Below are 57,671 nucleotides of genomic sequence, written 5' to 3'. Positions count from 1 at the left end.
TTATCCATCATGTCTTTGATAAAAATAGCTTCACCCGTCAGATCCACATAATCGGTACCGTTTTCCGCGCAAGATTTAATCAAAGGCTCGCCATATTTTAGATAAGGGCCAACGGTTGAGATAATAACTTGGGTTTGCTTGGTCATTTTATCGAGGCTCGCCGCATCGTCGCTATTAGCAATAATAATATCGACTTTGCTAGCAAGTTTAGATTGCAGCTCATTGAGTTTTTCTTCATCACGACCGGCTATCGCCCAAGTAACGTTTGCGCCATTTTTATCTTTAGCATTCGATAAAAATTCTGTTAGATAGTGCGCTGTAATCTGTCCAACAAAGCTGGTTGCTCCGTAAAGAACCACTGCATAAGGACGTTTGTCGCTAGAGATTGCTTGCTTATCATTTGCTGCATTGCTAGGGTTTGAAGTATCCGTATTCATATTTATCTTCCTTATTAGGTCGTTGTTGTTAGATGTTGTCTGTTAAACGCTTATTATTAAATGCTTGTTCTAAAAAATATCGCTAAGTGGTTTTGCTAATTTATTTTCAATAAGCAACTTTTACTAAGAAGCGGTTTTACTGATTAAGGGTTTTAAGTGAAAACCTGTAAAAATACTAAAGTATGGAGTTGAAAATTACTGTCAATTTTCTCATAAAAATAGCTGAGTGTAAGCAAACGTTCACTATCTCTACACATAAGTCTTCAAAAGCCAAGTAAAAACTGCAAAATGGTAAGATTTGCTACAAAGTTTACATAACCTATCGACATTATTACCAAAATGAACGTTTTCTACAGCCAATCATTGCTAATCTATATTCGTAAGCCGTTCAGTATTAAAACAAAAAGTAAAATATTGGATGATTAAGACTATTAAGGTAAGACGATTTAACTGATAAAGGGATTGTTGGTGTTTACCAAAGCGGTCTTAGTATTTCGTTTTTAAACTATTATTTGAGGAGAATTATTATGTTTCGTTGGGCTATTATTTTTGCCGTAATCGCGTTAATTGCAAGTTTCCTAGGATTCGGCGGTGTTGCTGGCCTATCTGCAAACTTTGCCTACATTCTACTAGCTATTGCTGTGATTCTATTCATTGTCGCATTTGTTAGTCGCCGTATGTAATAGAGAACAGTGACTGCTTAGATTTTAAGTATTCATGCTCATAACAAGAAAAAGTCCTCAATAGAGGACTTTTTTTATGGTCAAAATTTAAGTACTTTCAAAAGTTAGATATTTTCAAATGCTGTATGCGCTCTGGACTATATTGTTAAATGCTAAATGCTAAATGCTAAATGCTAAAAGGTTTTGGGCTGAATGATATGCTCCATTCGTTTTGCCAAACGAACATCATGGCTAGTAATGCCGCCGGTATCACCAGTAGTCAGGCGAACTTCGACCACATTATAGGTATTACTCCATTCAGGATGATGCTCTAATGCTTCAGCATGAAAAGCTGCTTGATTCATAAAGCTCATGGCTTCAACAAAATCGCCAAAGTGGTAGGTTTTTACGATAGCATTACCATCGCGCTGCCAGCCTGGCAGTTCTTCCAACTGCAAATCAACTTGTTGATTAGATAAACTACTCATGGTGATATCCTTTATTATTATAGTAGAGGGTTTGATGACAAGTTTGCTGTCTAGGAACTGTTTTATCCTAATTACTTTATCCTAATTACTTTATGCCAGTTACTTTATGATAGCCGTCTTATGTTAACGACGGATAACTGATATAAGTAGTAAACAAGATTAGCTATCAATAATATAAGCAGTATAGGGCAAAAAACCCACCTATTTCTAATCTCTTATTATATATTTGTAGGCAAAAATATAATAAAGAACATCAGATAAATAGGAGGGTAGTAATAGGTTATTAATGCTTATAATATCGTAAGGTTGTAGCGGTAAATAACAATCGCTTTTAACGCGCGATTTTTATTTTATAGCATCGCTCTAATCATAAAGCCTTAATGATGGACTTCACTTACTGACTCATCTTAGATTAAAGCAAGTCCTGATATTCAGGGTGCTTATCAATATATGAAGCCACAAAAGAGCATTGTGGCACGACTTTTTTATTATTATCACGTGCATAATTCAAGGCGTGTTTGACCAAGGCTGAACCGACACCGCGACCGCCCAATTCTTGCGGAACGATAGTATGGTCGTAGACCAATTTATCATCACGCTCTTGATAGCTGATATATCCGGTATGACCATCAATTGAGGTCTCAAAACGCTTTGTTTGCTCGTCATGGGTGATATCTACTGGTTTGCTATTATCATTACTCATAAAAAATCTCCGTTATTAATATTTATAATTGTTCGTAACTATTGCTTTTACGCTTATTAAACTTGTACTTGCTAATTTGTATGACTAAGCTATTTTTTATCAAGTCAGCTCTTATCATTAGTAGCTTACTCTGTTTATTGTGGGCTTTTTTAAGCAAAGTTTCTAGTCATCAACCGTAAGGCTAGATAGGGTAAATGTTAATAGATTTACTTTATCTTAAACATTGCTACAAGGGTTTGTAATGAATGATTTTTTAAGAAAAGTTTTGGCGTAGATAGTTAATAAAACGGGCTGCTATCAGCGAAAAGACCGCAAAAAAAGTTAAAAGGCGCAAAACGACAGGTAAAACAGCCTGTTAGCTTGCAGGGGTTGCGCCACAATGCGATAATGACAGACAATTTATAACCCTGATTTTTGAGGCGCAGTCCATTTGGCATTATTGCTGAATAGGGTTTGCCAGCCTCGTCTATGCAGTCTATCGGAGTGTTAATGGCTCAATATATTTACACGATGAACAACGTGTCAAAACTTGTTCCACCTAAGCGTGAAATCTTAAAGAACATCAACCTATCGTTTTTCCCTGGTGCCAAAATCGGTGTCCTAGGTATCAACGGTTCAGGTAAATCAACCTTGCTACGCATTATGGCGGGCGTGGATACGGAATTTAGTGGTGAAGCACGCGCGCAAACTGGCACCAAAATTGGTTATTTGCCGCAGGAACCACAGCTTGACGACAGCAAAGACGTCCGTGGTAACGTCGAAGACGGTATGCGTGAAGCGTTAGATGCGCTTGCTCGTTTAGATGCCATTTATGCCGAATACGCGGAGCCTGATGCAGACTTTGATAAGCTTGCTGAAGAACAGGGCAAGATGGAAGACATCATTCAAGCATGGGATGCGCATAACTTAAATACCCAGCTAGAAAAAGCGGCCGATGCCTTGCGTCTGCCACCATGGGATGCCGATGTTAGCAAACTATCAGGTGGTGAAAAACGCCGTGTGGCACTATGCCGTCTGCTATTATCACGCCCAGATATGCTGTTACTAGACGAACCGACTAACCATTTGGACGCTGAGTCCGTAGCATGGTTAGAGCAGTTCCTGCAGAACTACAGCGGTACCATCGTTGCCATTACCCATGACCGTTATTTCTTGGATAACGTTGCTCAGTGGATTTTGGAGCTTGACCGCGGTCATGGCTATCCGTACGAAGGCAACTATACTGAGTGGCTAGAGCAGAAGAACACTCGTTTAGAGCAGCAGAATAAGCAAGAAGAATCGTTTGCTAAAGCACTGAAAAAAGAGCTTGATTGGATTCGTAAAAACCAAAAAGGCCAACAAGCCAAGTCTAAATCTCGTGTCCAGCGTTTTGAAGAATTGAACTCACAAGAGTTCCAAAAGCGTAACGAGACCTCTGAGATTTATATTCCACCAGGTCCTCGTTTGGGTAATAAAGTCATCGAAGTCAACGATATTTCTAAATCGTTTGGCGATCGTTTGCTTTATGAAAACCTCAGCTTTAACGTCCCAGCGGGCGCTATCGTCGGTATTATTGGTCCAAATGGTGCGGGTAAAACCACGCTATTTAACATGATTACCGAACGTGATACGCCAGATACTGGTTCAGTCGAATTGGGTGAAAGTGTCAAAGTCGCTTATGTTGGTCAGGTACGTGACAACTTAGATGACAGTAAAACCGTTTGGGAAGAAGTATCTGACGGCCTAGATATCATCACGGTTGGTGACTATACAACGCCAAGCCGCGCTTATATCGGTCGCTTTAACTTTAAAGGCTCAGACCAGCAAAAGCACGTCGGTCAACTATCAGGTGGTGAGCGTAACCGCTTACAACTTGCTAAGACGCTAAAGCAGGGTGCCAACGTCTTGCTCCTTGATGAACCATCAAACGATTTGGATATCGAAACCTTACGTGCGTTAGAGGATGCGATTCAAGTATTCCCTGGTACCGTGATGGTCGTGTCGCATGATCGCTGGTTCCTTGACCGTATTGCTACTCATATCTTGGCATTTGAAGATGAAGGCCCAGTTTGGTTCGATGGTAACTATTCTGAGTTTGAAACCTATCGCAAAAAGACCATGGGTGATGACGCCAGTCCTAAGCGTATGAAGTATAAGAAAATTTCTACCTAGGACATCTACCTAAGGTAGCTATTTAACAGCTGATAAAAAATTGGCTGTTTAGAAATTTAAAATTGATATAAAAAAGACCTCTAATTGATTAGAGGTCTTTTTTTTGCTAAATGATTGAGTGTTGCGAGATATAACTTAACGCTTACGACCAAATTTACGCTGCTTCTTATTACTAATTTCGGTAATAGCGTGGGCAATCTCTTCTTCATTGAGGCTGGCAACTTGCTGTAAAATTTGCATCATATCAGGACTTAATACGTATTTTGCATGATGGGCAATAAGGTCGATACGTTGATCAAAGGTTAAGATGCCCGTTTCTTCGTCTTTCTGCAAGTAGTCAAGACGAGTCAAGGCACTGATAAAGCTGGTAAATAAAGCACGGTCAAAGAAATCAGGAATATCATCGGCATACAATACCGACAAACGCTGTCCAAGCAGATGACAGAGGTCAACGACTTCATTTTCGGTCAGATTGCCTGAGCCTTGCTGGGCAAGTAAAGCAAGGGTCATAAAGTAACGCTCAAGGCTTTGTTCAACAGGCGTCGCCAGCACTTGTAGCTGCTGATAGCATTTACTATTTGTCTCAGGGACGCTCAGCATGTCATCGCTCAATTCTACAATCAGGCCATTTGCCAGCAGGCTATCGACTTTTTTGTTGAGCGTTTCTGTCAAACCATGGGCTGGATAGTATAAGAACAGCTCACTTTGAAGGAACGGATATAATTGTTCGGCGATGCTATTTAGACGACTGCGTTCGATGCGACCATTACGTGCTACTAAGGCCGATAGGAATGATAATAAAATAAAGACATGCAGGATATTGTTACGGAAATAACTAAGCAGAGCAGCTTGCTTGCCTGCAATCTGAATAATATCACCCAAGATATGCGGTCTACGCTCGATAAGCTTTAGCTTAATACCATAATCGATGATTTGCTGCGGCGACATATCGGTGATGACGGTATCAGCTGAGTAAGGTAGCTGCTGAGCTAAGCCTTGATACAAAGCAATTTGCTCGCGGCAAATATCTTCATCAAGCGCCGATTTCGGTGCGGATAATAGTACCAACGACAATAGTGATACAGGGGTGATAACCGCTGCCTTATTGATATGCTGCATGACTTTGACGCCGATATTATCAACCATGGCGCTGGCTTTATCATCGAGCGCGGTATCGGTGCGATCGGCAGGCAGGCTATTGGCTGGTACGTCAAATTTTTGCATAAAGTCGCTAAGATGCAGCGGTGTGCCAAAACTTAGATGCACATTGCCAAAGATACGCTCAATCTTACGCCCAACTTTGAGTAAGCCTATTAATGATTCAGACTCTTTTGGTTTGCCTTTTAGCTCACCGACATAGGTACCGCCTTCCATGATGCGCTCGTAACCAATATAAGTCGGTATAAATACCACCGGCTTCTCAGAGTGACGTAATTGACTATGGACCGTCATCGCCAGCATACCCATTTTTGGCGGTAATAGGCGTCCTGAACGCGAGCGTCCACCCTCGATAAAGTATTCAATCGGTGTGTTACGGGTAATCAGCGTGTGCATATATTCACGGAGTACCGCGGTATAAAGCGCATTGCCACGGAAGCTACGACGGATATAAAAGGCAACTGCGCCGCGCAATAACGGCCCTAATACTGGCACATCTAAATTGTCACCAGCGGCAACATAAGGAATACTGAGGCCACGCTTATAGATGACATAAGACAGCAGCAGGTAGTCGACATGGCTACGGTGACAAGGTACATAAACCAGCTCGTAATCTGCTGCCAGCTCGCGTACACGCTCAAAGTGATGTACTTCGACGCCATCATAAAGTTGCGTCCATAGCCAAGTAAGGAACTTATAAAAACCGCGCACAATAGAGTGCGAATAGTCGTTGACCATCTCATTGGCATAGCCTTTTGCCAAGGCACGGGCTTCACGGACGCTGATACCAGAAGCTTCAGCCTCGGCTTCTATGGCGTTTTTAATAGCTGGCGAATATACCAATTTGTCAACCAAGTTACGTCTGTCTGACAAATCAGGGCCAAGCATACTGGCACGCTGTTTGTCTAAATAAATATTAAGCTGTTGTTGCAATGAGCGCACCAGTTCACGGTTGCCATCGGCTGCGGCAACCATGGCATAGCTCGGCGCTTCGTCGACTTCATTTGTGATATTGTTGCTATTCTTTGCAGCACTGTCATTTAGAGTATTAGCTGTTAATTCGCTATCTTCTAAAGCACCTTCTTTTAATAAACGGTCTTCTAATAAAGTATCTTGTGCAAGACTGTCTTTTAAATCCCTGGCTACTGAATCAAAGACAGAAAATCCTTCGCCATCGCCTTTAAGGCTATCATTAATAAGGGTACGCAAATCTTGCGGTGGATGGAATTGAACAAAGGTATCGCGTCCCATCACACCGATATTAAATAACTGTTTGGTGATACTAGGGTCTTGCCAGTTATCGGCAGTCAAAAGCTTAAATAACGAGTCTTCTTTTTCTGGCGCGCGTCCCCACAGGATGGAGACTGGCACCAAACGCACTTTTAATTCTGGATGCTGTAAAACGGCAGAGACCAAGCGGGATAGGCGAGGTGACAGTTGGCTGTCTTTGGCATGCGGATGATGTAAAAATATAATCGCCGCGTTTTCTTTAATATCGTGGGCAATATCTTGTACCCCGACCAATGCGGGTGGCAGATTATGCTCTTGTGTTTGCAGGTCAATCAAAATACTGTTGGAGCGCGAATAGTCTTGCAGCACATAAAATCTGAGAATGTTGTCGTCGTCATCAAACTCAGGTAATTCGCCCAATAGCTTTGGCTTGACGGCAACATCAAGCATCTGCCCCGAGAGCTTACGATATAGCTGATTAATCGGGGCATTAGAATAAGGCTTTGGCACGACTGGGCTGATATCGCTGTCTAAGTCTTTAGTAGTTGCCGTGTCGCCAGTCGTTACGGGCGCTTTAAAAATCCGTTTTTTTAAGAACTTCGGTATCATAATGAGTATCAAAATTAGTCAAATGTGTTGCGCTTATGATGCCATAAAAGCCATCAAAGCGATATATGGTGTCTGTATATACTGTTAATATTAACAATATCACCAGAGAATTTATCAGCTAAGATAGCTATTAAGAGGTGCAATTACTTGAAGTCATAGGTAGAAATATCAGCCATTTCGCGCAATACTATATCTGCTAAACTAGAGGTAAGATTAAGCCAGAATTAAAATGAAATCGTATATTGTTGTTCAAATCTTTTTAAAATTTATTCTCTACCCTTTCTTTATCGAAGCTAAAATATTATGACGCCTGCTATCAAACTTGCCAAACAACGTAACCTTGATTATAAATTACACGAATATACTCACGACAGTAATGCTGCGTCTTTTGGTTTGGAAGCCGCTGAAAAACTGGCCATTGCTGCCGAGCGTGTGTTTAAAACCTTGGTGGTCACAACCGATACTGGCGTGCTGGCGGTGGCTATTTTACCCGTGGATAAAACTTTAAATTTCAAAAAAATGGCCAAGGCGCTATCTGCTCATAAAATGCTGCCCTGCAAAAAAGTGCAAATGGCCGACCCTAAACAAGTCGAACGAACTACCGGCTATGTGCTCGGCGGTGTCAGTCCCTTAGGGCAAAAAAAGCGCTTAGCGACTCTCATACATGCCTCGGCGCAAGAGCAAAGCACTATCTATGTCAGTGGCGGCCGCCGAGGTTTGGAGATTGAATTGCCGCCTGAGCAATTGGCAACCACCCTTGCGGCGCGCTTTGCAGATATTGTCGATGATTAGTGTTTAACAAGTTTTGCTACTTTTTTAAGGATTTTACCGATGCCGCATTTAACCATTCAAGTAACGCCCAATGTCACGATTGCTCATGAAGCATCATTTCTTAGAGCATTAAATCAAGCATTATGGGACAGTGGGCATTTTGCTAAGCCCGCTGATATCAAAGCGCGTATCGTACCGATTGAGACGTTTTTGGTTGGTGTCGCAGACGATGAGCAAGTTAATGGTTTTGTTTATGCGTATCTAAAAATAATGAGCGGTCGTGACGAGGTCATACGCCATCAGCTCGCTGAGTTATTAACGGCTGCTATAGAAGAGGCATTAGATACGGAGCAATCAGGGCGCGTAGGCATACAAATCTGTGTTGAGGTGGAAGAAATCAGCGCGATTTATCATAAGAAAATGCTTGATGACTAATGGCTGCTTATGAGTGCTTACGAGTATTTACTACGCGCTTTTCCGTCGCTAGTATGTCGCTATTATTTTGATAAACTTATAAAGACTCACATAAGGATTCACTGGCATATTTAGGTAATATCATTACCTCAACCTTATAACCCGCCGTTTTACCTTGAGTGGCCATTAGATTACGGGCGATACGTAAGCGATATTCTCCGGTTTCGCGTAAGCAACCTTGATAAATGATACCGCCTTTGGTGCCATCTTGCGTACCGTTTGGCATATGCAATACCCCGACATTGGCCGTCTCAGGCGTGCCCGCAAGTGGCGCAATATTAATAATGGCATATTGCCAACTGCTGGCATCAAAGCGATGCCAGCGTTCGTTTTCATTGGGTTTTAATTTACCAGTCACCGTACTACTGATAGCCCCTTTTGCGAAATGAATAGGGCTGTCGCTACTTTTAGCCAACGCACTATTTGCGCTAACGCCTATCAATGTGACACTAAGCAACAGCGTTTTTACCACTCGTGCGCTTAATAAAGTAGTTTTGTTGTTAATGGCAAACATCATCGTCTCCTAATTAAGTCTGTTATCTATTTTCTGTAGTCTATTCGATGTAAAACCGAAGCAAACTGCTGATGGGATAAGTTTTTTGTAGCCTCTGTCACGCTTGCGAACAGCAAGCAAGAAAAATTTATCCCAACAGCACGAGGGTATTAACGTATTGACTGTATTTCTAGCTTTAGTATTTCCAGTTCTAGGATTTTCTAACTTTTAGTTAAGCATAAAAAAGCGCCTAAATAATAGGCGCTTTTCTTATTAATTATTAACTAATTAATGCGTTTACAATCTTAGTCATAATTTTAATCTAAGAAAGCAAAGTTCTCAATCTTCATCGCTGTCATGCTATCGCTTGGTGCGACCATGGCTTCAGCGTGACCTGAAGTACGTGGCAACAATTTATCGAAATAGAATTCAGCGGTTTGGATTTTGGCTTTATAGAATTCTGGAGACTCAGTGCCGCCATTTTTAAGCTTGTCATAAGCGACAGCCGCCATACGCGCCCAGTGATAACCCATCATTACATAGCCTGAGTACATCAAGAAATCGTCTGAAGCCGCTGAGATGATTTCACGGTCTTTACGTGCCATCAGCATCAAGCGTACCGTCAAAGTGTTCCACTCAGCACATAGTTTGGTCAATGCCCAAACGAATTTACGCATGTCTTTATCAAGCGCGTACTCGCCACACCATTTCATGATGCTTGAGGTGTAATCACGGATGATTTTACCTTTAGACTGCAAGATAACCTTACGACCTAATAAATCAAGCGCTTGAACGCCAGTGGTACCTTCGTACATAGTGGCGATACGAGCATCACGAGCGATAAGCTCCATGCCCCATTCTTTGATATAGCCGTGACCACCGTAGATTTGCTGACCGTGTTTCGCCGCTTCAATACCAAGCTCAGTTAAGAAGCCTTTTAGGATAGGCGTGTAGAAGCCTAGTTTATCATCCCATTTTTCAAACTCAGCATCATCACCGTTGGCAACGCCTTGCGACATTTTATCGGCATAGCGCGCTGAGTGATAAATCATCGAGCGACCACCTTCAGCAAAGGCTTTTTGGGTCAATAGCATACGACGTACGTCGGCATGATGAATGATCGCATCAGCAACTTTTTCAGGGTCTTTGGTACCTGATAAGGTACGCATAGAACGACGGTCTTTCGCGTATGGTAGGGCGTTTTGGAAAGACAGCTCAGTGTGCGCTAGACCTTGGATACCAGTACCGATACGGGCGGTATTCATAAAGGTGAACATGGCTTTTAGGCCTTTGTTTGGCTCACCGATTAAGTAACCAACCGCGTCATCAAAGTTTAAGACACAGGTTGATGATGAGTTGATACCCATTTTGTGTTCAATAGAACCACAAGCCACGCCATTACGCTCGCCTGATTCGCCTTCAGCAGTTGGCAAGAATTTTGGTACGATAAATAATGAGATACCTCGCGTGCCTTCTGGCGCATTTGGTAGACGGGCTAAAACGATATGAACGATGTTATCGGTTAAGTCATGCTCACCGCTTGAGATGAAAATCTTTGTACCGCTAATTTTATAAGTACCGTCATCTTGCGGGATGGCTTTTGATTTAACTTGTCCCAAATCGGTACCACACTGTGGCTCAGTCAAACACATGGTACCGGCCCAAGTGCCTTCGACCAATTTAGGTAAGTAAGTCGCTTTTTGCTCGTCCGTACCATACTGTAGTAAAGTATTGATACAACCCGTTGATAGACCAGGGTACATCGCCCATGGCCAGTTAGCCGTACCAATCATCTCAGCTTTAATAAGGTTGATTGACATCGGTAAGTTCATACCGCCGTACTCTTCAGGGTACGAGATACCTTGCCAGCCGCCTTCAACGAACTGATCATAAGCTTCTTTAAAGCCTTTTGGTGTGGTCACTACACCATTTTCAAAATGACAGCCTTCTGCATCTGCTGGCTGATAAAGTGGTGCAAGGACGTTTTCGGCAAAATCAGCCATGCCCTGCAAAATCATATCGACCGTTTCAGGGTCAGCGTTTTCGCCATTGTCCAAATCTTTATAATGCGTTTGGAAGTCGAAAACATCATTTATCAAAAACTTGATATCACGCAAAGGTGCTTTGTAAGTTAACATAGTCGCTCTCTTTGGTTATTCGCTATCATAGACGGTCAGCTCAATATGTGAGCCACGGCTTATGTAAACGGTTGTTCAATTATTTGGGGTAAAGGTTGACAAGATTATAGATTGTCATGCAGTTTTATTAAGAACAGCTTATCCATTTAGAGAACCGTTAAGGCGTCCTTGATAAAAATTAGCTGTTGTGGCATTGATGTCAGTATAAATCTTCTATAGCGACAAATATACAACTAATAACTAATATTCATTATTATATAATAAAAACAAAACATTTGGTTATAGATGTAGAATATTGTTTTGAATGACCCTTTTTATTTTGAACTGTCTATAACTCGCATAATGGGGTTTAAAGATAGATGATAGTAGCAAAAATATTTAAGAATATGATTTACATGAATGAATAAGATGAATGATGAATGAATAAAGGAAAGCCAATTATGAGCGCATCAAAGCGCAAGGTAACGCCATCATTTTGGCTAACAGCACTATTTGCTCGCCTCAAAAGCCTCATCGACGGTGAGCTCAATCACTTACTCACCGTCAACCGCAGCAAGCGGCCTTGGCATATGCCAATTATCGCGGCGATTGCTATTAGCTTCCCGGTGTTTGCGGGTGCTTACTTTGACGCCTTACCGTCCGGTATCAAGGCGTCTTTGGGGGCGATGGTTATTTTAAATACGCCCTTAGTCGGTAAGCTGCCGTATCGCTTGGTGACGGTGATGGCATGGGGCTTTGCAATGTCGTTGTGTTTTGCCCTCGGTTTGATAGCACAGCAGATTCCAATATTAAAATTGCCGATATTTACCTTGATGGCTTTTGGTATCGTGATTTTTGGGCGTTATTATCGCCAGCCGCCGCCGGCAGGATTGTTTGTGCTGATGGCGGGTGCGATTGCGCTATTTATACCGCTACCTTTAGAAGACATTATGCCCGCCACGGGGCTGGTAATGCTTGGTAGTGGTTTTGCCTTAGTGATGTCGCTGCTATATTCGCTGTTTTTATTGGCAACGCGTCCGGCGACCCCAACGCCCACTTATCGTTATGAGCCCGATACCATTACTGAAAGTATCATTGTCGCCGGTTTTGTCAGCTTAGCGTTACTTATCGCCATCACGCTACAATTATCTAATCCGTATTGGGCGGCGGTTAGCTGCTTTTTGATTGTCCAAGGTATCCATTTGCGTACCATGTGGATTAAACAAATCCATCGCTTGCTTGGCACTTTATTAGGCGTGGGGCTGGCAGGTTGGATGCTTTCATGGGGCTTGTCGATATGGGGCGTGGCGCTGGCGATATTGGGCTTGATGCTCTGTATCGAAACCTTGGTCGACCGTCATTATGGCTTAGCCGTGATATTTATTACGCCGCTGACGATATTTATCGCTGAATACGGTAGTGGTTTACCCTTTACGGAGCAAGCCTATCAAGAAGTCATTTTGGCGCGTTTGTTTGATACTATTATTGGTTGCTTGGTCGGCCTAAGCGGCGGGGTAGTGATACATTCTACCAATTTACGGGTGCCAATGCGCCGGATGGAAAATTGGTTACTGGCGCGTTTTGGATAAAGGAACGCTTTTTAAATGACAACATAGACAATTAAGAAGCCGTATGCGCAAGATTCATACGGCTTTTTTAATTGTTACTCTAAATAATTCCAACTAATGCGTTTGTAAAATTTCAGTGACTTTTACCACATTAATCGTATGTCCCGTCCAACGCTCAAAGCTTAACGCCGCTTGCCCGATAAGCATGCCATAACCATCAGATGTTTGTGCGCCGCGCTCGGCAAAATGCTGCAAAAACGGCAACGCGCGGCCATACATCATATCGTAAGCATAATGGCCGCTGAGCTTATCGTTAAGCGGCAGCGTATCGCCAGATAAACCAATCGAGGTGGCATTGATGATGATATTAAAGTCACCGCTTAATTCATCAGTGCTACAGGTTCTAAGCTGCTGCTGAGCAATCGTCTCACTTGCTGCGCTCAGCTCGTTGACCAAGTTCGTCGCCTTGCTCAATGTGCGATTGGCAAGGGTTAGCTCGGTGATACCGGCTTCAATCAATGGCAGTATAACGCCGCGCGCCGCGCCGCCTGCGCCGATAAGCGCCACGCGCGCGCCCTTTAGTGGCCAGCCCAAGCTTGTGATGTGGTTAACCAAACCTTGGCCATCAGTATTATCACCATATATGGCCTCAGCTATCGGCGTGCCACTTTTTAACAGCGCTTTATTTAGCAGCAAGGTATTGACTGCGCCAGCGACCTTGGCGTGCTCAGACAAGCCGCCACGCGCCACGCAGCAATCATAAGCAACTTGTTTAAATGGTACCGTCACATTGGCACCGACACCGCCACCTTGAAAAAAAGCCTCAATCACCGCCGTAAAACTCGCCGCATCATCAGGACAATACTGACGTTGATAGCTAATCTCGATACCTGCCTGCGCTGCAAATTGCGTATGGATTTCAGGGGATTTGCTGTGGGCAATTGGATTGCCGATAACGATAAAATGCTGGGTCATAAAAGGTCCGCTGGCTAGAAGAGGCAAAATAGTGAAAGAGGCAAAACAGTGGCAAAATTAACAGGCGATAATTTATAAAAATAGATAACCCATTTATCATAAGGGATAACGCTATCTTTGACAAACGTGTGCTGCGCCAACAAATCGTTAAATAAAGGCTGTTTTTACCTCGTGAGGTCTTTAACAAATCTGTACTCTGTGGGAGTGCTATCCGTAACGTAAAGGGTGGTCAAGTGTTAAGCAGTTGGGTAAACTAGGGAGCATTAAGATTTCAGGCTGCCCTAGTTATTGTGGACAAGTCATGATAAAAAAACCATTGTGAACAAGCCAATGAATTGTAGAAGTGTAAAAGCAAGATAAGAAAATATAAGAATATGATAAAAAACCAGTTGCTAAAAAAGCGCGCGTCAACAGGTTAATAATAAAACGTATCACGATACAATCTTAACAGACATTGTTCATTATCAGCGGCATCGCTGTCCGCTCGTTAATACCATTTTCAGACCTTTATAAAAGTGTGAGTAAATTGCCCATGTGGAATAATAGCCTACAGACCCTTATGGTCAGTACGATAATGGCAGTTGGCGTGTCTTTGAGCGCCTGTGATAGCAACAAAGAGAGCGTCACAATTGAAGACGCCAGCGCTGAGAAGAGCGAGCAGACCGTCGCTGAGCCGACTAAAGAAGAAAACACCACCGCGCACGCTGACTTAGATGGCGCAACCGCTCAACAAGGTACGCCAGTAAAATATGATGTCGCCTCATGGGGCACGGGCAAAGTAAAAACCCTCAACGTTGACGAGCTGAGCGAGATAAAATCAGCGTTTGGTAAGGTGGTCAGCACCGATGAAAACAGCTTAGACTACGCCAGTAATCCGGCATCCAAATATCGCTTTATGAAGGCCGATGCGCCGTATCTAGACCTGATTGATTCTGAAAAATATCTCGAGCTTGGCTGGTATTTTGCCAATCCGACAGACTCTGATAATGAAAAAAAGCTTAGTAAAAACCATGCCAAAAAGTCTTATCAGCTGGCGCGCCAATTGATGGGTGATGAAGGCGGTAAGCTGGTCGCTGATATGCTCAATGGTCAAATCGTCAAAAATAAAGTCATTGGCGGTCAAAAAGTAGAGTTGGCAAAATGCGAGTTTTATAGCTGTATGCTAGTGATTAATAAATCCGCTGCTCAAACCGCTGATAAATAAGCGGGGCTAGCCTTGATGTCGCCCAATAGCTGGATATGCTTACATCCATCAAACGCTACGACAGATGCTGCAAAGCTCGCTATGTCCTTAGACAATCGCGGATTGGCATACGGCGATGGTTTTTTTACCACTATGGGCGTCATTGATGGACAGATATTGTGGTTGGACTATCATCAGCAGCGCCTTAATTCTCATGCGATAGCCTTACAACTGCAGCTGGACAGCGACGCATTGTTAATAATATTAAAGATGCATGCCAAGCAATTACAGCAAGGTATGCTAAAACTGATCGTGACGCGTGCTGCCCAAGAAGTTCGTGGTTATGGTTATATAACAAATACTGCCGGCAGTGCTTGCGAGGTTTGGCTGAAATCCTCGCCAATGAGTATTGCTACTGTGCAATCGCTGTCTTTGCCTGATGGGAAACTAATTCCGCTACAACCTACCGCTGCCGGCATTTGCTTGTCCTCTCAAATTGCTTGCCTACCGCCACCGCTAGCTGGATTAAAAAGCTTAAATCGTCTGGATAATGTGCTGGCAAGTGGCGAGCTGCACGCTATCAAAGCCAAAGCATTGGAAGACAATATCAAACCAAGCATCGGTGAAGGTCTGTTACGCGATATGAGCGGACACTGGGTTGAGGGAACGATGAGCAATGTGTTCTATCAGCTCTCCGATTCACGCTTGCTAGAATCGCCATCATCAGAGATAAACGATACCGTTAATGCTAATAAAGACAACGTTGAAAAAAATAAGTCTGATAAAGATAAAGCAAACTATTTAACCCAAGGTCAATGGTATACGCCATCAATGGCGCAATCGGGCGTCGCTGGCGTGATGCGGCAAGTCATTATCAATGGGTTATCGACTAGCAAAAACCCTATTATCATCAGGTCGTTACAAGATGAGGATTTACCCCATTTAAGCCAGCTGTTCTTTTGCAATGCGCTACGCGGTATTATGCCAATGACCAGTCTGAGGTTATTTTCGGGTGAAGTGGTAAGTTTTGAAGCGATTTAACCGTATTTAAAAATATTAAATTTGGTGTCAATTAAGTTATCAGGATATAAAACAACCTCTTCATTGCGATACAGTTCTTGCGCTTTTAATAGTGCTTCTTGCTCGTTTTCTGCGCTAATTTCCACGAGGTTACTTAGCGTCTCGACAATCTCTATCTGAAAGGTTTTCTCTGCTTTCTTATCGTTTTTCATCATCATTATTCTCAATACACGCTTATCAAAATTTCTTTAGGATTTATATCCGCTAGCTTAGCAAAGGCGCTTAAAAAGAAGTGATCGTCTTTTGTGACAAAGACTTGTGCGCTCAGGCAAATCGATCAATGATATTTTCTCAATCATAAAGGTTCAATAGCGCCTTTTAAAAGGAGGAATATCGATGCATCCAATTTATGAAGAAAGCAGGATTCCAATACAAATTCGTCGCTTGATGGTTTTTGATGAAATTTGCAAATTAGCAAAAGAACAACCTGACGAAATTATTCATTTATCACGATTTACCCAATTATCGCTCGGCGTTATGTATTTAAAAGACTTTAAGAGATTTATTGCCTTTGGCGGTGTGTTTGAGTATGCAGAAACACAAGAAGAAGTTATCGAGCAACGTATTAAAGTCTTTCCTAACGATGAACCAGTAAGGCGTGCGTTAACAGTCAGTTTAAAGCAGTTTACTAAGCCTGCTCGCACATCATTGCAGCTAGTATGGCATTGGAATAACTATGTTAAAAATAGAATGCACGCTTATGTAGATTATCGAGAAGAGCACTTTTTTAAAATCAATGATGAAATTGATTGGGAGTATCCACCGCATAAGTTTCATGACCGTTTAGTTGCATCGGCACGTTTACCATTATGGGACGATAGGGATGAGTTGATAGCTGATGTCTATCGCGATAAGAAAGGGCAACCGAGAGCTGAGCGTTATAACGAAAAGCGTTTAATATAATTTGCGATAGTGCCCACGACCGGCAAATTCAATAATGCCTTTATCGCGTAATACTTGTAATTGCTGACGGATTTTATCTCTAATATGGTTGTTTTCAGGATGTTTGAGTTTTAATAAGTCAGCAAACGCATAAACCTGATTGAGAGAAAAATTAGCATCGAGTTTATCGATACATTGCCAAACATCCAACGTCCAACCACGTGTCTGCTGTGATTGCTGACGCAGAAATAAGGTTTTTTGAAATTGCTCGGTGACATCATCGCGTGGTATGACTTGCTGGTCTTTGACCAAAAATACTTTTCCCGATTCAGGCACTTTACGCAAATCAATATTGCAGCCGACCCAACCAGCGCGTTTGGCAGTGATGGATAAAGGCTTGCGTTTTATAATCATGTCCGGCTTAAAGAACTGTTTGGGAATGATTAAAAAGTTATTCACGCTCAATGCTTGAGAATACGTTAAAAAGAAAAAGTTTGGATTGTTGTCGCTGTTGATACGTTCAATCATGGTGTCATAAGCGCCATCATTAATAATCTGACTTAATTTTGCCTTTTTACTTTTTAGCTCATATTCCTCACTGCAATGTCCGCAATAAAAATCAGCAACAGGCTTGCCGTTCGTAAATTCAGCCAATGGTTCGGCATTACAATTAGGGCAATAACTTTGCTTAGCGACCCAATCTTCACTGAGCACTCTAATGATTTGGCTTGCTGACTGATAGTTTTTGGCAAGACTTTGATTGAAATTTAGGTTCATAATAAGTTTTCGTGACCAATGGGCAAGCGGGGAAATAACAATAAAAGAGGATGAATATTAAGCCATCACTCTCAAGCCAAATAGTAAGTTAATCGATAAGCTAAGCAAATACCATTGAAAATCACCCAGTTCAGTGCTAAATTCTAGCAAACTTCTGCCTCGCGAGTTGCCATGAGCAAGCCAACCCCTGAAATACCGCCTGAACGTCCTGATGAGCCACCAATAAACGACCATGACGGCACAGCTGATCAGCCTATCGATACCACAGCGTTGGACAAAAAACCCGTCATTGACGACGTTGCCGCAGAGGAAGTACCGGCGACGGATATCTCGCTCATTAGCGGTGATAATAAACCGCGCCACTATAAAGCCGATAATCCGTCGTTTTTTATGCAGCGCGGCTATCAGGTATTACTGGTGCTTGGGCTGATTGCAGCGTTTTTTTTGGTGATGGTTTATCAGACGCTGTTTGGACGTATTGAGCAGCCGCAGCAGATGGTGACGATTGAGGCGGGTCAGACGTATTATGGGCTACTGCCGCAGTGGCAACAGCAGATACCGCTGTTTTCTGCCAGCGTGGCTAAGCTGTATATCAAATCACAAGTCGATGGTCCGCTGCATGCTGGTATTTACCAATTACCAGAAAACCCGACCTTTGCTGAAACGCTGCACGTGCTTGGGCAAGGGGTAAAGGCGGCGATGGTAAAAGTGCAAATCATCGAAGGCAAAACCTCAAAAGATTTATATCAGGCGCTACGTGATAATAAAGGCATCAAAAAAGAAGTGCTGATTGATGAGAGTGGTAATGATAGAGACAATGTCGGTATTGCGCAGGCCTTGGATTTGGTCGGCATCTTGCCAGATTCGGTGGTCAATAGTAATGACCCTATCGTCAATCACAATCTTGAAGGTTGGTTTGCCCCTGATACCTATTATTATGGCGAAGGGAGCACGGATAAGCAGGTACTGACCGACTTGTATAAGCGTCAGCAGCAAGCATTGACCAAGGCGTGGGAGAATCGTGCCCCTAACTTACCTTATAACAGTCCATACGAAGCGCTAGTGATGGCATCGATTATCGAAAAAGAAACCAGTGTGGCAGAAGAGCGTCCTTTGGTATCGGCGGTATTTAATAATCGTTTGAATAAAAGCATGCGCTTGCAGACCGATCCGACCATTATTTATGGTATGGGTAGCCGTTATGAAGGCAATATTCGCCGCAAAGACATCGATGAAAAGACGGCTTATAACACCTATCAAATCGATGGTTTACCGCCTACGCCAATTGCGCTGCCATCTGCTGCCTCTATTGAAGCAACCTTGCATCCTGCCGATAGCGAAGCGTTATATTTTGTGGCAACCGGTAACGGCGGGCACAAATTTACCAATAGCTTAAATGAGCATAACCAAGCGGTCAGAGACTATCTAAGCGTCATGCGTCAAAAGAAAGCACAAACGCCGCCGCCGTAATTTAATCCTCTATATTTCCAAAAACCTATCGTGTACTGAGCGTTATGTCGTTATATAGCTATTTATATAACGGCATAACGCTCATCAATGACATAAGGTCATATCATGTCAGCATTACCAGAAGAATCATCGCAAATAAACGCGTCTAGCTATCCTATTAATACAGCGTCTACTAATACAGCGTCCATTCAAGGGCGCTTTATTAGCTTTGAAGGTACTGAAGGCGTTGGCAAGACTACCGCTATCGAGCAACTTTGTAACCAGCTACAAGCAAAAGGTGTCGACTATCTGCGTACCCGCGAGCCGGGCGGCAGTCCGTTTGCCGAGCAATTACGTGCTATTTTATTAGACCCTGATACCACGATTAATGATGATACTGAGCTGCTACTCATGTTTGCCGCGCGCTGTGACCATTTGCAGCAAGTGATTTTACCAGCGCTGCAACGCGGTACGTGGGTGATATGTGACCGCTTTACCGATTCGACCGTTGCCTATCAAGGTTTTGGGCGTGCTCATGGTGATAGTGCTGTACGCGCTAAAATTGATATGCTTATCCGTCAGTTTGTCGTACAGTTACCCGAGCTAACCTTATGGCTAGATTTGCCAGTATTAGAAGGGATGGCGCGCGCCAATAAACGTAGCGCCGCTGACCGTTTTGAGCAGCAGGCGACGGAGTTTTTTACTAGAGTGCATCAAGGTTTTAGTGTCCTTGCCAGCGAGCAGCCTGAGCGTATCCAGCGTATTGATGCGTCAGGTAGTGCCGAACAAGTCAGTCAACGTATCTGGCAAACCGTTCAGGAAAAATTTGCATTGGTGTAATGTTGTTTTAAAGCGAACAGATTAATACTATTTAGCATTATTATTGTTAGCCTACAGTAATTAAGCAAAAAGCCCTAACTGCTGAGTTGGGGCTTTTATAGTTTATGGGAAATTTTTCAAAACTGCGCTAGTCTTTATTTATATCAATGCTATCAATGCTATCAATGTTGTCGCCACTGGAGTCGGGTAAACGATTGGGGTCAAGCGCACCTTTTTTGGTTTTCGGCGCGCTGCCATTACCATTGGTATTGCTAGAGGTTTTGGTTTTCGAAGTTGCCGTCGCATTATCCGACATTACTCCTTTAGTTTTATGAGCATTGGTAACGTTAGTAGAATTAGCAGCGCCAGTAGAATTAGAATCTGCCGTTTGAGTCTCTACTTCTTTAGCATTAACCTCTGATGCTGGAGTTTTATTAGGCGTATGCGTAACAGTATCGGACGGATTTTCTTGCGCAGTTTTTATATCAGTATCCTTTGCCATATCCTCATGGACTTCTTTCGCCGTTGTTGAGGTAGATTCCGGCAGCGTGGTGTCATTACTAGCGCCCGTGAGCTCTGTTTCTTGACGCTTTTCAGGCGCTTTTGAGCTGGACTCAAAGCTGGCATCTGCCGCCGCCCGTGCTTGCTCTTGTTTCGGTGTTACATCGACCGGTTTTGGCTGTACTTCATCGTCGACGACCAATGAAATTAGCTTACGATCACGTGGTACCGTGCCATCGAAATTATCGGTAATCACGTGTAGCTTACCTTCTTTATCGACGGTATAAAGCGGTACAAATTGCTTATTATCGGCTTTATATTGCTCAAAGCTATAGCTGTCCGTGATATTGGTGATTTTAATACGCGCTTTTTTCGACAGCATACTGGCAAGCTTGGTATAAGTGACATCTTTGCCAAATAACCACTGCGAATGAAAATTGCCTTGCTTGTCATCGCGCTCGCTTTTGACTTTTTCATCACTGAATTTAAGGCGATACAGTTTGCGCTCGCCGAACTCATGACGATAGTGAATCTCGGACAAGGTATTCATCTCTTTATCCATACTCATGGCAAATAGGCGCCCGATACCGATAAGGTCTAAGTGATGGTCGGCATGGTCAGAGATGGGATTGCCAAAGTAGGTACGCAGACCGCTCATGCGCGCGCGGGCAATATTGGTGTAGTTATTGTGCGCGACGACGACATCAAAACCTTGGTCTTTTAAAGACGTTGCCACCAATAAAGCGATAGGGTTGGAGCCAACGACTAAGATACCATTGGTTTCAGGCTCACGTACGCCCAAGAAATTCCCAACCATTTTTGCGCCTAAGCCCTGAATCATTACCGTACCAATAATGACGAGGAAGACCAAGGGTACTAGCAGCTCAACACCTTGAATATCATACTCTTGCAAGCGAATAGCAAACAGTGAGGAGATAGCTGCGGCAACGATACCGCGTGGGCCAATCCAGCTAATCATCAGCTTTTCATTGGTTTTTAGATTGGAGCCAATAGACGAGGCCCATACTGATAAGGGACGTGCGACAAACATCACAATAGCCAGTAGCACCAGTCCAGCAAAGCCAACGCTCAGCAAACTTTCAAGCTCAACGCGGGCAGCAAGAATGATAAATAATACCGATACCAATAAAATGGTTAATGATTCATTAAACTCTAAAATTGTCTCACGTGGGAATTTTGGCCAGTTAGCCAGCGCCACTCCAAGTACGGTGACCGTTAATAAGCCAGACTCGTGTTCTAAATGGTTGGAGATAGAAAATAGTAGCAGCACAAAGGCAAGGGTAAAGACATTGCGTAAAAACTCAGGAATCATATGGCGGCGCATTAAAAATGCCAATGCCCACGCGCCAGCTAAGCCCATCGCTACCGCCAATACCACGATTTTGGCAAACAGCAAGATACTACTGGCTTCACCGCCTGAGATGATATATTCATAGACCAATACCACCGCAATCGCGCCGATAGGGTCGATGATAATTCCTTCCCATTTCAAAATGTTAGAAATGGTTTTATTGGGACGCACGCTGCGCAGCAACGGCATAATAACCGTTGGGCCAGTCACACAGACCAGCGCACCGAATAGCAAAGCAATCAAGGGGTCGACATCAAACAACAGGTAAGTCGATAGCGCCACAATCGCAATGGTAATAAGTACGCCGACCGACACCAGCATCTGTACCACAGAGCCGTGCTGTTTAATTTCATCAAACTCTAAAGTCAGCGAGCCTTCAAATAAAATAATCGCCACGCCCAACGAGATAAAAGGGAACATCAGCTCGCCGAGCACCAAGTCAGGGTCAAAAGCGCCCAATATCGGGCCAACAATAATACCAATCAGTAATAAAAACAAAATGGACGGTTGCTTTAAATACCAAGCCAACCATTGGGCGGCGATGCCAAGCCCAACCACGCCGGATAACAATAGGGCGGTATCCATAAATTAATCCTTTTATAATCTTGTCATATTTTATATCTATTAAGAGGCGTGCCACAGGCTATAGACGCTGCTGTCACTAGCTGTGGCAAAATTCGCCTTCATGAGCTGTCGCATATAAATCAAAGCATCAATCAGTAACATCAATGGCAGCATGAGCCATAGCATTGCTCAAAACAAAGCGAGATATGATATATATACGATATCGCAGTAAAGACAAAAGCTTTCCCAGATTAGTAAGCATAATCTAAAAAAGAAAAAGATGAAAAATAAGGTGATGATAGCCAATCTGATAACCTAATGACCTACAAAAATTAACTTTTGTTTGCCATATAAATTATTTGGCTTGTTATCATAACATGGTTTTATTTTATGTATTTCGAGGCTCTTTTTTCTGAGCGCTCTGAGCGGCTTTACTATCTGCCCATAAAGCTTTATCAAAGCAGCTACTAAGCGCATGTTATACATAAGGCAGGCTTGCGTTATTTTTTAGCATTGCTAGCATATAGTGGATTCACTTTAAAACAGAAGTAGGTAATGACATTGGCCATCCTTATGAGAGAAAAGAGAAAGTTTTATACCATAAGTCTAAAATGGACTGTAAACTAACAAACAGTCTACTTTGCAAGCTTGCATCGCTCGAAGCTATGATAAAAACCTGCGATAAAAGCATTCAGTAAATTTTTAATCTAAAAATATAAAGACCATTTCTTTAGATTTTAGTGAATAAGCAAGCTAAGCCATAGTTATTAGAATAAATAGGTTAGTACGATACCTTGATAAGATACGCCAAAACTATGCTTAATAACGGTCCTATTTAAACCGTTTATAATAATTAGTTTATAACGACTATAAGACCCATTATATGGAGGGTAACATGCCTAAAAATATGCCTATCAATATGTCTAAAGTACCAAATACGCGCAATTTGACGCGTTGGTTACAACAGAGCACCTTGGCACTTGCCGTAGCCACTACCATGGTTGCGGGTATCAATATAGCTACCGTACCGAACGCTGAAGCTGCCGTTACCACCGCAGATTTTTCGGGTTTGGTTCAGCAAGTTACCCCAGCTGTGGCGCGTGTAAATGTGACCAAAACCGTCAGCGAGGCTGAGCTTGCCAAAGCCCAGACCGCTGAGCTATTGCGTAAATTCTTTGGCGATCGTTTGCGTATTCCTGATCAAGCAGCGACGCCAGCGATTGAGCATGCTTATGGCACAGCATTTTTTGTCACCGCTGATGGCTATATGCTGACCAACCATCATGTGGTGGCAGGCGCGGACAAAATCAGCGTCACGCTTAATGACCGAACCGAGCTTGATGCGACTTTAGTAGGCAGCGATGAGCGCTCTGATGTGGCAGTATTAAAGGTCACGGGTCGTCAGTTCCCTTCGTTGCCAATCGGTGATTCCAATGCTTTAAAAGTAGGCGAGCCGGTATTGGCAATTGGGTCACCCTTTGGTTTTGATTATTCGGCATCGGCGGGTATTGTTAGTGCCAAGTCCCGTAATTTTTCGCGTGAGACCAGCGTACCCTTTATCCAAACTGACGTTGCCTTGAACCCTGGTAACTCAGGTGGCCCATTATTTAATCAGCGCGGCGAAGTGATTGGCATTAACTCGCGTATTTTTAGCGGTACAGGCGGTTATATGGGGCTGTCATTTTCCATCCCGATTGATGCGGCGATGGATATTTATGAGCAGCTAAAAAATAATGGTGAGGTCGCACGCGCTTATTTGGGCATTTATCCCCAAGATATTGACCGCAATTTAGCCGAGGCTTATAACTTAGCGCGTCCACAAGGGGCGTTATTGACGCGTGTGTCACCAGATTCGCCAGCGCAAAAGGCTGGGCTAAAATCAGGCGACATTATTTTAAAGTATAATGATATTCAAATTGTGGAAGCATCAGACTTATTAAACTTGATTAATCGAGCCCGACCTAATGATACATTTCGCGTCCAGATTCAGCGCGATGGTAAGCAATCTATCGTAACAGGCAAGCTCAGTAACGCCTCAAACGATATCCAGTCACAAAGTTCTGCTCAGCAAACTAACGGCATAAGCTTAGGATTGGCGCTGCGCAACTTAACGCCGGAGGAGCAAAGAGAGCTGGCGTCTGATAATAAGACGGGTGTATTGGTCACCGCCATTGAGCCGACAGGATTGGCAGCACGCTCTGGCATATTGGCCGGCGACGTTATCACTAACTTGCATCAAAAACCTATTAAAACGGTCAACGATTTTTCTAGCGCCGTTTCATTGTTACCCAAAAAAGGGGTGGTGACGCTTGAGATGATGCGTCAAGGTATTCCGGGTATTATCGGTTTGCGGATTGAGTAGAAAATATAGAGTAGAGAATAGAGAGTAGAGAATCTGAGCTATTAGAATCATAGATGATGATTAAGATAAATAATAAGGCGATAATTGGCTTGCTTGTATCGCCCGACCATCGATGTGTTGACGATTCGTTAAAATACCGGAAAAGGTTTTAGCGGTAATCCGTAATTACGCTACACTAACTGTTTAGTTTTCAGGCTAGGCTTGAAGGTCAAATAATGCCAAGCTTACATTGAAATCCTCTCGATGTTTGCTGCAAAATTGGCATAATAAAGTAGCGCTTAGCCTCTCAATGGACAGACGATTTTTTGCTTTATAAAGAGCTTAGGGGTTAATTGATTGATAGCGATAGAGCCAAAATATGCTACACTAACAGGCGTTTTTATGGCTAAGCATCAATCAGATTGGCCGCAGATAAAAATAGCGTTCATGACGTTATTATAAATCATGAATATCACCATCAAGCAAGGTATGACCTTTAACGTTATTTTCAATAACATAAATCATTATGCATTTGTGTTTATGACGATTATCTTTATCAGGGCACTTGCACACGACTTATCATGTGATAGCTTTAATAAAAGCTAGGATAATACAGTAAGGCACGGTTATGAGCACAGCATACGACGATATCAAAACCCGACTACAAGGCTCAATGGTAGCCTTGGTAACGCCCATGCATCCTGACGGCACGGTCGATTATAAACGTCTGGCAGACCTCATAGATTGGCAGATTGAGCAGGGCACGCATTGCCTTGTTGCTGTCGGTACCACTGGTGAATCAGCGACTTTGTCGATGCAAGAGCACAGCGATGTGATTCGCTATTTTGTGCAGCATGTCAAAGGTCGCGTGCCCGTAATTGCAGGTACTGGTGCCAATAACACCACTGAAGCCATTAAGCTGACTCAAGATGCAGCGGATGCGGGCGCAGACTGTGCGCTATTGGTTGCTCCTTATTATAATAAGCCGCCACAAGAAGGCTTGTTTCAGCATTATAAAGCCATCGCAGAAGCGGTAAAAATACCGCAGATGCTTTATAACGTACCGGGTCGTACCGTTGTTGATATTGCTCAAGAAACGGTTGAACGCCTTGCTGATATTGATAACATCGTCGCTATTAAAGACGCCACAGGTTCTACGATTCGCGGCGAGCAATTAATCAAAGCGGTCGGTGACAGAATGGTGGTGCTATCTGGTGATGATGGTACTGCCCTTGAATTGATGAAACTGGGTGGTAAAGGCAATATTTCAGTGACCGCCAACGTTGCCCCAAAAGCCATGAGCGAAACCTTTAGTGCGGGTTTACGCGGTGATTTTGATGCCGCTCATAAAGTCCATGACGTGGTAAAACACTTACACCGTGACCTATTTATCGAGTCAAGTCCTATCCCTGCCAAATACGCCCTACATAAAATGGGCATGATAGACACAGGTATTCGTCTGCCATTGGTATGGCTGGCTGAACAGCACCATGCAACGATTGATGAAGCCTTGATTCGTGCCAACTTACTCTAGATTTTTATCAATTCAATAAAATGTCGCTTATAGCTTAGCAAGAGTCTATTAAGTATTTTAACTATAAGCGCATTATCCAAATACGCACCAAATAAGCAATAACGGCTAACTCAGAGAGATAATATGATGACAGTATCATCAACCCCTGCAAAGATATTCCCGGCGCTGCTAACGGTAGTTTTGGGTAGTACGTTGGTATTGAGCGGTTGCCAAGCGACAAAAGAAGTGTTTGGCAAGCGTGATAACGGTAGTCTTGAGTATCAGCAAAGCAAAAAACTGGCGCCGCTACAGCTACCTGCTGAGCAAGAAACCGCGCCATTTGTGCCGTTATACCCAACCCCTAGTGCGGGCACAAATACGCTAAAGTTGCAAAACGAGTCAGGTAAGCAGTATCAATTGCCGAAACCTCAGCGTGCGGTTGCCGTTACCCAAGTTTCAGAATAAACCCTTTTTTATCCCTATCTGTACCGCTGGTTTTTTATTATGGTTAAGTATTTTTTCTTAACACCTTAATATAAAGCGCTTAGCGGTCGCTGCGCGTTTTTACCACATAAGCTTGAACGAACAGGAACTCCCCTCATGCAAAAGCAAGAACTGCTGTATAAAGGCAAAGCCAAATCTGTTTATGAAACAGAAGACAACGATCTGCTGATTTTACATTTCCGTGACGATACCTCAGCGCTTGATGGTAAGCGTATCGAGCAGCTCGCCCGTAAAGGCGTGGTGAACAACCGCTTTAACGCTTTTATTATGCAAAAATTGGCTGACGCTGGTATTGAAACCCATTTCGAAAAGCAATTATCAGATGATGAAGTGCTGGTTAAGCGCTTAGAGATGATTCCAGTTGAATGTGTGGTACGTAATTTTGCCGCTGGCAGTCTAGTGCGTCGTCTAGGTCTAGAAGAAGGGCAAGCTTTGACGCCGCCTACTTATGAGCTGTTCTATAAAGATGATGCGCTTGGTGATCCGATGGTTAATGAGTCAATCTCTATCTCTCTTGATTGGGCTAATGAGGCACAATTGGCGAAGATGAAAGAGCTGAGCCATCAAGTAAATGAAGTATTAAAAACTTTGTTTGATGCTGGTGATTTAATACTGGTAGATTTTAAACTTGAATTTGGCGTATTCCATGACCGTATCGTTTTAGGCGATGAGTTCTCGCCTGATGGTTGCCGTATCTGGGACAAAGCTACCAAGAAAAAACTCGATAAAGACCGTTTCCGCCAGTCATTGGGTGACGTGATTGAAGGCTATGAAGAAGTGGCAAAACGTATTGGCGTGCCATTAAGCTAAATATATCCAACTCTTCAATATTTAAGTAATAAAAAACTGAGCCATGTGCTCAGTTTTTTTATGGGGATAATCATTTTAAAAACGGTTATATTAAAGACAGCTATATTATTTGTCTTTACGCACTTCTTTGATTTTTTTCGCTGCCAGCTCCATCGCATCTGCGGCTTTATCAGCTAATGAGCCGACTACCTCTTTAGCTTTAGTTGTCGCAGTGTCTTTTAAAGAGGATTCTTTATCGTCTTTAGATTTAGAGTCATTGTTTTTACTGTCTTTATCTTCCTTATCAGAAGCGTCTTTATCTTTACTATTGTCTTTGTCTGATGATTTATCGTCTTTATTACCATTCTTATCTGACGTTTTATCATCTTTGCTGTCTTTGCTGTCTTTGCTGTCTTTGCTGTCTTTGCTGTCTTTGCTGTCTTTGCTGTCTTTGCTGTCTTTGCTGTCTGATTGATTGTTCTGTTTATCGTTTTTGCTATTAGCATCTTTATTAGCGTTGTTGTCTTTAGAGTCATTAGCAGCGTCGTTATTTTTCACCGCTGTGTTCTGATCCGTGTCCTTTTCATTGTTATTCTGCTGCTTATTGTTATTGTGCTTATTATCACTCGCATTAGAGTTACTCATTGTTATATCCTTTTGATTATGTATTTTAGTATTGGATGTTTTAATCTTAAATAGCGAGAGTCAAGATTACTATTAGAATGAGTTAACTGTCTGTATAGCATCAGTTGCAATAGGTAATAGCGTCTATCACCTAACGTCTTTCGGTGAGTTTTTATGCTAAATTTATACCGTCAATATAAAAATACCGTTATAAATCAAAAGGTCATCATAGATGCTAGCACCTAAGCAATCCGATATTCAATCCATAATTTTAGAACCTGCATGGTTTAATCGTCCAACTTGCGTGGTCGCGGCTGACTTGATTGGTAAGGTTTTATGTCGACAGCTAACCGATAGTGACGGCAAGCAAAAAATCCTGCGTATGCGTATCTCAGAAACCGAAGCCTACATTGGAGAAGGTGATGCCGCCTGTCATGCTCACGCCGGTACGCGTACTGCACGTACTGAGATCATGTATAACCAAGGCGGCGTGTTTTACGTTTATCTGACTTACGGTATCCATCATATGCTTAATTTAGTAAGTGGGCCCGCAGAGTCACCAGAAGCGGTGTTGATACGGGCAGGCTTTTTTACAGAGGATAGTGAGCGCTTGCTTGACGAGCAATTACTGAGCGCAGATAAGCCATTAAGTCCTCTAAAAGAAATAAAACAATTGGCCGGGCCCGGCAAGTTGACCAAACATTTGCAAATCGACCGTAATTTATATGGCAAACCCATTACGCTTGTATCAGGAGTTTGGATTGAAGATGATGGCTGTCAGCCGCCAATATCACTGCGTCCACGGATTGGGATTGATTATGCAGGCGAGGCGAAAGATTGGTTATTGCGCTATATCTGGACCGACCATCCTTCATTATCTAAAAAATAGTAAGTTTATAGCTGATAGTAATTTTTCTAAATAGGCTCAAAGGAGATAATCTATGTATAAATTAACCGTTTTTATTCCAGATTCGGCGTTAGAACCAGTAAAGTCTGCCTTGTTTGCAGCGGGTGCTGGCAAGATTGGCAATTATGAACAATGCTGCTGGCAAGTGCAGGGGAGCGGGCAGTTTATGCCGTTGGCAGGCAGTCAGCCAAATATTGGGGCGCAAGATAAACTTGAAACCGTTGATGAATGGCGGGTAGAGATGGTCGTTGCTACTGCTCGTATTGAGGCAGTTATCGAGGCATTAAAGCAGGCGCATCCTTATGAGACGCCTGCTTATGATGTGATTGAGGTGTTAGATTTTTAACACCTGTTATCAATCTTCTTTGATTTTAATCACGTTATAGCTCGGATAGCCAAGCTCGATTTTATAGTCTTCACTGCCGCGTCGGGCTTTTACTTTTATTTTACTGTCGCCTTTTTTATATTTGACGTCTTTGACTCGGTAACCCATGCTACTGACTTTATTAGCCGCACGTTGCTCGATAGCAGGCTGATAAAGCTCTTTATCAATGGATTTGATGTTTTTTTTGTGTTTCTTGTAGACCTTGGTGTCTTTATAAATGTCCTCGTAAAGGTCGCCATAAGCGTTGTAATCGGGTGCGGTAACACAGCCTGTCGTGATGGCTAATAACGCGGCAATCGTACTACTCGCAGCGGTGGTTTTTAATAAAGTAAATTTTTTCATAATATCCTCTTATGATGTTAAAGGCGTTAGCAGTGATGCTATATAAAATCTTGCCATACAAATCATGTTATCAAAAGCTATGTCATCAAAAGTCGTGCTATCGAAAGCCATGTTATCAAAAATCAAGCTATAAAAAATGGTCACATAAACCAAGGGCTGGCTTATGTGACCAAAGGCACCAAGTAGTCAACGATGCCAAAATCTCTAGTTAATGCATTTACTGCTTAAAACATTTCTTGCAAAAGTTTATACAGCTTGAATACTAATCTTTCTCAACCTTGATGACATTTAAGTTTGGATAGCCAAGTAAAATCTCATATTCTTGCGAACCACGCTTGGCTTCAATCTCAAACACGCCGCGACCGTTCTTTTCTTCCAGCTCAATATCTTCGACGCGGTAGCCCATCGATCTTACCTTGTTAATAGCACGTTGTTTAATGGCTGGATAGCGCGAATCTCTTTTGATGCTGTTTTCAATATCATCGTTTTTATAATGCTTGTTATTTTTATATTTGCCATTATTTTTATATTTGTCTTTCTTATAGTCGTTTTTATCATATCTATCATCTTGCCAGATGCTAGTAGAGGCTCTTTTATTTGAGCTAATGAGTCTTAAATCAGGATAGGTATATTTCAGCTCATAAGTTTGATTGTTCTTTCTAGCAATGGCAGTGATGGCTCGATTGCCACGATAGTTATCAGCACGGATATCCATAACCTGATAGCCTTTGCGGCGTAGGTCATTGCGCAGGGTTTGGTTAACACGCTTATAGTCAACATTGCCATAATCGCTGTTACCGCCATATATTGGGTAATCTTCGTAACCTGGACCGACAACGGCACAACCGGCAACTGTCCCTAACATTGTCAGCGCCAGACCGGCAGATATTGCTGTCTTAAATGAGAAAGCGGGTAGAATTTTCACGATAAAATCTCCTTTGGTATAGCATATCTGAGTAAGGCAATGTTATTAATAAGCCTTATCTTAATCCAACTTATACTTGTCATACTGGTATTTATCAGGCTTAAATTTTTAATAGTGACTGGTTATATATCTGTTATATATAAAGAGCTAAAGACTCTATAAAGGTTATGAAGCAAAAGATTACGGAGCAACATTCTTATAGAATCGATATTTGTCTCTTAGTCTTGAAATATTTTCTTACATACACATAGTAAGACTTAAAACTCATTAATACATGTCATTGGTGTTAATAAGTTGTAAATTTTGCAAATATTTGCGTAAGCATTCGACACTTTAGGTGACCAAGGTGTTGCTAACGTTAGCAAACATCGATAATAATTTTAGTATTTAAATAATTTATAGAAAATCATTAAATATGTCATTTAACGATAATAATATTATTATCAATAACTTGAATCATATTACCGGTCATTTTTATAATTGACGTAAGCATATGCTTACACGCAATGACGCTTACGCGACTTAACAGCAGCCTTATAATTTGACACTATACACACACGGCATAAGGGAATGTGACTCAAGGATTGAGTTGACCGTATTAAGGATAATAGTTCGATTTGCTGGCATCAGGATGATAATAGCAAGTGGAATAAGGACACATGACCCGTGTTGCAGGCAGATAATGCCAATAGTAGTGTGAAGAAATGGGCAGGATGCCCGGCTATCACAATATACTTAATATCCTGCAAGGATGCAGTGATTAGAGTGGTGATGGGTAACAAGGATCGTTAACAATAAAACCGCATAACAATTAATTGCTATGCGGTTTTATCGTGTCTGGGTGTTAACTATTTTACATTGTTTGTTTTTCATTCAAACCTGCGATCCAGCATTCTATATATTGACACAGCTATCAATGAGCAATGAGCAATAAAAAACCGCATTATAATCAATGCGGTTTTTTTAATTACTTACTTACTTATAAAGATCTGTATTTACGACAAGGTTTTATAAGAGCAATTATTAATTAATATTTGTTTTCATTGCGCCATGTATCAACTTCACGCTCAGCGTCATCTTTGCTATGACCATAACGCTCTTGGACTTTACCCACAAGCTTATCACGGCTACCTTCGATATGTAGTAAGTCATCATCAGTCAGGTCAGCCCACTTCTGCTTCACTGTACCTTTCATCTGATTCCAATCACCTTTTAGGGTATGTTCATTCATTGTGATATTCCTTATTCTCGTTATTGCGTCTTGATAAAGCTGTTATAAAAGTTAAATCAACAGTTTATATGACGCTTTAGTATGTAGATTATTATTTATGATTCTTATGACACTTTCAGTACTGCGTTTCAGTACTCTACAACTAGCCAGTGGCTAACTTGTGCTACCAATATATGAATTTCAGCGCGCCTTGTCTGTATGGCCAATGTTTGCAGTGTTACTCAATTATGATAAAAGCCACCACTATGTTATGGGCCGCATAGTTGTGTAAGAGATAGGGCGTTTTCTCAGCATGATAGGTAAAGATTGACTGTTAATAATCCTTTGCTTCAGTATTTAAACCTATCTGAGTATTTAAATATAGACTTATCGTTTAAATGGCTATAGCCTTATAGTTGAAATAATAAATACGTTATACGATTGATTCATCTACGGTAGATTGACAGTGAATGCACTTAAGGTAGTAAGTTCTATAAAAGCAGAATCGAAGCGTGATTTGGCCAAAGCAAAGACGCGCCATGCGCTGTTAAAAAGTGCCTTGCAGCTGTATAGCTTGGAAGGCGCTTGTGGCATGAGCATGAACAAAATCGCCAAAGGTGCCGGTATTGCCCAGCCAAGTTTTTATAATCACTTTGATAGCTTAGAGGCGTTGCAGCAGGAGTTAGGCGCACAGCTGAAAGACAACTATTTATCACCGATGCGTATGGCGTGGGTCGATATGCTTAAAGACCATGCAATGCTGTCTAAAGAGGCGTTTAATCAGCGTTGCCAACACTGCTTGACGATGATTTTTGCTGCCGCCTTTCAGAATATTGCTTTATTTCAACGTTTAATGGAAGACAGTCTGCGCTTTGATTCAAAAGTAGAGGATAAAGGCTTGGGAAGTCTAATCACAGAGATACGCGAGGAGTGGACCAAGATATTTATGCAGGGCTTGCAGTCAGCTGAGTGTTCTTTTGAGGCGTTTGACGTTCATCTCTGCGTTGATATCGCTGCCGCCCAAGTACATGAGTTGATATTAGGTTGTCATCAACAGCGCTATTCACAGCAGCAAGCCATTGCCATGTTGTGCAAAAACTTTGATGGACTTTTTAGCAGTTTTTTCACCAAAGATAGGCACAGAGTGGAAGGTTAGTTATTGAGCTTATCAATGCTTAACTTTGGCTAACGCTCAATATTTTTAAGATGAGTAAATTTACTACCTTTATTAAACCTATAAAACGGAATTTATATAGTGAAAGCGATAGTAAAAAATAACAGGGAGCGCGACCATGGCTAGTGAACAAAGCAAGACGAATGAGCAAACCCATTTTAGAACCTGCAATTTATGCGAAGCGATGTGCGGTATTGTCATCCAGCACGATGGTGAAAAAGTGCTATCGATTAAAGGTGATAAAAACGACCCATTCTCCAAAGGTTATATTTGTCCAAAAGCGACCGCCTTGCAAGATTTGCATGAAGACAGTGATCGCCTGCGTCATCCCGTTGAGAGAACGGCTAACGGTTGGAAAGAGATTAGCTGGCCTGAAGCTCTCGATAAAGTGGCCGCGGGTATTCAGTCGGTACAAAAGAAACATGGTCAAAATGCTTTCGGTATTTATCTAGGTAATCCCAACGTCCATAATTTGGGCGGCATGTTAACGATTAAGCATTTATTAAGCAGTATAAAGACGCGCAGTCGTTTTTCTGCGACTTCCATCGACCAATTGCCGCACCATATTGTCAGTATGCATCTGTTTGGGCATATGCTGCGTATCCCTGTGCCTGACGTCAATCGTACCCAATATATGCTTATCATTGGCGGTAATCCGCTGGCGTCTAACGGCAGTATTATGACCGCGCCAAATATGCGCCAAAAGCTAAAAGATATCAAAGCCCGCGATGGCAAGGTAGTAGTGATTGATCCAAGGCGCACCGAAACGGCAGATATTGCTAGCGAGCATCATTTTATCCGCCCAGCGACAGATGTCTTACTCTTGCTTGCCATGCTCAATGAAATCTATCTCCAAGGTTATGCGGACAAGGCACGCGCTAAAAATAATAGAGCGGCGGCGCTCGCGCCAGAGATTGAGCGCGTTGCAGACTTTGCCAAAGACTATAGCGCCGAATCCGTTGCTGATATTACTGGCATTGCGGCAAGCGAGATTAAACGACTGGTCAAAGAGTTTTGTGAAGCTGAAAGCTCGGTCTGTTACGGGCGCATGGGCGTATCGGTGCAAGAGTTTGGCTTATTAAGCCAGTATCTCATCATGGTCATCAATATTGTCACGGGTCGCTTGGATGAAGTGGGTGGTCTAATGTTCCCCAATCCTGCGGTCGATGTGGTCAATAACTCAGGCCCAGGTTATTTAGGTAAACGCCATAGTCGCGTGAGTAACTTGCCTGATTTTAATGGTGATTATCCTGTCGTGGCAATGGCAGATGAGATGCTAGTAGAAGGCGCGGGGCAATTAAAGGGCTTTATGACTGTCGCTGGCAACCCTGTCTTGAGTACGCCAAATGGTGAAAAGTTAGATACGGCGTTTGCCAACTTAGATTTTATGGTTGCGATTGATTACTTTGTGACAGAAACCAGCCGCCATGCCCATATCATTTTGCCACCCGTATCGCCACTAGAGCGTGACCATTATGACGTCACCTTTAATAATTTCGCTGTGCATAACGTCGCTAAGTATTCAAAAGCATTGTTTTCTAAGAAAAAAAGTGCCAAACATGACTGGCAAATCTATTTAGAATTAGCAAAACGTCTAGATAAAAAAGCAGCGCTTGCAACCAAAATTGAGCGCCGATTGGTCAATATTTTAGGACCAAAATTTATGCTTGATCAAGGGTTAAGACGTGGACCTTATGCTGGCATGAGCCTAAATAAGCTTAAGAAAAAGCCGCATGGGTTTGATTTAGGGCCCCTCAAAAGGATGCTACCGCAAGCATTAAAGCATAAAGACAAGCAGATTCATCTTAACGTTAATTTTTATCAAGCAGATTTAGAGCGCGTACAGGAGATGATGCAGAACTATGACGATAAGCAGGTGTTATTAATCGGTCGTCGCCATGTCCGTAGTAATAATTCGTGGCTGCACAATAGCTATCGCTTGGTAAAAGGTAAGCCGCGCTGTACGCTTATGTTGCATCCTGAAACGGCCAAAGAATACGGTATTGAAGATGGTCAAAACGTAAAAGTTAGCTCGCGCGTTGGTAGCGTGATTATTACCGCAGAAGTAACCAATGAGCTGATGCCAAAAGTGGTAAGTATCCCTCATGGTTGGGGTCACGGGCGTAAAGGCGTGAAGCAAAAAATTGCGCAAGCGCATGCCGGCGTCAGTGTCAATGATTTGACGGACGACACCTTAATCGATCAGTTAAGTGGTAATGCAGCGGTCAATGGCGTACCTGTGCAATTAGAAGCAATTCCGCTAGAAGTGGCTAATTTGGAGATTACCGATTCAAGCGTTTATTCTGACGTTAATGCCGATATTAAATCAGGAAGCGCTGCATAAAATAGCTCTAGAAAATTTTTAATGTAAATAAAAAGGCACTTATAAAAGTGCCTTTTTTTACGTTCCTAATTTTTACGTTTTTTATTTTTACGTTCTTAAGCCAACAAAATCAAAGTCGACTGGCGGCGTCTCACCCTGTATCAATAAGCTGAGAGCCTTTGCCGAACCACAAGCATGGGTCCAGCCAAGCGTGCCATGACCGGTATTGAGCCATAAATTATCGAAGCTAGCGTCTATATTATGACTACCATGACGGACTTGACCCTTATGCGCGCGCCCTATTAACGGCACATTAGAGGGTGTCATTGGGCGCAGCCCTGTCCAGTATTGCACAGAATCGGCAATGATGCCTTTGGGAAATAGCTGCTGTACACGGCGCGTGATAGCTTCACAGCGGGTGGCATTCAAATCCAAATTGTAGCCGTTAAACTCTGCCGTGCCGGCAACCCGCAATTTGTCACCAAGGCGTGAGGTGACCAGCTTAAACTCATCATCAATGAGACTAACAAAGGGAGCTAAATGCGGCGCACGCGGATTGATTTCATAAGTAGCCGAGTAACCTTTAGCAGGGAAAATTGGCAGGTGAATATTGAGCGGTTTCATGAGTGATACGCTATAGCTGCCAAGTGCCAGTACATAATTATCGGCGCTAAAGGTCTGCGCGTTCTCTCTCTTGGGACGAATGGTCATACTATGCACATGCGGGCGAGCAGAATGGGCGTCGGTGTTTAACGCCAAAATTTCGGTATCGTATAAGAACTGCACGCCAGCATCGACGCAGCGCTGAGCCAAACGTTGGGTAAATAAATGGGCATTACCCGATTCATCACGGCTGGTATAAGTCGCGCCTTTGAGCTTATGAGCAATAGGATAAAGCGCAGGCTCGAGGCTAACCGCGTTATTAATATCAATGATATGACGCTCACAGCCGAGCTCTTGCATGCGCTCGGTTGGCGCGATGGCGGCATCAAATTCAGCTTGGTTGGTATAAAAATGCATGATACCGCGCGTTTGCTGCTCGTAATCAATACCGATATCAGTACGCAGCTGTTGTAGTGTGTCACGCGAATACAAGCCTAGATGTACCATTTGTACCAAATTGGCATCGGCTTTATCTGCACGGCATTCTTGTAAAAACTGCATCGCCCATTTCAATTGCGCTTTATCAGCACGCAAGCGGTAGAGCAGCGGCGCATCTTCCTTAAACAGCCATTTAAGCGCTTTCATAGGAGCCGCAGGATTGGCCCAAGGCGTCGCGTGCGAGACGGATATCTGCCCACCATTGGCAAATGAGGTCTGCATACCGGCGGCTGGCTCACGCTCAATCACGGTCACATCGTAGCCTGCTTGGCGAAGATACCATGCGGTGGTCACGCCCACCACGCCTGCTCCGAGTACCGCAATATGGGTCATAGATTGCTCTGCTGCGTTTTTACTAAAGGATTTTAAAAAGTACTTACTGTTTTGTGTTATCGATTATTCCGCGTTATTTTTGACGGGCGACATCCGCTTGCAGTGCTGGTGGTAAGTCTAATATCGTAAGCTCGCTGTCTGCTAGATGCTCAGGGCGGGCAACAACCAATGCCTTAAAACCATTGCCGTTAATATTGTCATCTGCAAGCGCATTAACTACCTGAATTTTTTCTAACTTATCACCTGCTGCTGGTACATCACCTGTGCCGCTGACATAATGTAAAAAAGTTTTTGGTGCCGCTTTAAAGTAAATACGGGCGATGACTTCTTGACCCAAGTAACAGCCTTTATCGTAGTCCATACCGCCGCGCTGATGCAGACGTAGCTCTTGCGGTTGAAACAGTCCTTGTGTTGCAGCAACTATCCAATAGTTACCAATGGCTAGACTTGCTTGCATCCACGCTTGGGTGTCTGCTGGCGTATTATGTTCCTCTTTATGGCTAAAGGTCGGCTCATCGGCAACCACGCAAGGATAAATGGGCGTTGGCGCGCTGGTATCAAACTTTGAAAAGGCACCGAATTTCTTTAAATGCGCTTGAAAAGCCTCCGCACAATCGGCGCTGATAACCACGTCAAAATGCTTTTCTTCTTGTTTTTTAATCCATAGCCCAAAGTCGATACGACCTTTTAAATTGCTAAGCGCCGTTGCTTGATAGCTAAGTCCGAGCTTGGTGACATCAGAGGTCAGCTGCCCTTGTAAGAATTTTTCCGCATCCTCACCTTGAATGGTTAGCTGGGCAAATTGTGGCAATGTTGATTGAGTCATTATTGTTGTCCTATTTATCAGTCGCTATAGCCTCAGATATTAGGGTTAATACTGAGTTATTAAAGTGGTTGTTCACGTAGTTGGTAAAATAATACTTAAAGTAGTGTTTGAGGTTTTCACCATCTAAAAACAAATGGCTATCAAACCAAATTTGGTTAAAGCAGAGTACCATAAAAAACCACGTGATAAAAAATGTCCGCTTTACCGCATAAGCAAATATGACAATTGAGCACAGCACAGTATTCACAGCCGAAGCGATTGGTTAAAGCTGGCGAGTTACGGTACAATGTTAGCTCTAGAATACACCCAATTTATCACGGCTGACGAGGAAATTATGAGCTTACCCAATTGCCCAAAATGCGATGCTGAATATACGTACGAAGATGGTGCGTTACTGGTATGTCCTATGTGTGCGCATGAGTGGACCGCGGCTGAAACCGATGCGGCGCAAGCTGAAGCGCAAGATGCGGTCATTCGTGATGCGGTCGGTAATGAGCTGCAAGATGGCGATACCGTCACCGTGATTAAAGACTTAAAGGTCAAAGGTTCATCAACCATTATCAAAGTCGGTACGAGAGCAAAAGGTATCCGCCTATTGCCAGATGCGTCTGATGGTCATGATATCGACTGTAAACTGGATGGTTATGGACCAATGAAGCTGAAATCATCAGTGGTTAAAAAAGCCTAAGTTGTTGTTAATTAAGTGATTGTTAATAAAATAAGACCGAATGAATAAGTAGAGAATAATTATGAGCACTAAAAATGAACAACTCTTTGCGCAAGCACGTAAGCATATTCCTGGCGGCGTAAACTCACCGGTTCGCGCCTTTGCCGGTGTCGGTGGTACGCCTATCTTTATGCACCGTGCTAACGGCAGCAAAATCTATGACACCGAAGACAATGCTTATATCGATTATGTCGGCTCTTGGGGCCCGATGATTTTGGGTCATGCGCATCCAAAAGTCATTGATGCGGTTAAAAAAGCCGCTGATGACGGTTTGAGCTTTGGTACACCAACGCCGTTTGAAACCACGGTTGCTGATAAGATTTGCGAAATCGTCCCAAGCGTTGAGATGATTCGAATGACCAGCTCAGGTACAGAAGCGACCATGAGCGCGATTCGTTTGGCGCGCGGCTTTACTGAGCGTGACAAAATCGTTAAATTCGAAGGCTGCTACCATGGGCATTCAGACAGCTTATTGGTAAAAGCGGGCTCAGGGATGCTAGATATTGGCGAACCAACATCAAAAGGCGTGCCAGCCGATTTTGCTAAGCATACGATTACCATTCCTTATAATGACCCACAAGCGATTAAAGACTGCTTTGCGAAATGGGGTAGTGAGATTGCTTGCGTGATTGTGGAACCAATCGCCGGCAACATGAATATGGTCATTCCAACCCAAGAATTCCATGATACTTTGCGTGCAGAATGTACCGCCAACGGCGCGGTATTGATTTTTGATGAAGTGATGACTGGTTTTCGTGTCGGACTTGGCGGCGCGCAAGCGCATTTTGGTATTGACCCTGATTTGACTTGCTTTGGTAAAATCATCGGTGCCGGCTTACCGGTTGGTGCTTTCGGTGGTAAAAAAGAAGTGATGTCTTGTATCGCGCCACTTGGCGGCGTCTATCAAGCGGGTACGTTATCAGGTAACCCACTGGCAATGCGCGCGGGTATTGCGATGTTTGAAGACCTAACCGTCGATGGCTTTTATGCTGAATTATCAGCGAAAGTAGATAAGCTTGTTGATGGCTTCCAAGCTGCGGCAGATAAGCATGGTATCAATCTGCGCACCAATAAATTGGGCGGCATGTTTGGTATGTTCTTTGTTAAAGACAAGGCGACAAACGTACCGCAAAACTTCGATGAAGTCACCGAATGCAATATGAACGTATTTAATACTTTCTTCCATGGCATGTTAGATCGCGGTATCTACCTTGCGCCATCGGCTTATGAAGCGGGTTTTATGTCAATCAAGCATAGTGATGCCGACATTGAAGCGTCTATTAAAGCGGCTGACGAGATTTTTGCAGAAATGGCAAACGCTTAGTTTGAAAACTATTAGACTACATTAAGAGTATTTGGCTCTTAATGGTAGAGATTAAAATAAAAAGCCAGCATGATTTATTATGCTGGCTTTTTCGTGTTTGTTAAATTAAACCAATTAAATTGAGCCTATTGAATTATGCCTATTAAATTTTATCAAACTTACGGTCTTTTAAGCTGAGTCTGCCACGTAATACATCGCTATACATGCGAAAGTCACTGACAAAGCTCTGTAGAGGGAATTTAAAAGAGGCCGGTTTGTTCTTTTCAAAGAAAAAATGTCCGACCCACGCGCAGGCATATCCTGCCGCAATACCTTTCAGTAGTGGCTTTGCCGAGCGATTCTTAACAGATTTTGCCAATCCCAACAGTCCAAAGCTACTACCGGCGAAATGCAAACGGCGGCAAGCGATATTTTGATGTTCGTTTAAATAAAAATCGTAAAATTTCAGCTTGGCTGGACGTTTTATATGGATAAGGCTGCTATGACTGGTTTTTTCCGTGCCAGCAGGAGCGTTGGTTTTTGCGGCTTGGGCGGTTGTCTGATTCATGATTTCTGCTTCCTTGCAGGTTGTTATTGATTGCGCGTCATCATTCCATGATGGGCTTTAATGGTAAAAATGGGTGCTTATTATATATATCGAATTATATCTATCGAACACTTATCGCCATAAGTAAGTGCTTGTTCTCTATTATAATATAGAGAATTACGGCGGTAGCAAGCCCATATTGTTAAATAGGCTATGTTAAAAAAGTATGAGAAGTGGTCGCTGTTTTTTAAGGTTAAAGAGTGTTTATTTTAGGTTTAATCCGTAGGTAGTAGTGCTAGCGTCTTACTTGCCAGCGTTTTGCATAAATGTTTTAATGGCAAAACTTGCTATAATCCGCATAATAATAGTTTCAATATACAAAAGCCTTATTATAAAAGCTCTGGTTTATATAAGAAAACCCTTATATAAAAAGCCTTATATAAAAAACTTAAGTTCCATTCCATGTATTCTCTATTTTAAAAGCCTTGGTGCTCTTAAATATCTTTTTATCTGACACGGTAACGATCTCGCTTATGCCCAAAGACTACCTGAAAAACCCACCACTTGCTGATGATGAAATGATGGCAGCCATTGATATTGGCTCTAACAGTTTTCATCTAGCCATTGCACGCCTCGACCATGGTGAGGTGCGAAAAGTGGTGTCTATGTCTGAAAAGGTGCAGCTTGCTGCCGGACTCGATGAGAATAATATATTGGGCGCTGCCGCTGAAAAGCGCGGTCTTGAATGTTTAAGCCGCTTTGTCGCCCGTTTAGATTCGGTGCCACCTGAGCGTATCCGCGTCGTCGCGACCAACGCCTTACGCCAAGCCAAAAACGCCAATGACTTTATCACTCGTGCCAATAAAATTTTGCCCAAACCGATTGAGATTATCGCTGGACGTGAAGAGGCGCGTTTGATTTATTTGGGCGTCTCGCATACCAATGCCAGTAGTGACAAACGCTTGGTTATTGATATTGGTGGTGGTTCGACAGAATTTATCATTGGGCAAGAGTTCGATCCGTTATTGACCGAAAGCTTACAGATGGGCTGTGTCGCCTTTACCCAGAAGTATTTTGCGGACGGCTTGATTACCAAAGACGCTTTTAATAATGCCATCTCAGCGGCGCGTAAAGAGGTGCTAGCGATTAATGGGCGCTATCAAAAAGTTGGCTGGAGTAGTGTCGTTGGCTCGAGTGGCACGATTAAAGCGGTGCGCAACGTCCTTGTTTCAAAAGGTTGGGCAGACGAGCAAGAACGCATCACTTATAAAGGTGTTAAAAAGTTAGAGAAATTATTGCTTAAAATTGGCAACGTCGATGACATTGATTTAGAAGGCGTGAAAGAACACCGTAAAGCGGTATTCCCAGCGGGCGTTGCGGTATTGCGAGCCATCATGAAGGTGCTCGGCATCGAGACCATGGTGTACTCAGATGGCGCGCTACGTGAAGGTGTCATGTACGATATGCTTGGTCGCTTTGCAAGTGAAGACGTGCGTGACCGCAGTGTTTTGGCACTGATAAAGCGTTATTCAGGCGATAAAAAACAAGCCAAACAAGTGGTTAAAACCAGCCTTAATTTATTTGAACAAGTCAAAGCCAAGCTTGCACTCAATAGCGAAGATGGCGATTTGCTCAGACGGGCGGCGTCCTTACACGAAATAGGTTTGGCGATTGCTCATAGCAGCTACCATAAGCACAGTGCTTATTTGATTGAATACTCTGATATTCCAGGATTTTCGCAAGTGGATCAAAAGCGGATGGCACAATTGATGCTTAATCATCGCCGTAAGCTTAAAGCGGATATGCTAGAGCAGGCGTGTACCATCGGCGGCGATTCGCTCGTTTATCTGTGTTTGCTGTTACGCTTAGCGGTACTGGCGCACCATAGTCGCAGCGATCATGAGTTACCAGAACTAGAGCTGAAAGTGATTGATGATAATCGTTGGCAAATCACGGTTGGTGAGAGTAGTGAGCACTATGCTTTCTTACTATCAGATTTGCATACTGAGGTTGAGCAGTTTGCTAAATGGGGCGTGAAACTGAGCGTGGTTGAGGCCAAGTGTGATTGAGGCATCAGTGCTAATTCTTGATACTGGCTTTTAACACTGATTTTTAACACTGATTTTTAACATTGATGTTTAACGCTAAGCCGTTACTATTGTAATAATTGCGCTACAGATTAACGTAACAAAAGCGGCGTTGTTGGTAATGTCATGCTATTTAAGATGTGCTACTATAGCTTCTATTGAGTTTACAACTGTACTTTGATAATCGATTGTCCAAAAACCGATAGCGCCGACAATCCTGTTATTTAGCTTTGTCATCTAACATTGTCGTTTAACAGCGTCATTATTAAACATCACCATATTATATAGAATTACGAAAGGGAAGCGTCTATGAGTACCGTCTGGGATAGCGTTCAGCTTGCACGGCATGCCAAACGTCCATTGTTTATGGACTATGTGAATCAGCTGTTTACCGAATTTGATGAGTTGCATGGCGACCGTGCTTATGCAGATGATAAAGCTATCCTTGGCGGTCTTGCGCGCCTAGACGGCCAGCCTGTGATGGTGATTGGTCAGCATCGTGGTCGTAGTACGCGCGAGCGTATTGCCCATAATTTTGGTATGGCCAATCCTGAAGGCTATCGTAAAGTTATTCGTTTGGTAAAAATGGCTGAGCGTTTTAACATTCCGGTGATGACCTTTGTCGATACCCAAGGCGCTTACCCCGGTATCGGTGCTGAAGAGCGCGGGCAAGCGCAAGCCATCGCCGAAAGTATCGCCGTGTTTTCTAGCCTGAAAGTGCCTATCATCGTCACCATTATCGGTGAAGGTGGCTCAGGCGGTGCATTGGCAATAGGCGTTGGCGATAAGGTAAATATGCTGCAAAACAGTATTTACTCTGTCATTTCTCCAGAAGGCTGTGCGTCTATCCTGTGGAAAACGGCCGAAAAAGCACAGGATGCCAGTGAAGCATTAAAATTAAATGCGATTAATCTCTATCAAATGGGTTTAATTGACGCGGTTATCGATGAAGGCGAGGGCGCCCATATTCAGCCGCAGCCAGTCATGACGGCGCTAAAAGCATTAATCGTTGAGCAATTGGATGAGATTAAAGATATGGATGCGCATGAGCGTTGCGAGCTACGTTATGAGAAGTTAAAATCCTTTAACTCAGAAGTGATGTTGCCTTGCTAATAATTTATATTGCTAGGTTACTTAAACTTAGCTTTTAACGATATCGATTTACGCTTAATGTTAAAATAAAAACGTGTCATTTTATGGCGCGTTTTTTTGTGCCGATTCATTTATATGTCAATTGATTTGTACGTAATAAATATAGCCACCTAATAAATAAGAACAATTATGACAAGTAGTGCAATCCTTTCCCATCCTATTGAGCCGATAGCCACTCTGCCTATTGATAATGCTTTAGCAGAAGCGTTATTAAGCAGTCTGGCTGAATATGGTGAGCAACTACATGGTCGCCGACTTTGGCTGGCCTGTAGTGGTGGGCGTGATTCGTTGGCGCTGGCAGCACTTTGCGTACAGCTCTATCAGCAAAGTAAATTGCCATTTTTACCACAATTACTGCATGTGAATCATGGTCTACAAGCAGATAGTGGCGCGTGGGCGCAGCATGTGGCTCAGTGGGCAAAGGTGCAAAATATACCTTGTCGGATTTTACGTGCACAAGTGGACGGTCATGATGAACAAGCCGCACGCCAAGCACGCTATGATGTGATGCGCGCGCAACTTAATCAAGATGATGTTTTATTATTAGCCCATCATGCCGATGACCAAGCGGAAACGGTTTTAATGCGCCTGATTCAAGGCGCTGGGGTAAATGGTTTATCGGCTATGCAGCCGTGGCGCATTCAAACGCAGGGCACGCATCGTATAGCATTATGGCGACCTTGGCTGACTATCAAACGCACCAATATCAGCGCCTATGCTCAGCGTTTAAAGCTGCCTTATATCGATGACCCAACCAACGATGCTGGTGATAATGTGCGTAGCGGCCTACGTCGAGATATTATGCCGATATTGGCGAGCTATAACTCCAATGTTATTGATAATATTGCTCGTAGCGCGCAGTTACTAAGTGATGCACAATTAATAATCAATGCCCAAGCAGGCGAGGATTTGCAACAGATAGAGATTGCATCATTACAATTACCACCTGCCCAGCGCGCGCTAAATATAGATAAATTGCAAAAACTACCGATTTATCGTCAGCGCCAATTATTGCATTATTGGCTCGCTCAAGATGAGCCATTACCACCCGCCAAACAGCTCGTCGATGACGTCTTAAGCCTAAGCCAACGTGATGATAATGACCATCAAACGGCGCTGTTTTGGCAAGGTCGCAAAGCGTCTTATACCATTCGCCGTTATCGCCAGCAGCTTTATCGTCTCAGCAGTGACTGGCTCAAATGGTTAGAGTTACCGCTTACCGAGCAGACGCAGAGCTTGTTGATTCATACTGAGCCTAATCCTATTGGGGCTGATGTTCATGCAGATGAAAGACAATCCGTTCCAATTAATTTACGTAATGATGATAAATTTGCTTGGCAATTACAGATTCTGCCAAATGAAGTAGCGCCGCTATTAGAAAGCTATAACGTAGAAAGCGATAAAGATAAGCTTAAGATTACCTTTGCGCCATTAGGTCGCAATCAGCGTGTGCAAACTGCATTAGCATCACGTCCACAAGCGGGCAAAAAGCTCTATCAAACTTTGGGTATTCCATCATGGCTGCGTGAGAGCTTGATGGTAGTTAGCGTGGCTTTTATGAATAAGGAAAGTAGTGAAAACGCGCTTTTAGAGAACGATTGCCCGATAGAACTGCCTATTTTATTATTATCACCTTTTGGAAGCTGGGTGTTGAATGCTGAGCGGTTAACTAATACTATAAATAATTCTTATAGTATAGACAGAGCTATTAAAAGCCATTTAATCCTACATAGCTCGTTTTGATGCTTTCTACTCAAACTACTTAAGAAGGTAGGTCGCTAATTTTTCTGATCATTTTGATATCTACTATTTGCATATCTTTATAATATTCTTCACTTTTTTCACCATTACAGACAAAGCCGAATTTTTTATAAAAAGGAATGGCAGGCGCGTTATCTTCTAATACCCATAAACAAAAATTTGCATTGATATTAAAACCCAATATGGCTTGTAGTGACGTTTTCATCAATTTAGTGCCTATACCTCGCCCATGATATTCTGATAAGACATATAGAGTTGTGATTTCATAGCTATTATTTTTAGCAAAATACCCAATAAATCCTACACTCTCATGATTAGCATCATAGGCTATCTAAATAATGACATCAGGATGATTAATCAATTCCTGCCACATTTTTATTTTTTCACTGAGGTTGTTTTTATTATTGATATAAAGCTCAGGTAGTAGACTCAAGTAAGCATCATGCCAACTTTTAAAATGAATATTGGCAATATCTGCAAAATCTTCTGACTGGGCTTTACGAATGAAAAACATATCTTCCCCTCTAAATTACTTTATATAAATTTCTTTTTAATCTAACAGTTAAGCTATGTGATATTCGATGTTAATTTAGTATCTCAATTAAACTTAGTAGTGTTCTTAGCCTTTGAATTTATCAAACGACGCCAGTAGCAGTATGGTAAACTGAGTGTCATTTTACCTATCATTATGTTAGTTTGAATGCCTTTGCATTTTTTGAATAGGAGACACGTATGTCAGTATTAGATAATAAGAAAATCAGCTTTATCGGTGGCGGAAATATGGCGCAGGCTTTGATTAGCGGGCTAGTCAGCTGCGGCGTCAAACCGAGTCTGATTACCGTTGCTGATCCGAGTAGTGAAGCGCGCGAGCAATTGGCTGCGAAAGGATTGAATACGGTTGATCCGACTACCGATGCAAAAGCGGCGGTTATCGGTGCTGACATCGTGGTATTGGCGGTAAAGCCGCAAGTCATGAAAGCAGTGGTCAGTGGTTTTGCTGATGTTTTAGACACGCAGCTGGTGATTTCAGTGGCAGCAGGATTATCGACTGAGCTGTTATCAAATATGCTAGGTGGCTATGGCGATATCGTTCGTGCGATGCCAAATACGCCGGCGATGATTCAAATGGGCGCGACTGGTCTGTACGGTACGGATGATATTTCTGCCGAACAAAAGCAATTGGCAACCGCAGTAATGGAAGCCTCAGGTTTGGTCATGTGGGTCGATAATGAAGAACACATGCATGCGGTCACCGCCGTATCAGGCTCAGCGCCAGCTTATATGTTTTACTTTATCGAAGCGATGGTCGATGGCGCAGTGGCGTTAGGATTGGATAAAGAGCAAGCGTCAGCACTGGCGATGCAAACCATGCTGGGCGCGGCAAAAATGGCGCTGGGTAGTGAAGATGCACCAAGCGAGCTACGTCGTAAAGTCACATCACCAAACGGTACGACCCAAGCAGCCATTGAGTCCATGCAGGCCAATGACATCAGTCGTCAAATCGTTGAAGCTATGCAAGCCTGTTATGACCGTAGCCAAGCGCTGAGTGAAGAGATGAGTAAATAGCCAGTCGCTACTTGTCATTAACCCTTTATAAATAGGGTATATCATGATTTATGAGATACCTTATTTAAAATTATAAAAATTTAAAGTTATAAAAAACTTAAAGTCATAAAAATGCCTGATAATGACATTCGTCATCCTAAATCCCGTTAATAATGTCACATTGAGTAGCACTTCATGAACAACCTGTTATTGCAAATTTTTGATTTGGTCACTACCTTCGCCATGATGTTGGTGTTTATCCGTTTTATGCTGCAGTTTGCTGGAATGGATGCTAGCAATCCTATGGTTGCCCCTGCTTATAAAGCCACCCATATCGTCGATGTGTTCGGGCGTATTTTCCCAACCGTCGCCCAAGGTCGTATTAGTATTGCTGCCATTGTATTGATGTTTTTAATTCGTCTGATTGATATCTCTGGTAAGGCGGCTTTGACACATAAAGGCATTGCGCCTGTGCCGCTATTTTTTACTGGTACTATCAGCTTGGTATTAGACTTTTTGCGTATGTGCCGCTATCTTGTTATTGGTTCTATCATTGTCAGCTGGATTGTGGTGTTTACCCAATCTCAGCATCCGATTATTGGCATTATTGTTAATTTAGCGGAGCCAATTTTAGCGCCGTTTCGCCGCATTACGCCAAACCTAGGTATGATTGATTTATCACCGATGGTTGCCTTTTTCGCCTTTTATTTACTTGAGATATTTATCGGTGGATTGGCATCAAGCTTTATGCCAATGTTGGGCTAAATGCCAATGGTGGGCTAAATGCCAATGGTGGGCTAAGTTAAATTCATTAAGTTAAAGTTAGTATAAAATCGAACACTGAATAAAAAGGCGCTCTATAAAATATAGAGCGCCTTTTTTTATTTACCATCTATAGATTATTCTAAAATTCTACAAAACGATTGGGTATCAATTGGGCGTTAGCATTATCAGGATGCGGCGCATCAGCGGTACGCAGCGTTTGGGTAATCCAACTATCCGCTGCTTTTACCGCCTCGACAAGCGCATCACCCATCGCTAAGCGTCCGGCGATAAAGCTTGCTAATGAGCAGCCAGAGCCATGAAATTCGCCTTTTAGGCGTGGTAAGACACTTTTATGTACCATCTCGCCTTTGATATACAGATACTGCTCGATATCACCACTATCAAAGTCGTGTGAGGTCTTAACCAATACGGCATGACACCCTTTGGCGCATAGTTTTTGCGCACCGATATGTAAATCTTGCTCACCGCTTAAAGCCCGCAGCTCATGGGTATTTGGGGTGATTAATGTCGCATAGGGAAGCAGCTCTCGAAACGCCGTTACCAAGGTTTGCTCATCACCTAAGCTACCGCCGCTATTGGCAACCAATACCGGGTCAAGTACAAATGGCGTCTCAGCTGCGATAACCTGTTCAGCAAATAAACGCGTCAGCATCGCGATATTGTCAGTGGTGCCAAGCATACCTGACTTAATCACGCGCACAGGTAAATCATCGAGCACTGTGGTTGCCTGCGCTTCTAGCAAGGCGGCAGCACAAGCCTCAAAACCAAATACTTGCTGCGAGTTTTGTATGGTGATTGCTGTACAAGCGATGGCAGCATGAGCGCCTGCTTGGCCAATCGCCTCGATATCCGCTTGTAATCCAGCACCGCCTGACGGATCCAACCCTGAAAAACACAGTACCACTGGTCGCATAACCCTTCCTTTTATTTATTCTACAATGAATCATAAATACTATAGCCATCCATTGCCCAAAAAGCCATAGCCATTAGATTCTCGTCAATCAATAGTAAAACCTAAAATAAAATTGACTTTTTATGGCTAAATCAGGCGATTTTCACCCTTAAAAAATAATAAAGGCATTTAAATCGATAATTATGGCAAATGTAGGGTTAAATCTGTAGACAACGCTTGCAATTCGTTTCGGCTTTGCTATAATACTCGCCCACGGCATAAGACGTATCATTAGCATCGATACTGTGTTTAAAAGGATATTTGGCTTAAAAAGCATTTTTTAATAAGAATATTCCGATAAGTGTCTTAAATCGTTCGGTGAAGTGGGTGAGTGGCTGAAACCAGTTCCCTGCTAAGGAACCATACGTGTAAGCGTATCGAGGGTTCGAATCCCTCCTTCACCGCCATTTATTCAGTTGTTATAAAGAGTAATAACGCAGAAATTGGCGTTAATGATTTTTTTAGTATCAATTATTAAAAATAATTTGAATTTAACTAAAAAAGATGTTGACACAAGCGAGATTATCTATATAATGACCAACCTAATTTACTGCAATTGTTCTTGAATAATTCAGTAGATAATGTGCAAAGTACGCGCTTGTAGCTCAGTTGGATAGAGCACTTGGCTACGAACTAAGGGGTCGGGAGTTCGAATCTCTCCAAGCGCACCATTTGCATACTAGCTTATTTGTTCATGTAACTATTAAGCTAAAACTAAATCAATCGCCTGTCTTATGACAATTTGGCGATTTTTTTATGTCTGTCGTTTTTGTAGAGTTGCTATTTTAATGAGCTTCTATCTCAATTTGTTGCCTTCCTTCTAAGTTTCAGTCAACAGCCTTTTGCATCAGAAGTCTTGTCTTATCATAATGTACGCTAAGTGCCTGAATTACGGTACAATGAGCGCTCTATTCTCCGCTTGTTATGGGCTTGTATCATGTCAAAATCGTCACCAAAAGCTGCTCCTAAAGCAAAATCGCCACGCAAACAATCAGCGCATCAAACCCCTGCTGTTGAAGAAGCGATGGTTGCCAAACCTGGCACGCGCTTGGCAGCTATTCTTTATGATGGTATGTTGATTTTGGCTTTATTGTTTTTGGTCGGGACCATACTGACCGTGATTGGTACGCTATTGACGATGGAGACGGGCACGCAATCGCAACAAGCCAGATCGCTACCGACGTGGTATCAGAATGCCATAATGACACCGTCATTTATACTGACACTCGTGGGCTTCTATGGACTGTTTTGGCGCCGCGGCGGGCAAACATTAGGTATGCAAACGTGGCGCTTAAAGACGGTCAATAATAGTGGTCATCTGCTAACATGGGGACAGTCGTTTAAGCGTATCTTGGCCGCAAGTCTGATGCCGCTCATATTTGGCCTTATTGGTAGTGTCATCGGTGGCTCACGGGCTATCTTATTGACCAGTGCCTTTTTAGGTTTTGTCTTTAACTATGCCTTTTGTCTGTTTAACCGTCGCGGTCTCGCGGTACAAGATATGCTCTCGAATACCATCACCTTAAAGATGCCAAAAACAGAAAATGAAGGGTTATGGCGGGTGATTAGAAATCGCAAAGCCAATAAATAATATGTTTAGTATTTAAAATCTTTAATGTTAAGAGTCTTTAGTGTTAAGAGGTTCTAATGTTAAACGGCTAAACGGCTTTACATATTGGCGGTTTGCATCAGCCATAGCGTATAGCCGACAAAGAACAGCATCAGCGTCGCGCCAGACGTGCGACCAAATGGGCGTTTGATGATAAAGGCAAAGAGAGATAAAACGACAAGCAATAAGGTGATGACGCCCATCGTCATCACATCACGCGATAAGATGATTGGATTGGCTGTAATTGGTGCGATAAGCGTTGCAAGCCCAACAACGCCCAAGGTATTAAAGATATTAGAGCCAATAATATTGCCCAATGCCATATCATGCTCGCCTTTACGAGCGGCGGATAAGCTTGCGACCAGTTCAGGCAAAGACGTCCCAATAGCGACGATGGTCAAACCAATAATCAGCTCGCTCAACCCCCAAAAAGTCGCCAATTCAACCGCACCCCAAACAATCGCGCGTGAGCTGGCAACCAACATCAATAATCCAAGAAATAGCCCACCCAAACCCCGTATTAAACTGGGTTCAGTATTATCTAATTTTTCTGCTTGGCTTTCTAATAACTCACTATCTACGATATTGCCGTTACTGATTTCATCTACGTGTTTTGAGCTGCCTTCACGTAAACTCATCACGATTTGAATAGTCAAAACCACCACAAGCAACGCCAACAGCACCAATCCATCAGTAAAGCTTAGTAGCCCGTCACGCAGCTGCCACGCCGCCAAAGCGGTAATTACTAACAGTATCGGCAGATCACGCTTAACGATGCCTTTATGGATGATAATGGGGCTTATCAGTACCGTTGCACCCAATACCAAAGCGATATTGATGATATTTGAGCCGTAAGCGTTACCCAATGCCAATTCAGGGCTGCCTTCTAATGCGGCTAATACTGATACCACCATTTCAGGCGCTGACGTGCCAAGCCCTAAAATAATCACCCCAATCAAAAAACTTGGCACATTTAGCTTTTTTGCCAGTGCGGTCGCGCCATCAATAAAAACATCCGCGCTCCAAACCAAAATTGCCAAACCAAGCAATACTGCAACAACCGCCAACCACATCAGTAATTTCCTTTCTTATAGATGGATAAATGGATAAATAAATGTAAAAAAAGCCGAATCCTATTTAGATTCGGCTTTCTTATTAAAATACCGTATTTACGTAGCTAACCATCCACTATTTATTAGCATTAAGCGTGTTTTTGTGAAAATAAACACCTTAACGTTAATAGTTATTAAGCCACTTGTACCGGAATGATATTGGCAGTGTCTTTGACGGTATTGTCTTCGTTGCAATAAACCAGTTTTGGCTGATAGGTTGCTGCTTCTACTTCATCAAAATGGGCATAAGCACAGATGATGACGATATCGCCTAAATCTGCCATATGTGCGGCGGCACCATTTAACGAGATAATACCAGAGCCCGCTTCAGCGCGAATCGCATAGGTGCGAAAGCGTTTGCCGTTGGTGACATTGTAGATGTCGATAGATTCGTTTTCGCGTAGACCAGCAAGGTCGAGTAAGTCACCGTCGATACCGCATGAGCCTTCGTAGTGCAGCTCAGCATGAGTAACACGGGCGCGATGTAATTTGCACTTGAGCATGTTAAGTAGCATAGGTTGCTTCCTTAGGGTAACTGATATAAATGAGTCAAATCAAAAGCTTAATGGGGACAAGGTTGCTAGAATAAAAGTTATTTGCCTAAAAGTCACTGCTAAATTTACGCATTAGTAATTTAAATGACTTAAAGTAATGCAAATAACGGCAGCTTATTCCGGTACTTTAAAGCCATTAATCTGTGAGCGTGCTTTTTCAATATCGCCGTCTAATAGCAATGGCAAGGCATCAAAAGCAGCACTTAAGGCACTATCAATGGCGATTTGCTCATCGGGAGATGCTTTCGATAACACGTGACCGCTGACTTTAGACTTATGACCAGGATGACCAATGCCGACACGCAGACGATGAAAGTCATTGCCTATATGCGGCGTGATATCACGTAGACCATTATGACCGCCATGACCGCCATCAGTTTTGAGCTTGATGCTGCCGGCTGGAATATCGAGCTCATCATGGGCAATCAGCAATTCATCATTTTTAATGCCATAAAAATTAACCATCGGCACCACCGACTGACCGGATTTATTCATAAAGGTCAGTGGCATCAGCAGACGCACGTCATGCCCATGAATTTGCCCGCGTCCTGTCACCCCGTGGAATTTTTTGTCAGGGGCGAGGGCGATATTAAACTGCTGAGCCAAATGATGCACGAACCAAAATCCTGCATTATGACGCGTAAACATATACTGCTGACCAGGATTACCAAGACCGACAATAAGCTTTATGGCCATAAAAACACCCTGCTTAAATTTAATAAATGAGTGGTAAGGTTTGCGATGATGCTATTTATTGATAGCACAACTGTTATTTTTCAAACCTTACTTACAAAAACAGCAGGAGATATTCATCACCTGCTATTTTTTTGACTAAACGAACTTTGTATTACATAGTAAACGCTAGATTGCAGTCTCTATGTAACGGTGGTTTATTATTCGCCGTCTTTGTTTTCAGTAGCTTGCTCAGTCGCAGGTACGTCAGCGGCATCAACTTCTGCAGCGTCTTCGTCAACTTCTTCAACAGTTGGTGGCTGCATGTTAACGATAGTACGGTCGTGTGCATCTTCCATGTCAAGATCAAAGATGATAACGCCTTCAGGTAGTTTGATGTCTGATAGACGGAATAGATCACCGATTTCCATGCCTGATACGTCAACTTCTAAGTATTCAGGTAGTTGTGATGGTAGGCAAACGATTTCGATATCAGTCACTAGCGTAGATAGAACACCGCCAGCTTTAGTACCAGGTGCTTCTTCACGACCAGCAAAATGTAATGGAACGTTCATGTTGATTTTCTGACCTTTCACAACGCGCTGGAAATCAGCATGCATTGGGAAGCCTTTAGCTGGATGGCGTTGTAGGTCTTTGATAACCACTTGATGTGCTTCGCCATCTACATTTAGAGTCAAAATGTGTGAGAAGAACGCTTCAAATTCAAGAGATTTTACTAGCTCGTTGATTTTGATAGAGATAGCGGCTGGCTCTTCGTTACCACCATAGATGATAGCAGGAACTAGGTTCTGCTTACGTAGGCGGCGGCTCGCACCTTTACCTTGTAGCTCAGCAGAACGGTCAACTGCGTTTAATTCAAAATGATTAATGCTCATGGATATAATCCTATAAAAAGAATGAGGAAGTGTCTGGTCATAAAAAAGTGGATTTGCGACCAATCCACTAATGGGTGATGATAGCTAAAAGAAATAAGCGTTAATAAAAATAAACCACTATTCTCTTAAGCCATTCGCTAATAACCAATTTTCAGCCTCATCGTAATGAGGAAAGTTATGGGTTTTTAGCGTGATCAGCACTTTTAAGTATACTGACTGTCTTAAATCATAAAAAACGGTCAGTACAGGCGCGCATTATACGTGCTTTTGTAGTAATAATAAAGACCTACGTGAAATGGCTATATAAAACGCCTCGGCAGAAAACTATAGTCAATCCTAAATAAAAGAAAGATAAAAGTTATAAAGCGCTACGGAAATAGGTTTTTCTTACTTGCGGTGTTGATATATACAAAGCCTACATATCAAAGCCGCTCAAAATTAGGATATAAAAAAAAGCGCCAAGTAATAAAACTTAGCGCTTGTTCTAGCAGCAGAAAATCTTAGGTATCAAACATGGCGCTGATTGATTCTTCGTTATTGATACGGCGTAAGCTTTCAGCCAGCATCGGTGCGATGCTCACTTGACGAATTTTGCTACAGGCTTTAGCAGCGTCAGACAATGGGATGGTATCGGTAACGACAATCTCATCCAATGCCGATTCGCTGATATTTTTCAGCGCATTACCCGATAGGACAGGGTGAGTAATATAAGCCAATACGCGGCGCGCGCCGTTTGCTTTTAGTGCTTCAGCGGCTTTGCATAACGTACCTGCGGTATCGACCATATCATCAACGATGACGCAATCACGGTCACGAACATCACCGATGATATGCATCACTTGTGACTCATTGGCACGGGCACGGCGTTTATCAATAATCGCCATATCTGTATCGCCCAATTGCTTAGCCATGGCACGCGCACGCACCACACCGCCAACGTCAGGTGAAACCACCATGATGTTGTCATAATCTTGTTTTTTAAGATCGTTCAATAATACAGGGGTACCGTAGATGTTATCGACTGGGATATCAAAGAAGCCCTGAATCTGATCTGAGTGCAAATCAACGGTCATGACGCGATCGATGCTAACGATGTTTAGCATGTCAGCGACGACTTTAGCAGAGATAGGTACACGAGCTGAACGCGGACGACGGTCTTGACGGGCATAACCGAAGTAAGGCATGACAGCGGTGATACGGCCAGCACTAGAACGACGCAAGGCGTCGGCCATCATCATGATTTCCATCAAATTGTCGTTGGTCGGTGCACAAGTAGGCTGCATGATAAACACGTCTTTACCGCGTACGTGTTCTTTGATTTCCACGGCAATTTCGCCATCAGAAAAACGCGTGATGTCAGCTTTACCAAGAGGTATATGAAGATGATCGGCTACGGTTTTTGCTAATTCAGGGTGAGCATTACCCGTAAAAATCGCCAAATAAGGCATGACAGAAGTCCTATTGATTGACTCAAGCAGCGACCGCTAAGCAGTGTCAAACTGCTCAAATTAAGAAAAGAGTATTGAAAAGTATTGATGACTACTATTACAGTAAAAAATGGCAGGGGTAGCTGGACTCGAACCAACGGATGTCAGGATCAAAACCTGATGCCTTACCAACTTGGCTATACCCCTGTAATGTCTAGGCTGTGTACGTCGATATCTAATAGCAACTTTTAATAAAATTACGCTTAGAATAGCGTCACGACCTGTTCGTTATTTTATAAACGGATAAACCGTCTACAACATAACTTTTCCCTAGCGGTGTCCATTGCGAACTATACCGAAACTGGGATAACGTTGTCAATGTCAATAAGATAAGCGGCTATTTATAAACCACCTATGATCACTGCATATCAAACGCTTCGTACTAAAAAATGGCAGGGGTAGCTGGACTCGAACCAACGGATGTCAGGATCAAAACCTGATGCCTTACCAACTTGGCTATACCCCTATTGAGGCGACCTATTATAATTAAATTTTCAGAATTTGCAAGTGATTTGTGCCTTTTTCTAGTATTTATTCTTAATTCATCAAGGACGGTATGATTTCGATAGGTATATGGTGAAAGTCGGTAATAAGGATTTATGCCTTACTTATATTCTCTCGTGGGGCTATATTAGTGAGCTTGAGACTAGTGTGTCTGGTATAGGATTTCCAAAATAGTTTTATATGTTCCGAGGAGTAGCGTAAGACTCAACTGTATGCAACAGCTTTAGCAATGTAGCTAAGAACTCACTTTTCTTTATTCTTGAAGTGATAGTATTATTACTATCAAAAAATTTCCCAAAAAATATCAGACATTCATCTTCTTGGTAAACGTAAAATAGAGATTTGTTAGTAGATAAGTCATAGAACAAAAAGTTAGTTCTTTCACTATTGCTATCGTACACTCCAGTTTCAGTTTCATAAAAAATATGGTGTAGCTTGCTTAGTGGTTTATTGATCAAGCTTTTGTTTAGGTGAAATTCGCCATCAGTAATAAGTTCTATTTCTTTCTTAATATTGTTAACAAGTGGAAACGCATAATAATTATTATCTTGATAACTGATGTTTACTGAGTTCACAATGATATCCATCACTATGAATGGCTTTTCCATTTCGTGTATTTTAAAAGCAATAGTTTCTGTATTTCCGAGAGTGATCATATTTTGCTCTTAAATGCTTTAGGCTTGATAGTATTTGCGGCTTTTACCTTTTCACCTATCTATAAAAAATTGCGCAGTTATAAACTCCCCACTACATATCCTGAACAAGGCGCACCTTCAACCCACTTTGCCAACAGCGTCTTATCATCAATAACACTCGTATCCAATGGCAAAAACACCGCGCTACCAGAGCCGGTCATGCGTGCTGTGCCCAATGCTTGTGACTCTAACCCTTGCAAATAACATATTGCTTCATCGACAGCAGGAGCAAGGCTTGTGACTACTGGCGTAAAGACATTTTGATAAGGCGAGTTTAAATGTTGCACATATTCATTGGACTGGCTCTGAATGGTTTCAATCGATAGATGGGCGATATCTCGTTGTAGTTGTGGATGCGAAAAAAGCTTAGCAGTGTTCACATGCGCATTAGGCGTTAACACTAAATACTGTTGCTCGGGCAAATTAATGGCTGTCAGCTCTTCGCCAATCCCCATGGCAATGGCGTCTTTCCCAAAGATAAATATCGGCACATCGGCGCCAATGCTTGCGCCAATTTTTATTAGCTCATTTTGATTAACATCAAGCTGCCAAATCTCATTTAAGACTAATAATGTCGTCGCAGCGTTGGATGAACCACCGCCCAAACCTGCACCCATCGGTAGGTGTTTATCTAAGGTGATTTGTACTGGCGCCAGCTGCTGAGTTAGTCTGTTTGCTTGAATGGCAAATGCTAATAATGCACGGGCGGCTTTAAAGATAAGATTGTCGTTGATACTGCTGGTTATGGTGTCGGCACCAGACAGCGTGAGAAGTTGGTCACATAGCTTATCAGCGTCTAAGGTCTTATCTATAATAGAAAATGCTGCGTCGTCTACAAGCGTGAAATGCAGATAATCGCCCCAGTCAAGCCGGCGAAAGACGGTTTGCAGATTATGATAGCCATCAACGCGCTTACCGGTGATATGCAAAAATAAATTAATCTTTGCCGGTGATAAGCGCGTGATAACCGATGTTGTTGTGGTGCGTTCAGTCATAAATAAATGTCTTTATGAATTGTTCGTAAAGATAACAATATATTCTGCTTTCTGCGTATTGCTATTATTTTTGATGATCGATGGTCATCACCACTTTATTGCCTTGTGACTGCATCGCACTGATTTTATTTGGCAGTTTATCATTGCCCTTATAAGTGAAACTGGCTTGCCATTCACCATTCACTGAGCTAATCAAACGGTTCTGGGCATCAAGCTGTGGCGCGCTGTCTGAAGGCGCTGGGCGACCCGATATCCAGTACAGCATTTGTGAAATCGGCGCTTGCCAGCCAGTCGCTTTTTTTAGCAAAGTTTCAGGGTCATCGGCGGTTAAAGTACCGGTTTTTTCACTGACTAAAGTCGCCGACTGACCATTGTATTCGATATTGGTTTTGCCAATGCCGAGCGCGCCAATCAATTCGATGGCAAAGCGGTCATTTTGTTGACCCCATGCATAAAACGCACTACCGCCTTGGTTTCCTGAATTGTCCTTACTAGGGGTTGTGACCCCGATTTTGCCCGTGATATTA

Annotated in this window: 54 protein-coding genes and 4 tRNA genes (2 of these 58 cut by a window edge); 28 read left to right on the top strand and 30 right to left on the bottom strand. The window is 42.8% G+C overall.

Annotation, left to right across the window (positions count from 1 at the left end):
- Positions 1-437: the 5' end (the start) of a saccharopine dehydrogenase family protein gene (locus JMX50_RS08750; protein ID WP_201629249.1), read on the bottom strand. The gene continues 862 nt to the left of window position 1, outside the view; 437 of the gene's 1,299 nt are visible here — the first part of the coding sequence; it begins with the start codon at positions 435-437; its stop codon lies off the left edge, out of view.
- 527 nt (positions 438-964) lie between these two features.
- Here JMX50_RS08750 and JMX50_RS08745 point away from each other — a divergent pair.
- Positions 965-1,120: a DUF1328 domain-containing protein gene (locus tag JMX50_RS08745; RefSeq protein WP_068407724.1), complete on the top strand. Its 156-nt coding sequence runs from the start codon at positions 965-967 to the stop codon at positions 1,118-1,120.
- 173 nt (positions 1,121-1,293) lie between these two features.
- On the opposite strand, the gene JMX50_RS08740 is transcribed toward JMX50_RS08745, so the two are convergent.
- Together JMX50_RS08740 and JMX50_RS08735 are read right to left on the bottom strand one after the other, a co-directional pair.
- Positions 1,294-1,587 (bottom strand): 4a-hydroxytetrahydrobiopterin dehydratase, encoded by a 294-nt coding sequence (locus JMX50_RS08740; RefSeq protein WP_183619515.1) that lies wholly within the window; start codon positions 1,585-1,587, stop codon positions 1,294-1,296.
- A gap of 412 nt (positions 1,588-1,999) precedes the next feature.
- Positions 2,000-2,290 carry a GNAT family N-acetyltransferase gene (locus JMX50_RS08735; protein ID WP_201629248.1) on the bottom strand — a complete coding sequence of 97 codons (291 nt, stop codon included), beginning with the start codon at positions 2,288-2,290 and terminating at the stop codon, positions 2,000-2,002.
- 489 nt (positions 2,291-2,779) lie between these two features.
- Here JMX50_RS08735 and ettA point away from each other — a divergent pair, with 489 nt between their 5' ends.
- Positions 2,780-4,441 (top strand): energy-dependent translational throttle protein EttA, encoded by a 1,662-nt coding sequence (gene ettA / locus JMX50_RS08730; protein ID WP_201565938.1) that lies wholly within the window; start codon positions 2,780-2,782, stop codon positions 4,439-4,441.
- A 135-nt stretch (positions 4,442-4,576) separates the two neighbouring features.
- On the opposite strand, the gene plsB is transcribed toward ettA, so the two are convergent.
- Positions 4,577-7,438: a glycerol-3-phosphate 1-O-acyltransferase PlsB gene (gene plsB, locus JMX50_RS08725; protein ID WP_201629247.1), complete on the bottom strand. Its 2,862-nt coding sequence runs from the start codon at positions 7,436-7,438 to the stop codon at positions 4,577-4,579.
- A 303-nt stretch (positions 7,439-7,741) separates the two neighbouring features.
- On the opposite strand from plsB, the gene ybaK reads away from it, so the two are divergent.
- On the top strand, positions 7,742-8,230 hold the full coding sequence (ybaK, locus tag JMX50_RS08720; protein WP_201629246.1) for a Cys-tRNA(Pro) deacylase: 489 nt from the start codon (positions 7,742-7,744) through the stop codon (positions 8,228-8,230).
- A gap of 39 nt (positions 8,231-8,269) precedes the next feature.
- Positions 8,270-8,644 (top strand): 5-carboxymethyl-2-hydroxymuconate Delta-isomerase, encoded by a 375-nt coding sequence (locus tag JMX50_RS08715; protein WP_201629245.1) that lies wholly within the window; start codon positions 8,270-8,272, stop codon positions 8,642-8,644.
- Positions 8,645-8,720: 76 nt separating this feature from the next.
- On the opposite strand, the gene JMX50_RS08710 is transcribed toward JMX50_RS08715, so the two are convergent.
- Entirely contained in the window at positions 8,721-9,197 is a 477-nt protein-coding gene (locus JMX50_RS08710; RefSeq protein WP_201629244.1) for a hypothetical protein, read from the bottom strand.
- A 296-nt stretch (positions 9,198-9,493) separates the two neighbouring features.
- Positions 9,494-11,314 (bottom strand): acyl-CoA dehydrogenase C-terminal domain-containing protein, encoded by a 1,821-nt coding sequence (locus JMX50_RS08705; protein ID WP_201629243.1) that lies wholly within the window; start codon positions 11,312-11,314, stop codon positions 9,494-9,496.
- 440 nt (positions 11,315-11,754) lie between these two features.
- Between JMX50_RS08705 and JMX50_RS08700 the strand changes: the two genes are divergently transcribed.
- Complete coding sequence (locus tag JMX50_RS08700) at positions 11,755-12,882, top strand: FUSC family protein (RefSeq protein ID WP_201629242.1); 1,128 nt, start codon at positions 11,755-11,757, stop codon at positions 12,880-12,882.
- A 93-nt stretch (positions 12,883-12,975) separates the two neighbouring features.
- Here JMX50_RS08700 and aroE read toward each other — a convergent pair whose 3' ends face one another.
- Positions 12,976-13,836 (bottom strand): shikimate dehydrogenase, encoded by an 861-nt coding sequence (gene aroE / locus JMX50_RS08695; RefSeq protein WP_201629241.1) that lies wholly within the window; start codon positions 13,834-13,836, stop codon positions 12,976-12,978.
- A gap of 532 nt (positions 13,837-14,368) precedes the next feature.
- On the opposite strand from aroE, the gene JMX50_RS08690 reads away from it, so the two are divergent.
- Positions 14,369-15,040 (top strand): hypothetical protein, encoded by a 672-nt coding sequence (locus JMX50_RS08690; RefSeq protein ID WP_201629240.1) that lies wholly within the window; start codon positions 14,369-14,371, stop codon positions 15,038-15,040.
- Positions 15,041-15,055: 15 nt separating this feature from the next.
- Positions 15,056-16,060 carry an aminotransferase class IV gene (locus JMX50_RS08685; RefSeq protein WP_201629239.1) on the top strand — a complete coding sequence of 335 codons (1,005 nt, stop codon included), beginning with the start codon at positions 15,056-15,058 and terminating at the stop codon, positions 16,058-16,060.
- Here the strand turns inward: JMX50_RS08685 and JMX50_RS08680 are convergent.
- On the bottom strand, positions 16,057-16,251 hold the full coding sequence (locus JMX50_RS08680) for a DpnD/PcfM family protein (protein WP_201629238.1): 195 nt from the start codon (positions 16,249-16,251) through the stop codon (positions 16,057-16,059). The genes JMX50_RS08685 and JMX50_RS08680 overlap by 4 nt on opposite strands.
- A gap of 184 nt (positions 16,252-16,435) precedes the next feature.
- On the opposite strand from JMX50_RS08680, the gene JMX50_RS08675 reads away from it, so the two are divergent.
- On the top strand, positions 16,436-17,002 hold the full coding sequence (locus tag JMX50_RS08675; RefSeq protein ID WP_201629237.1) for a hypothetical protein: 567 nt from the start codon (positions 16,436-16,438) through the stop codon (positions 17,000-17,002).
- On the opposite strand, the gene JMX50_RS08670 is transcribed toward JMX50_RS08675, so the two are convergent.
- Complete coding sequence (locus JMX50_RS08670) at positions 16,994-17,758, bottom strand: DpnI domain-containing protein (RefSeq protein WP_201564403.1); 765 nt, start codon at positions 17,756-17,758, stop codon at positions 16,994-16,996. The two genes, JMX50_RS08675 and JMX50_RS08670, sit on opposite strands and share 9 nt — an antisense overlap.
- A gap of 171 nt (positions 17,759-17,929) precedes the next feature.
- On the opposite strand from JMX50_RS08670, the gene mltG reads away from it, so the two are divergent.
- Entirely contained in the window at positions 17,930-19,228 is a 1,299-nt protein-coding gene (gene mltG / locus JMX50_RS08665; protein ID WP_201629236.1) for an endolytic transglycosylase MltG, read from the top strand.
- Positions 19,229-19,414: 186 nt separating this feature from the next.
- Entirely contained in the window at positions 19,415-20,047 is a 633-nt protein-coding gene (gene tmk, locus JMX50_RS08660) for a dTMP kinase (RefSeq protein ID WP_227670999.1), read from the top strand.
- Positions 20,048-20,174: 127 nt separating this feature from the next.
- On the opposite strand, the gene JMX50_RS08655 is transcribed toward tmk, so the two are convergent.
- Entirely contained in the window at positions 20,175-22,484 is a 2,310-nt protein-coding gene (locus JMX50_RS08655; protein WP_201629234.1) for a cation:proton antiporter, read from the bottom strand.
- A gap of 886 nt (positions 22,485-23,370) precedes the next feature.
- On the opposite strand from JMX50_RS08655, the gene JMX50_RS08650 reads away from it, so the two are divergent.
- From JMX50_RS08650 to purC, 4 genes are all read left to right on the top strand, one after another.
- Positions 23,371-24,825: a Do family serine endopeptidase gene (locus JMX50_RS08650; RefSeq protein ID WP_201564659.1), complete on the top strand. Its 1,455-nt coding sequence runs from the start codon at positions 23,371-23,373 to the stop codon at positions 24,823-24,825.
- A gap of 607 nt (positions 24,826-25,432) precedes the next feature.
- On the top strand, positions 25,433-26,338 hold the full coding sequence (gene dapA / locus JMX50_RS08645) for a 4-hydroxy-tetrahydrodipicolinate synthase (protein WP_201629233.1): 906 nt from the start codon (positions 25,433-25,435) through the stop codon (positions 26,336-26,338).
- A gap of 123 nt (positions 26,339-26,461) precedes the next feature.
- A complete protein-coding gene (locus JMX50_RS08640) occupies positions 26,462-26,782 on the top strand; it encodes a hypothetical protein (protein WP_201618962.1) in 321 nt (106 codons plus the stop codon).
- Between the two features lie 135 nt (positions 26,783-26,917).
- A complete protein-coding gene (gene purC, locus JMX50_RS08635; RefSeq protein WP_201618963.1) occupies positions 26,918-27,631 on the top strand; it encodes a phosphoribosylaminoimidazolesuccinocarboxamide synthase in 714 nt (237 codons plus the stop codon).
- A 105-nt stretch (positions 27,632-27,736) separates the two neighbouring features.
- Here the strand turns inward: purC and JMX50_RS08630 are convergent, their stop codons facing one another.
- Entirely contained in the window at positions 27,737-28,255 is a 519-nt protein-coding gene (locus JMX50_RS08630) for a hypothetical protein (RefSeq protein WP_201629232.1), read from the bottom strand.
- 211 nt (positions 28,256-28,466) lie between these two features.
- Between JMX50_RS08630 and JMX50_RS08625 the strand changes: the two genes are divergently transcribed.
- Entirely contained in the window at positions 28,467-29,123 is a 657-nt protein-coding gene (locus tag JMX50_RS08625) for a DNA-3-methyladenine glycosylase (RefSeq protein WP_201629231.1), read from the top strand.
- 52 nt (positions 29,124-29,175) lie between these two features.
- The gene (gene cutA, locus JMX50_RS08620; RefSeq protein ID WP_201629230.1) at positions 29,176-29,487 is read left to right on the top strand and encodes a YqfO family protein; all 312 of its coding nucleotides are present in this window, start codon (positions 29,176-29,178) and stop codon (positions 29,485-29,487) included.
- 9 nt (positions 29,488-29,496) lie between these two features.
- Here the strand turns inward: cutA and JMX50_RS08615 are convergent, their stop codons facing one another.
- The 3 genes from JMX50_RS08615 to JMX50_RS08605 form a co-directional block, all read right to left on the bottom strand.
- Positions 29,497-29,868, bottom strand: a complete 372-nt coding sequence (locus tag JMX50_RS08615) for a hypothetical protein (protein ID WP_201629229.1) — start codon at positions 29,866-29,868, stop codon at positions 29,497-29,499.
- A 262-nt stretch (positions 29,869-30,130) separates the two neighbouring features.
- On the bottom strand, positions 30,131-30,793 hold the full coding sequence (locus JMX50_RS08610; RefSeq protein WP_201629228.1) for a hypothetical protein: 663 nt from the start codon (positions 30,791-30,793) through the stop codon (positions 30,131-30,133).
- Positions 30,794-31,820: 1,027 nt separating this feature from the next.
- Entirely contained in the window at positions 31,821-32,024 is a 204-nt protein-coding gene (locus JMX50_RS08605; RefSeq protein WP_201564442.1) for a CsbD family protein, read from the bottom strand.
- A 445-nt stretch (positions 32,025-32,469) separates the two neighbouring features.
- On the opposite strand from JMX50_RS08605, the gene JMX50_RS08600 reads away from it, so the two are divergent.
- Positions 32,470-33,159 carry a TetR/AcrR family transcriptional regulator gene (locus JMX50_RS08600; protein WP_201629227.1) on the top strand — a complete coding sequence of 230 codons (690 nt, stop codon included), beginning with the start codon at positions 32,470-32,472 and terminating at the stop codon, positions 33,157-33,159.
- Positions 33,160-33,295: 136 nt separating this feature from the next.
- The gene (locus JMX50_RS08595; protein WP_201629226.1) at positions 33,296-35,521 is read left to right on the top strand and encodes a molybdopterin oxidoreductase family protein; all 2,226 of its coding nucleotides are present in this window, start codon (positions 33,296-33,298) and stop codon (positions 35,519-35,521) included.
- A gap of 87 nt (positions 35,522-35,608) precedes the next feature.
- Here the strand turns inward: JMX50_RS08595 and JMX50_RS08590 are convergent, their stop codons facing one another.
- Together JMX50_RS08590 and JMX50_RS08585 are read right to left on the bottom strand one after the other, a co-directional pair.
- On the bottom strand, positions 35,609-36,934 hold the full coding sequence (locus JMX50_RS08590) for a D-amino acid dehydrogenase (RefSeq protein WP_201629225.1): 1,326 nt from the start codon (positions 36,932-36,934) through the stop codon (positions 35,609-35,611).
- 73 nt (positions 36,935-37,007) lie between these two features.
- The gene (locus JMX50_RS08585; protein WP_201629224.1) at positions 37,008-37,760 is read right to left on the bottom strand and encodes a YgfZ/GcvT domain-containing protein; all 753 of its coding nucleotides are present in this window, start codon (positions 37,758-37,760) and stop codon (positions 37,008-37,010) included.
- A gap of 334 nt (positions 37,761-38,094) precedes the next feature.
- Between JMX50_RS08585 and JMX50_RS08580 the strand changes: the two genes are divergently transcribed.
- Both JMX50_RS08580 and hemL read left to right on the top strand, forming a co-directional pair.
- Positions 38,095-38,448 (top strand): zinc ribbon domain-containing protein YjdM, encoded by a 354-nt coding sequence (locus tag JMX50_RS08580; protein WP_270896626.1) that lies wholly within the window; start codon positions 38,095-38,097, stop codon positions 38,446-38,448.
- A gap of 61 nt (positions 38,449-38,509) precedes the next feature.
- Positions 38,510-39,811, top strand: coding sequence for a glutamate-1-semialdehyde 2,1-aminomutase (hemL, locus tag JMX50_RS08575; RefSeq protein WP_201629223.1), 1,302 nt, complete (start codon positions 38,510-38,512; stop codon positions 39,809-39,811).
- A 142-nt stretch (positions 39,812-39,953) separates the two neighbouring features.
- On the opposite strand, the gene JMX50_RS08570 is transcribed toward hemL, so the two are convergent.
- Entirely contained in the window at positions 39,954-40,358 is a 405-nt protein-coding gene (locus JMX50_RS08570; RefSeq protein WP_201629222.1) for a DUF962 domain-containing protein, read from the bottom strand.
- Between the two features lie 512 nt (positions 40,359-40,870).
- Here JMX50_RS08570 and ppx point away from each other — a divergent pair.
- The 3 genes from ppx (at position 40,871) to tilS (ending at position 45,319) form a co-directional block, all read left to right on the top strand.
- Positions 40,871-42,406 (top strand): exopolyphosphatase, encoded by a 1,536-nt coding sequence (ppx, locus tag JMX50_RS08565; RefSeq protein ID WP_201629221.1) that lies wholly within the window; start codon positions 40,871-40,873, stop codon positions 42,404-42,406.
- Between the two features lie 327 nt (positions 42,407-42,733).
- Complete coding sequence (locus JMX50_RS08560) at positions 42,734-43,537, top strand: acetyl-CoA carboxylase carboxyltransferase subunit alpha (protein WP_201629220.1); 804 nt, start codon at positions 42,734-42,736, stop codon at positions 43,535-43,537.
- A gap of 168 nt (positions 43,538-43,705) precedes the next feature.
- Positions 43,706-45,319, top strand: a complete 1,614-nt coding sequence (tilS, locus tag JMX50_RS08555) for a tRNA lysidine(34) synthetase TilS (RefSeq protein WP_201629219.1) — start codon at positions 43,706-43,708, stop codon at positions 45,317-45,319.
- Between the two features lie 19 nt (positions 45,320-45,338).
- On the opposite strand, the gene JMX50_RS13200 is transcribed toward tilS, so the two are convergent.
- Together JMX50_RS13200 and JMX50_RS13195 are read right to left on the bottom strand one after the other, a co-directional pair.
- The gene (locus JMX50_RS13200; protein WP_227670997.1) at positions 45,339-45,668 is read right to left on the bottom strand and encodes a GNAT family N-acetyltransferase; all 330 of its coding nucleotides are present in this window, start codon (positions 45,666-45,668) and stop codon (positions 45,339-45,341) included.
- Positions 45,669-45,851, bottom strand: coding sequence for a hypothetical protein (locus JMX50_RS13195; protein ID WP_227670992.1), 183 nt, complete (start codon positions 45,849-45,851; stop codon positions 45,669-45,671).
- Positions 45,852-46,069: 218 nt separating this feature from the next.
- Between JMX50_RS13195 and proC the strand changes: the two genes are divergently transcribed.
- Together proC and JMX50_RS08540 are read left to right on the top strand one after the other, a co-directional pair.
- Positions 46,070-46,903 (top strand): pyrroline-5-carboxylate reductase, encoded by an 834-nt coding sequence (gene proC / locus JMX50_RS08545; RefSeq protein WP_201629218.1) that lies wholly within the window; start codon positions 46,070-46,072, stop codon positions 46,901-46,903.
- 174 nt (positions 46,904-47,077) lie between these two features.
- Positions 47,078-47,647, top strand: a complete 570-nt coding sequence (locus tag JMX50_RS08540) for a YggT family protein (protein ID WP_201564470.1) — start codon at positions 47,078-47,080, stop codon at positions 47,645-47,647.
- A gap of 139 nt (positions 47,648-47,786) precedes the next feature.
- Here JMX50_RS08540 and JMX50_RS08535 read toward each other — a convergent pair whose 3' ends face one another.
- Positions 47,787-48,581, bottom strand: coding sequence for a hydroxymethylpyrimidine/phosphomethylpyrimidine kinase (locus JMX50_RS08535; protein WP_201629217.1), 795 nt, complete (start codon positions 48,579-48,581; stop codon positions 47,787-47,789).
- A gap of 356 nt (positions 48,582-48,937) precedes the next feature.
- Here JMX50_RS08535 and JMX50_RS08530 point away from each other — a divergent pair.
- The 3 genes from JMX50_RS08530 to JMX50_RS08520 all read left to right on the top strand — a co-directional run bounded on the left by JMX50_RS08530 (position 48,938) and on the right by JMX50_RS08520 (position 50,211).
- A tRNA-Ser gene (locus tag JMX50_RS08530) sits at positions 48,938-49,027 on the top strand.
- Between the two features lie 187 nt (positions 49,028-49,214).
- Positions 49,215-49,291: transfer RNA gene (locus JMX50_RS08525), tRNA-Arg, on the top strand.
- Positions 49,292-49,557: 266 nt separating this feature from the next.
- A complete protein-coding gene (locus JMX50_RS08520; protein ID WP_201564474.1) occupies positions 49,558-50,211 on the top strand; it encodes an RDD family protein in 654 nt (217 codons plus the stop codon).
- A 77-nt stretch (positions 50,212-50,288) separates the two neighbouring features.
- On the opposite strand, the gene JMX50_RS08515 is transcribed toward JMX50_RS08520, so the two are convergent.
- The 10 genes from JMX50_RS08515 to lolB all read right to left on the bottom strand — a co-directional run.
- On the bottom strand, positions 50,289-51,302 hold the full coding sequence (locus JMX50_RS08515) for a calcium/sodium antiporter (protein ID WP_201629216.1): 1,014 nt from the start codon (positions 51,300-51,302) through the stop codon (positions 50,289-50,291).
- A 173-nt stretch (positions 51,303-51,475) separates the two neighbouring features.
- The gene (panD, locus tag JMX50_RS08510; RefSeq protein WP_045443274.1) at positions 51,476-51,856 is read right to left on the bottom strand and encodes an aspartate 1-decarboxylase; all 381 of its coding nucleotides are present in this window, start codon (positions 51,854-51,856) and stop codon (positions 51,476-51,478) included.
- Between the two features lie 153 nt (positions 51,857-52,009).
- Positions 52,010-52,591, bottom strand: coding sequence for an aminoacyl-tRNA hydrolase (gene pth / locus JMX50_RS08505; protein WP_201618983.1), 582 nt, complete (start codon positions 52,589-52,591; stop codon positions 52,010-52,012).
- Between the two features lie 197 nt (positions 52,592-52,788).
- A complete protein-coding gene (locus JMX50_RS08500) occupies positions 52,789-53,463 on the bottom strand; it encodes a 50S ribosomal protein L25/general stress protein Ctc (RefSeq protein WP_201564486.1) in 675 nt (224 codons plus the stop codon).
- A 500-nt stretch (positions 53,464-53,963) separates the two neighbouring features.
- Positions 53,964-54,911: a ribose-phosphate pyrophosphokinase gene (locus JMX50_RS08495; protein ID WP_201629215.1), complete on the bottom strand. Its 948-nt coding sequence runs from the start codon at positions 54,909-54,911 to the stop codon at positions 53,964-53,966.
- Positions 54,912-55,021: 110 nt separating this feature from the next.
- Positions 55,022-55,097, bottom strand: a tRNA-Gln gene (locus JMX50_RS08490).
- Between the two features lie 243 nt (positions 55,098-55,340).
- Positions 55,341-55,416: transfer RNA gene (locus tag JMX50_RS08485), tRNA-Gln, on the bottom strand.
- 214 nt (positions 55,417-55,630) lie between these two features.
- Complete coding sequence (locus JMX50_RS08480) at positions 55,631-56,110, bottom strand: hypothetical protein (protein WP_201629214.1); 480 nt, start codon at positions 56,108-56,110, stop codon at positions 55,631-55,633.
- A gap of 77 nt (positions 56,111-56,187) precedes the next feature.
- Entirely contained in the window at positions 56,188-57,144 is a 957-nt protein-coding gene (gene ispE, locus JMX50_RS08475; RefSeq protein WP_201629213.1) for a 4-(cytidine 5'-diphospho)-2-C-methyl-D-erythritol kinase, read from the bottom strand.
- 64 nt (positions 57,145-57,208) lie between these two features.
- Positions 57,209-57,671: the 3' portion of a lipoprotein insertase outer membrane protein LolB gene (lolB, locus tag JMX50_RS08470; protein ID WP_201629212.1), read on the bottom strand. The gene runs 161 nt beyond the window's last position; only the last 463 of its 624 coding nucleotides appear in the window; its start codon lies off the right edge, out of view; it ends in the stop codon at positions 57,209-57,211.

It is taken from the genome of Psychrobacter maritimus (assembly GCF_904846345.1).
Taxonomy (GTDB): Bacteria; Pseudomonadota; Gammaproteobacteria; order Pseudomonadales; family Moraxellaceae; genus Psychrobacter; species Psychrobacter maritimus.
This window is presented reverse-complemented; position numbering and strand designations above follow the sequence as displayed.

Excerpts from the sequence above, each read along its gene's own strand:
- JMX50_RS08595 (WP_201629226.1), top strand. The coding sequence starts at position 33,296 with ATGGCTAGTGAACAAAGCAAGACGAATGAGCAAACCCATTTTAGAACC.
- plsB (WP_201629247.1), bottom strand. The coding sequence starts at position 7,438 with ATGATACCGAAGTTCTTAAAAAAACGGATTTTTAAAGCGCCCGTAACG.
- JMX50_RS08520 (WP_201564474.1), top strand. The coding sequence starts at position 49,558 with ATGTCAAAATCGTCACCAAAAGCTGCTCCTAAAGCAAAATCGCCACGC.
- proC (WP_201629218.1), top strand. The coding sequence starts at position 46,070 with ATGTCAGTATTAGATAATAAGAAAATCAGCTTTATCGGTGGCGGAAAT.
- JMX50_RS08715 (WP_201629245.1), top strand. The coding sequence starts at position 8,270 with ATGCCGCATTTAACCATTCAAGTAACGCCCAATGTCACGATTGCTCAT.
- JMX50_RS08710 (WP_201629244.1), bottom strand. The coding sequence starts at position 9,197 with ATGTTTGCCATTAACAACAAAACTACTTTATTAAGCGCACGAGTGGTA.
- JMX50_RS08625 (WP_201629231.1), top strand. The coding sequence starts at position 28,467 with ATGCTAGCACCTAAGCAATCCGATATTCAATCCATAATTTTAGAACCT.
- pth (WP_201618983.1), bottom strand. The coding sequence starts at position 52,591 with ATGGCCATAAAGCTTATTGTCGGTCTTGGTAATCCTGGTCAGCAGTAT.
- JMX50_RS08585 (WP_201629224.1), bottom strand. The coding sequence starts at position 37,760 with ATGACTCAATCAACATTGCCACAATTTGCCCAGCTAACCATTCAAGGT.
- JMX50_RS08515 (WP_201629216.1), bottom strand. The coding sequence starts at position 51,302 with ATGTGGTTGGCGGTTGTTGCAGTATTGCTTGGTTTGGCAATTTTGGTT.
- cutA (WP_201629230.1), top strand. The coding sequence starts at position 29,176 with ATGTATAAATTAACCGTTTTTATTCCAGATTCGGCGTTAGAACCAGTA.
- dapA (WP_201629233.1), top strand. The coding sequence starts at position 25,433 with ATGAGCACAGCATACGACGATATCAAAACCCGACTACAAGGCTCAATG.
- JMX50_RS08605 (WP_201564442.1), bottom strand. The coding sequence starts at position 32,024 with ATGAATGAACATACCCTAAAAGGTGATTGGAATCAGATGAAAGGTACA.
- JMX50_RS08500 (WP_201564486.1), bottom strand. The coding sequence starts at position 53,463 with ATGAGCATTAATCATTTTGAATTAAACGCAGTTGACCGTTCTGCTGAG.
- ispE (WP_201629213.1), bottom strand. The coding sequence starts at position 57,144 with ATGACTGAACGCACCACAACAACATCGGTTATCACGCGCTTATCACCG.
- JMX50_RS08685 (WP_201629239.1), top strand. The coding sequence starts at position 15,056 with ATGTCGCCCAATAGCTGGATATGCTTACATCCATCAAACGCTACGACA.
- JMX50_RS08640 (WP_201618962.1), top strand. The coding sequence starts at position 26,462 with ATGATGACAGTATCATCAACCCCTGCAAAGATATTCCCGGCGCTGCTA.
- panD (WP_045443274.1), bottom strand. The coding sequence starts at position 51,856 with ATGCTACTTAACATGCTCAAGTGCAAATTACATCGCGCCCGTGTTACT.
- JMX50_RS08650 (WP_201564659.1), top strand. The coding sequence starts at position 23,371 with ATGCCTATCAATATGTCTAAAGTACCAAATACGCGCAATTTGACGCGT.
- JMX50_RS08495 (WP_201629215.1), bottom strand. The coding sequence starts at position 54,911 with ATGCCTTATTTGGCGATTTTTACGGGTAATGCTCACCCTGAATTAGCA.
- ettA (WP_201565938.1), top strand. The coding sequence starts at position 2,780 with ATGGCTCAATATATTTACACGATGAACAACGTGTCAAAACTTGTTCCA.
- hemL (WP_201629223.1), top strand. The coding sequence starts at position 38,510 with ATGAGCACTAAAAATGAACAACTCTTTGCGCAAGCACGTAAGCATATT.
- JMX50_RS08705 (WP_201629243.1), bottom strand. The coding sequence starts at position 11,314 with ATGTTAACTTACAAAGCACCTTTGCGTGATATCAAGTTTTTGATAAAT.
- JMX50_RS08655 (WP_201629234.1), bottom strand. The coding sequence starts at position 22,484 with ATGGATACCGCCCTATTGTTATCCGGCGTGGTTGGGCTTGGCATCGCC.
- mltG (WP_201629236.1), top strand. The coding sequence starts at position 17,930 with ATGAGCAAGCCAACCCCTGAAATACCGCCTGAACGTCCTGATGAGCCA.
- JMX50_RS08535 (WP_201629217.1), bottom strand. The coding sequence starts at position 48,581 with ATGCGACCAGTGGTACTGTGTTTTTCAGGGTTGGATCCGTCAGGCGGT.
- tilS (WP_201629219.1), top strand. The coding sequence starts at position 43,706 with ATGACAAGTAGTGCAATCCTTTCCCATCCTATTGAGCCGATAGCCACT.
- JMX50_RS08570 (WP_201629222.1), bottom strand. The coding sequence starts at position 40,358 with ATGAATCAGACAACCGCCCAAGCCGCAAAAACCAACGCTCCTGCTGGC.
- JMX50_RS08690 (WP_201629240.1), top strand. The coding sequence starts at position 14,369 with ATGTGGAATAATAGCCTACAGACCCTTATGGTCAGTACGATAATGGCA.
- JMX50_RS08670 (WP_201564403.1), bottom strand. The coding sequence starts at position 17,758 with ATGAACCTAAATTTCAATCAAAGTCTTGCCAAAAACTATCAGTCAGCA.
- JMX50_RS08675 (WP_201629237.1), top strand. The coding sequence starts at position 16,436 with ATGCATCCAATTTATGAAGAAAGCAGGATTCCAATACAAATTCGTCGC.
- JMX50_RS08680 (WP_201629238.1), bottom strand. The coding sequence starts at position 16,251 with ATGAAAAACGATAAGAAAGCAGAGAAAACCTTTCAGATAGAGATTGTC.
- ybaK (WP_201629246.1), top strand. The coding sequence starts at position 7,742 with ATGACGCCTGCTATCAAACTTGCCAAACAACGTAACCTTGATTATAAA.
- JMX50_RS08740 (WP_183619515.1), bottom strand. The coding sequence starts at position 1,587 with ATGAGTAGTTTATCTAATCAACAAGTTGATTTGCAGTTGGAAGAACTG.
- JMX50_RS08540 (WP_201564470.1), top strand. The coding sequence starts at position 47,078 with ATGAACAACCTGTTATTGCAAATTTTTGATTTGGTCACTACCTTCGCC.
- JMX50_RS08580 (WP_270896626.1), top strand. The coding sequence starts at position 38,095 with ATGAGCTTACCCAATTGCCCAAAATGCGATGCTGAATATACGTACGAA.
- purC (WP_201618963.1), top strand. The coding sequence starts at position 26,918 with ATGCAAAAGCAAGAACTGCTGTATAAAGGCAAAGCCAAATCTGTTTAT.
- JMX50_RS08735 (WP_201629248.1), bottom strand. The coding sequence starts at position 2,290 with ATGAGTAATGATAATAGCAAACCAGTAGATATCACCCATGACGAGCAA.
- JMX50_RS08615 (WP_201629229.1), bottom strand. The coding sequence starts at position 29,868 with ATGAAAAAATTTACTTTATTAAAAACCACCGCTGCGAGTAGTACGATT.
- JMX50_RS13195 (WP_227670992.1), bottom strand. The coding sequence starts at position 45,851 with ATGTTTTTCATTCGTAAAGCCCAGTCAGAAGATTTTGCAGATATTGCC.
- aroE (WP_201629241.1), bottom strand. The coding sequence starts at position 13,836 with ATGACCCAGCATTTTATCGTTATCGGCAATCCAATTGCCCACAGCAAA.
- JMX50_RS08590 (WP_201629225.1), bottom strand. The coding sequence starts at position 36,934 with ATGACCCATATTGCGGTACTCGGAGCAGGCGTGGTGGGCGTGACCACC.
- JMX50_RS08745 (WP_068407724.1), top strand. The coding sequence starts at position 965 with ATGTTTCGTTGGGCTATTATTTTTGCCGTAATCGCGTTAATTGCAAGT.
- JMX50_RS08560 (WP_201629220.1), top strand. The coding sequence starts at position 42,734 with ATGAGTACCGTCTGGGATAGCGTTCAGCTTGCACGGCATGCCAAACGT.
- JMX50_RS08630 (WP_201629232.1), bottom strand. The coding sequence starts at position 28,255 with ATGAGTAACTCTAATGCGAGTGATAATAAGCACAATAACAATAAGCAG.
- JMX50_RS08700 (WP_201629242.1), top strand. The coding sequence starts at position 11,755 with ATGAGCGCATCAAAGCGCAAGGTAACGCCATCATTTTGGCTAACAGCA.
- JMX50_RS08480 (WP_201629214.1), bottom strand. The coding sequence starts at position 56,110 with ATGATCACTCTCGGAAATACAGAAACTATTGCTTTTAAAATACACGAA.
- ppx (WP_201629221.1), top strand. The coding sequence starts at position 40,871 with ATGCCCAAAGACTACCTGAAAAACCCACCACTTGCTGATGATGAAATG.